Origin of the sequence: Actinocatenispora comari, assembly GCF_017312725.1 — a bacterium.
Lineage (GTDB): Bacteria > Actinomycetota > Actinomycetes > Mycobacteriales > Micromonosporaceae > Actinocatenispora > Actinocatenispora comari.
Genome location: NZ_BOPO01000143.1, coordinates 1 through 55,478, shown reverse-complemented (window position 1 = coordinate 55,478; position 55,478 = coordinate 1). Strand labels below are relative to the sequence as shown.

General features: G+C 72.9%; 49 protein-coding genes. 27 read left to right on the top strand and 22 right to left on the bottom strand.

Annotated features, from left to right (window positions below; genetic code table 11):
- Positions 1–157: 157 nt before the first annotated feature.
- Entirely contained in the window at positions 158–652 is a 495-nt protein-coding gene (locus NUM_RS33775; RefSeq protein ID WP_207128995.1) for a methylated-DNA--[protein]-cysteine S-methyltransferase, read from the top strand.
- On the opposite strand, the gene NUM_RS33770 is transcribed toward NUM_RS33775, so the two are convergent.
- Positions 618–1,043 (bottom strand): hypothetical protein, encoded by a 426-nt coding sequence (locus tag NUM_RS33770; RefSeq protein WP_207128994.1) that lies wholly within the window; start codon positions 1,041–1,043, stop codon positions 618–620. The genes NUM_RS33775 and NUM_RS33770 overlap by 35 nt on opposite strands.
- A gap of 147 nt (positions 1,044–1,190) precedes the next feature.
- Here NUM_RS33770 and NUM_RS33765 point away from each other — a divergent pair, with 147 nt between their 5' ends.
- The 6 genes from NUM_RS33765 to NUM_RS33740 all read left to right on the top strand — a co-directional run bounded on the left by NUM_RS33765 (position 1,191) and on the right by NUM_RS33740 (position 11,801).
- The gene (locus NUM_RS33765) at positions 1,191–3,005 is read left to right on the top strand and encodes an ABC transporter ATP-binding protein (RefSeq protein WP_370467110.1); all 1,815 of its coding nucleotides are present in this window, start codon (positions 1,191–1,193) and stop codon (positions 3,003–3,005) included.
- 61 nt (positions 3,006–3,066) lie between these two features.
- Positions 3,067–4,929, top strand: coding sequence for an ABC transporter ATP-binding protein (locus tag NUM_RS33760; protein ID WP_207128992.1), 1,863 nt, complete (start codon positions 3,067–3,069; stop codon positions 4,927–4,929).
- Positions 4,930–5,036: 107 nt separating this feature from the next.
- Positions 5,037–6,896, top strand: coding sequence for a hypothetical protein (locus tag NUM_RS33755; RefSeq protein WP_207128991.1), 1,860 nt, complete (start codon positions 5,037–5,039; stop codon positions 6,894–6,896).
- 222 nt (positions 6,897–7,118) lie between these two features.
- A complete protein-coding gene (locus NUM_RS33750; RefSeq protein ID WP_207128990.1) occupies positions 7,119–8,435 on the top strand; it encodes an HNH endonuclease signature motif containing protein in 1,317 nt (438 codons plus the stop codon).
- A 48-nt stretch (positions 8,436–8,483) separates the two neighbouring features.
- A complete protein-coding gene (gene valS, locus NUM_RS33745; RefSeq protein ID WP_207128989.1) occupies positions 8,484–11,078 on the top strand; it encodes a valine--tRNA ligase in 2,595 nt (864 codons plus the stop codon).
- 90 nt (positions 11,079–11,168) lie between these two features.
- Positions 11,169–11,801: a DUF1707 SHOCT-like domain-containing protein gene (locus tag NUM_RS33740; RefSeq protein WP_207128988.1), complete on the top strand. Its 633-nt coding sequence runs from the start codon at positions 11,169–11,171 to the stop codon at positions 11,799–11,801.
- Between the two features lie 186 nt (positions 11,802–11,987).
- Here the strand turns inward: NUM_RS33740 and NUM_RS33735 are convergent, their stop codons facing one another.
- Positions 11,988–12,761: a hypothetical protein gene (locus tag NUM_RS33735; RefSeq protein ID WP_207128987.1), complete on the bottom strand. Its 774-nt coding sequence runs from the start codon at positions 12,759–12,761 to the stop codon at positions 11,988–11,990.
- 129 nt (positions 12,762–12,890) lie between these two features.
- Here NUM_RS33735 and NUM_RS33730 point away from each other — a divergent pair, with 129 nt between their 5' ends.
- The 3 genes from NUM_RS33730 to NUM_RS33720 all read left to right on the top strand — a co-directional run bounded on the left by NUM_RS33730 (position 12,891) and on the right by NUM_RS33720 (position 16,452).
- Entirely contained in the window at positions 12,891–14,144 is a 1,254-nt protein-coding gene (locus tag NUM_RS33730) for a DNA recombination protein RmuC (RefSeq protein ID WP_370467109.1), read from the top strand.
- 136 nt (positions 14,145–14,280) lie between these two features.
- Positions 14,281–15,732 (top strand): M6 family metallopeptidase, encoded by a 1,452-nt coding sequence (locus NUM_RS33725; RefSeq protein WP_207128985.1) that lies wholly within the window; start codon positions 14,281–14,283, stop codon positions 15,730–15,732.
- Positions 15,733–15,933: 201 nt separating this feature from the next.
- Positions 15,934–16,452 carry a hypothetical protein gene (locus tag NUM_RS33720; RefSeq protein WP_207128984.1) on the top strand — a complete coding sequence of 173 codons (519 nt, stop codon included), beginning with the start codon at positions 15,934–15,936 and terminating at the stop codon, positions 16,450–16,452.
- Between the two features lie 52 nt (positions 16,453–16,504).
- On the opposite strand, the gene NUM_RS33715 is transcribed toward NUM_RS33720, so the two are convergent.
- Entirely contained in the window at positions 16,505–17,458 is a 954-nt protein-coding gene (locus NUM_RS33715; protein ID WP_370467108.1) for a 4-hydroxy-3-methylbut-2-enyl diphosphate reductase, read from the bottom strand.
- A 110-nt stretch (positions 17,459–17,568) separates the two neighbouring features.
- Here NUM_RS33715 and xseA point away from each other — a divergent pair, with 110 nt between their 5' ends.
- On the top strand, positions 17,569–18,819 hold the full coding sequence (xseA, locus tag NUM_RS33710) for an exodeoxyribonuclease VII large subunit (protein ID WP_207128982.1): 1,251 nt from the start codon (positions 17,569–17,571) through the stop codon (positions 18,817–18,819).
- 35 nt (positions 18,820–18,854) lie between these two features.
- Positions 18,855–19,070, top strand: coding sequence for an exodeoxyribonuclease VII small subunit (locus tag NUM_RS33705; RefSeq protein WP_207128981.1), 216 nt, complete (start codon positions 18,855–18,857; stop codon positions 19,068–19,070).
- Between the two features lie 226 nt (positions 19,071–19,296).
- Here the strand turns inward: NUM_RS33705 and NUM_RS33700 are convergent, their stop codons facing one another.
- Positions 19,297–19,881, bottom strand: a complete 585-nt coding sequence (locus NUM_RS33700; protein ID WP_263975160.1) for a DUF4245 domain-containing protein — start codon at positions 19,879–19,881, stop codon at positions 19,297–19,299.
- 182 nt (positions 19,882–20,063) lie between these two features.
- On the opposite strand from NUM_RS33700, the gene glpX reads away from it, so the two are divergent.
- Positions 20,064–21,089 carry a class II fructose-bisphosphatase gene (glpX, locus tag NUM_RS33695; protein ID WP_207128979.1) on the top strand — a complete coding sequence of 342 codons (1,026 nt, stop codon included), beginning with the start codon at positions 20,064–20,066 and terminating at the stop codon, positions 21,087–21,089.
- 230 nt (positions 21,090–21,319) lie between these two features.
- Here glpX and NUM_RS33690 read toward each other — a convergent pair whose 3' ends face one another.
- The 3 genes from NUM_RS33690 to NUM_RS33680 all read right to left on the bottom strand — a co-directional run bounded on the left by NUM_RS33690 (position 21,320) and on the right by NUM_RS33680 (position 24,542).
- Complete coding sequence (locus NUM_RS33690; RefSeq protein WP_207128978.1) at positions 21,320–22,090, bottom strand: rhomboid family intramembrane serine protease; 771 nt, start codon at positions 22,088–22,090, stop codon at positions 21,320–21,322.
- 154 nt (positions 22,091–22,244) lie between these two features.
- Positions 22,245–22,907 carry an aggregation-promoting factor C-terminal-like domain-containing protein gene (locus NUM_RS33685; protein ID WP_207128977.1) on the bottom strand — a complete coding sequence of 221 codons (663 nt, stop codon included), beginning with the start codon at positions 22,905–22,907 and terminating at the stop codon, positions 22,245–22,247.
- A 309-nt stretch (positions 22,908–23,216) separates the two neighbouring features.
- Positions 23,217–24,542, bottom strand: coding sequence for a PhoH family protein (locus NUM_RS33680; protein ID WP_225919028.1), 1,326 nt, complete (start codon positions 24,540–24,542; stop codon positions 23,217–23,219).
- 593 nt (positions 24,543–25,135) lie between these two features.
- Between NUM_RS33680 and NUM_RS33675 the strand changes: the two genes are divergently transcribed.
- Positions 25,136–25,762: a LysE family transporter gene (locus NUM_RS33675; RefSeq protein WP_207128975.1), complete on the top strand. Its 627-nt coding sequence runs from the start codon at positions 25,136–25,138 to the stop codon at positions 25,760–25,762.
- Between the two features lie 133 nt (positions 25,763–25,895).
- On the opposite strand, the gene NUM_RS33670 is transcribed toward NUM_RS33675, so the two are convergent.
- The 3 genes from NUM_RS33670 to NUM_RS33660 form a co-directional block, all read right to left on the bottom strand.
- Positions 25,896–26,666 (bottom strand): isoprenyl transferase, encoded by a 771-nt coding sequence (locus tag NUM_RS33670; protein ID WP_207128974.1) that lies wholly within the window; start codon positions 26,664–26,666, stop codon positions 25,896–25,898.
- 261 nt (positions 26,667–26,927) lie between these two features.
- Positions 26,928–27,518, bottom strand: a complete 591-nt coding sequence (locus NUM_RS33665; RefSeq protein WP_207128973.1) for a hypothetical protein — start codon at positions 27,516–27,518, stop codon at positions 26,928–26,930.
- A gap of 78 nt (positions 27,519–27,596) precedes the next feature.
- Positions 27,597–29,756: a class II glutamine amidotransferase domain-containing protein gene (locus NUM_RS33660; RefSeq protein ID WP_207128972.1), complete on the bottom strand. Its 2,160-nt coding sequence runs from the start codon at positions 29,754–29,756 to the stop codon at positions 27,597–27,599.
- 296 nt (positions 29,757–30,052) lie between these two features.
- Between NUM_RS33660 and NUM_RS33655 the strand changes: the two genes are divergently transcribed.
- Positions 30,053–30,364, top strand: a complete 312-nt coding sequence (locus tag NUM_RS33655) for a nuclear transport factor 2 family protein (protein ID WP_207128971.1) — start codon at positions 30,053–30,055, stop codon at positions 30,362–30,364.
- 265 nt (positions 30,365–30,629) lie between these two features.
- On the opposite strand, the gene NUM_RS33650 is transcribed toward NUM_RS33655, so the two are convergent.
- The 5 genes from NUM_RS33650 to mca all read right to left on the bottom strand — a co-directional run bounded on the left by NUM_RS33650 (position 30,630) and on the right by mca (position 38,736).
- Positions 30,630–32,696 (bottom strand): thioredoxin domain-containing protein, encoded by a 2,067-nt coding sequence (locus tag NUM_RS33650; protein ID WP_207128970.1) that lies wholly within the window; start codon positions 32,694–32,696, stop codon positions 30,630–30,632.
- Positions 32,697–32,780: 84 nt separating this feature from the next.
- The gene (locus NUM_RS33645) at positions 32,781–34,493 is read right to left on the bottom strand and encodes a glycoside hydrolase family 43 protein (RefSeq protein ID WP_207128969.1); all 1,713 of its coding nucleotides are present in this window, start codon (positions 34,491–34,493) and stop codon (positions 32,781–32,783) included.
- Positions 34,494–34,600: 107 nt separating this feature from the next.
- The gene (locus NUM_RS33640; RefSeq protein WP_207128968.1) at positions 34,601–37,090 is read right to left on the bottom strand and encodes a putative bifunctional diguanylate cyclase/phosphodiesterase; all 2,490 of its coding nucleotides are present in this window, start codon (positions 37,088–37,090) and stop codon (positions 34,601–34,603) included.
- Positions 37,091–37,378: 288 nt separating this feature from the next.
- A complete protein-coding gene (locus tag NUM_RS33635; RefSeq protein WP_207128998.1) occupies positions 37,379–37,642 on the bottom strand; it encodes a hypothetical protein in 264 nt (87 codons plus the stop codon).
- Positions 37,643–37,863: 221 nt separating this feature from the next.
- Positions 37,864–38,736, bottom strand: a complete 873-nt coding sequence (gene mca / locus NUM_RS33630; RefSeq protein ID WP_225919027.1) for a mycothiol conjugate amidase Mca — start codon at positions 38,734–38,736, stop codon at positions 37,864–37,866.
- Positions 38,737–38,822: 86 nt separating this feature from the next.
- Between mca and NUM_RS33625 the strand changes: the two genes are divergently transcribed.
- From NUM_RS33625 to NUM_RS33615, 3 genes are all read left to right on the top strand, one after another.
- A complete protein-coding gene (locus NUM_RS33625) occupies positions 38,823–39,323 on the top strand; it encodes a DUF4307 domain-containing protein (RefSeq protein ID WP_207128967.1) in 501 nt (166 codons plus the stop codon).
- A gap of 131 nt (positions 39,324–39,454) precedes the next feature.
- Positions 39,455–39,955: a transcription elongation factor GreA gene (gene greA, locus NUM_RS33620; protein WP_207128966.1), complete on the top strand. Its 501-nt coding sequence runs from the start codon at positions 39,455–39,457 to the stop codon at positions 39,953–39,955.
- Positions 39,956–40,187: 232 nt separating this feature from the next.
- Positions 40,188–40,388, top strand: coding sequence for a PspC domain-containing protein (locus tag NUM_RS33615; RefSeq protein ID WP_207128965.1), 201 nt, complete (start codon positions 40,188–40,190; stop codon positions 40,386–40,388).
- 48 nt (positions 40,389–40,436) lie between these two features.
- On the opposite strand, the gene NUM_RS33610 is transcribed toward NUM_RS33615, so the two are convergent.
- Positions 40,437–41,501 (bottom strand): DUF2332 domain-containing protein, encoded by a 1,065-nt coding sequence (locus NUM_RS33610; RefSeq protein ID WP_207128964.1) that lies wholly within the window; start codon positions 41,499–41,501, stop codon positions 40,437–40,439.
- A gap of 66 nt (positions 41,502–41,567) precedes the next feature.
- Here NUM_RS33610 and NUM_RS33605 point away from each other — a divergent pair, with 66 nt between their 5' ends.
- A complete protein-coding gene (locus tag NUM_RS33605; protein ID WP_207128963.1) occupies positions 41,568–42,830 on the top strand; it encodes a citrate synthase in 1,263 nt (420 codons plus the stop codon).
- Positions 42,831–42,879: 49 nt separating this feature from the next.
- Here NUM_RS33605 and NUM_RS33600 read toward each other — a convergent pair whose 3' ends face one another.
- Positions 42,880–43,596 (bottom strand): VOC family protein, encoded by a 717-nt coding sequence (locus NUM_RS33600; RefSeq protein WP_207128962.1) that lies wholly within the window; start codon positions 43,594–43,596, stop codon positions 42,880–42,882.
- A gap of 87 nt (positions 43,597–43,683) precedes the next feature.
- Between NUM_RS33600 and NUM_RS33595 the strand changes: the two genes are divergently transcribed.
- The 3 genes from NUM_RS33595 (at position 43,684) to NUM_RS33585 (ending at position 45,409) form a co-directional block, all read left to right on the top strand.
- On the top strand, positions 43,684–44,163 hold the full coding sequence (locus tag NUM_RS33595) for a MarR family winged helix-turn-helix transcriptional regulator (protein WP_207128961.1): 480 nt from the start codon (positions 43,684–43,686) through the stop codon (positions 44,161–44,163).
- A gap of 23 nt (positions 44,164–44,186) precedes the next feature.
- On the top strand, positions 44,187–44,663 hold the full coding sequence (locus NUM_RS33590) for an NUDIX hydrolase (protein WP_207128960.1): 477 nt from the start codon (positions 44,187–44,189) through the stop codon (positions 44,661–44,663).
- Between the two features lie 302 nt (positions 44,664–44,965).
- Entirely contained in the window at positions 44,966–45,409 is a 444-nt protein-coding gene (locus NUM_RS33585) for a DUF2269 family protein (protein ID WP_207128959.1), read from the top strand.
- A gap of 34 nt (positions 45,410–45,443) precedes the next feature.
- Here NUM_RS33585 and NUM_RS33580 read toward each other — a convergent pair whose 3' ends face one another.
- The 3 genes from NUM_RS33580 to NUM_RS33570 all read right to left on the bottom strand — a co-directional run bounded on the left by NUM_RS33580 (position 45,444) and on the right by NUM_RS33570 (position 48,633).
- Positions 45,444–46,808 carry an amidase gene (locus tag NUM_RS33580; RefSeq protein WP_207128958.1) on the bottom strand — a complete coding sequence of 455 codons (1,365 nt, stop codon included), beginning with the start codon at positions 46,806–46,808 and terminating at the stop codon, positions 45,444–45,446.
- A 121-nt stretch (positions 46,809–46,929) separates the two neighbouring features.
- Complete coding sequence (locus tag NUM_RS33575; protein WP_207128957.1) at positions 46,930–47,286, bottom strand: nuclear transport factor 2 family protein; 357 nt, start codon at positions 47,284–47,286, stop codon at positions 46,930–46,932.
- Between the two features lie 207 nt (positions 47,287–47,493).
- Complete coding sequence (locus tag NUM_RS33570; RefSeq protein WP_207128956.1) at positions 47,494–48,633, bottom strand: cystathionine gamma-synthase; 1,140 nt, start codon at positions 48,631–48,633, stop codon at positions 47,494–47,496.
- 55 nt (positions 48,634–48,688) lie between these two features.
- Here NUM_RS33570 and NUM_RS33565 point away from each other — a divergent pair, with 55 nt between their 5' ends.
- The 4 genes from NUM_RS33565 to NUM_RS33550 all read left to right on the top strand — a co-directional run bounded on the left by NUM_RS33565 (position 48,689) and on the right by NUM_RS33550 (position 51,129).
- A complete protein-coding gene (locus tag NUM_RS33565; RefSeq protein WP_207128955.1) occupies positions 48,689–49,099 on the top strand; it encodes an HIT family protein in 411 nt (136 codons plus the stop codon).
- A gap of 123 nt (positions 49,100–49,222) precedes the next feature.
- Positions 49,223–49,858: a peptide-methionine (S)-S-oxide reductase MsrA gene (gene msrA / locus NUM_RS33560; protein WP_207128996.1), complete on the top strand. Its 636-nt coding sequence runs from the start codon at positions 49,223–49,225 to the stop codon at positions 49,856–49,858.
- Between the two features lie 236 nt (positions 49,859–50,094).
- A complete protein-coding gene (locus NUM_RS33555; protein WP_207128954.1) occupies positions 50,095–50,451 on the top strand; it encodes a hypothetical protein in 357 nt (118 codons plus the stop codon).
- Positions 50,452–50,559: 108 nt separating this feature from the next.
- Positions 50,560–51,129, top strand: coding sequence for a GNAT family N-acetyltransferase (locus NUM_RS33550; RefSeq protein WP_207128953.1), 570 nt, complete (start codon positions 50,560–50,562; stop codon positions 51,127–51,129).
- On the opposite strand, the gene NUM_RS33545 is transcribed toward NUM_RS33550, so the two are convergent.
- Together NUM_RS33545 and NUM_RS33540 are read right to left on the bottom strand one after the other, a co-directional pair.
- Positions 51,065–52,207: a phosphotransferase gene (locus NUM_RS33545; RefSeq protein WP_207128952.1), complete on the bottom strand. Its 1,143-nt coding sequence runs from the start codon at positions 52,205–52,207 to the stop codon at positions 51,065–51,067. The genes NUM_RS33550 and NUM_RS33545 overlap by 65 nt on opposite strands.
- On the bottom strand, positions 52,207–53,580 hold the full coding sequence (locus NUM_RS33540) for a cystathionine beta-synthase (RefSeq protein ID WP_207128951.1): 1,374 nt from the start codon (positions 53,578–53,580) through the stop codon (positions 52,207–52,209). The genes NUM_RS33545 and NUM_RS33540 overlap by 1 nt, the downstream gene beginning before the upstream one ends.
- 133 nt (positions 53,581–53,713) lie before the next feature.
- Between NUM_RS33540 and qcrB the strand changes: the two genes are divergently transcribed.
- The gene (gene qcrB / locus NUM_RS33535; RefSeq protein WP_207128950.1) at positions 53,714–55,282 is read left to right on the top strand and encodes a cytochrome bc1 complex cytochrome b subunit; all 1,569 of its coding nucleotides are present in this window, start codon (positions 53,714–53,716) and stop codon (positions 55,280–55,282) included.
- Positions 55,283–55,478 lie beyond the last annotated feature (196 nt).

The following is a 55,478-nucleotide window of genomic DNA, read 5'->3' as shown; positions in this document are numbered from 1 at the left end:
CCGGCGGCCGCACGGCACCACGCCGGCGCCGGGCATGCGCGCGGTGGCTGGTCGAACCGCGCTCGGCCGAGCCGCACCCGCTCGACCGGCCGGGTCGAGACCGCCGGCGCCGGCACGGGTCCGGTGCCGGCACGAAGACTGCACGATGGAGGAAGAGATGACTGCCTACACGTTCACGACGAGCACCCCGGTCGGGCCGTTCACGGTGCTGGCCGCGGCCGACCACGCCGTCCTGGCCAGCGGTTGGACCGACGACCCGGAGACGCTGCGGGTGCTGGTGCACCCGTCGCTGCGGCCGGAGCGGGTCACCGCCGGCGACGGGGGCGACATCGCCGCCGCGGTCGAGGCGTACCTGGCCGGCGACCTGACCGCGACCGACCGGGTCCAGGTCCGGCAGGCCAGCGGTCCGTTCCTGGCGCACTCCTGGGACGTGCTGCGCACGGTGCCGGCCGGCGACCCGGTGACCTACACCCGGTACGCGGAGCTGGCCGGTCGACCGGCCGCGGTCCGGGCCGCCGCCAACGCGTGCGCGCGCAACGCCGCGGCGCTGTTCGTACCGTGTCACCGGGTGCTGCGCACCGACGGTTCGCTGGGCGGGTTCCGGTGGGGGCTGCCGGTCAAGCGCTGGCTGCTCGATCACGAGGCGCACTGAGCGCGCGCCAGCCGCGCACGCACACGTACGCGGCGAGCAGCAGGACGAACAGGCCACCGTCCGCGGCGAGGATCGTCGCGGTGCCGGTGGCGCTGCCCGCGAGCTGGTAGCCGAGCGCGGCGAGGGTCAGCGCGAGCTTGCTCGCCAGCACCAGTTCCCAGAGGTACGGCAGGGCGTGCGGGCGCGCCGCGAGCAGGGCGAACAGGCCCGCGAAGACAGCGAGACCGACCATCCGCCAGGTTTCCACGATGCGGGTGTCGGCGCCGGCGCCGACCACGTCGGCGACCGCGGCCACGGCCGAGAGCAGGGCCGCGGCGGCGGCCACCGCGGTGAGCACCCGGCCGACGGTGAACGCCGGGCGCCGCCCGACCCGTACCTTGAGAACTGTCATAGCTAGAAAGCTAATACTAATAGCCATGGGAAGCAAGGATGTGCCGGTGAGGTCCGCCACACCGCCGCGGGCACCGGAGCCTGTATGTGCTGTCCAGCGGACGAAATTGACGCGAAGCCTGTCGGTCCTTACCGATAACGTCGGGGTGTGCCCAAGGAACCTCCCGAACCCAGCCGCAGTGCGCACAACCCTCTACACAATCTGTGGCGAATCCGGCACTATCTGCGTCCCTATCTGGGCCACATGATCGTCATGCTGGTGTCCGCCGGCCTCGCCGTCGGCGCCAGCATCGTCGTCCCGCTGGTGATGCAGCGCGTGGTCGACGGGCCGGTGCGGCACCACGACCAGAACGGACTGATCTGGTTCGGGCTGGCGGCGCTCGCTCTCGGCGCGCTGGAAGCGTTCATGGTCTTCCTCCGCCGCTGGACCCAGTCGTACGCGTCGCTGTCGATGGAGGCCGACGTCCGCGACGACCTGTACGCGCACATGCAGAAGCTGCCGCTGACCTTCCACGACCGGTGGCAGTCCGGGCAGCTGCTGTCGCGCGCGATCACCGACATCGGCTCGCTGCGCCGGTTCCTGTCCTTCGGCGTGATCTACCTGATCGTCAACATCTGCCAGTACGCCGTGGTCGTCGTGCTGCTGATCCGGCTGTACCCGCCGCTCGGCGCCCTGGTGGCGCTGTCCGCGGTGCCGCTGTTCCTGATCAGCCGGCAGTTCGCGAAGCGGTTCCTGCGGGTGTCCCGGCAGGTGCAGGACGCCCAGGGCGACCTCGCCACCTACGTCGAGGAGTCGGCGCACGGCATCCGGGTGGTCAAGGCGTTCGGCCGGCGGCACCACATGTTCACCCGGTTCACCGCGAACGCCGACAAGGTCTACCAGCTCGCGGTGCAGCGGGCCCGGCTCGACTCCCGGTTCGCCCCGCTGTACGAGCTGATCCCGAACCTGTCGCTCGCCGTCATCATCGTCGTCGGCGCCGTCGCGGTGGTCCAGGGCCACATGACGCTCGGCCAGCTCGTCGCGTTCGCCACCCTGCAGATGGGGCTGGTCTGGCCGGTCGAGTCGCTCGGCTGGATCCTCGCCAGCGGCCAGGAGGCGATGACCGCCGCCGACCGCATCTACGACGTGTTCGACACCGAGCCCACCGTCGTCGACCGGCCCGGCGCCGTCGACCTGCGGCGCGACGAGCTGCGCGGCGCGGTGCGGTTCTCCGACGTCCGGTTCAGCTATCCGGGCAGCGACACGCCCGTACTGGCCGGCATCGACCTCGACATCGCACCGGGCGAGACGATGGCGCTGGTCGGCGTCACCGGCTCCGGCAAGACCACCGCGGTCTCGCTCGTCCCCCGGCTGTACGACGTGACCGGCGGCCGGATCACCATCGACGGCCACGACGTGCGCGACTGCACCCTCGACTCGCTGCGCCGCAACGTCGCCACCGCGTTCGAGGAGCCGATCCTGTTCTCCATGAGCGTCCGGGAGAACCTGGCGCTCGGCCGCCCCGACGCCACCGACGACGACCTGGCCGAGGCGCTGCGCGTCGCCCAGGCCGACTTCGTGTACGAGCTGCCCTGGGGGCTGGACACCCGGGTCGGCGAGCAGGGGCTGTCGCTGTCCGGCGGGCAGCGACAGCGGCTCGCGCTGGCCCGCGCCGTCGTGTCCCGGCCCAAGGTGCTGGTGCTCGACGACCCGCTGTCCGCGCTCGACGTCAACACCGAGGCGCTGGTCGAGGAGGCGCTGGAACGGGTCCTCGCCGGTACCACCGCGCTGCTGGTCGTGCACCGGCCCAGCACCGTCGCGCTCGCCGACCGGGTCGCGCTGCTGGAGGACGGCCGGATCACCGCCGTCGGTACCCACTCCGAGCTGCTCGCCACGGTGCCGAGCTACCGCGCGGTGCTGTCCGCCGAGGCGGACGACCGGCCCGATCTGCTGCCCGAGGGAAAGGGGGTCGCGGCCCGATGAACCAGCGTGAGCGAGCGAACGCGTCGCGCCCCGGCGGCGTTCCGGCGAGGGAGGAACACCGATGAGCTCCCCCACTTCCGAACAGCCGCTGGACATCGAGGCGTGGCGCGGGATCGCCAGTGAGGAGAACTCCGAACGTACCGCCGCGGAGGCGACCGACAAGCGTTCGGTGGCCCGGCTGCGCTCCCGCAGCATGCAACTGCTCGGCTCGCTGGTCCGGCCGCACCGCCGCATCCTCGCGCTCGCCGTGGTGCTGCTGCTGGTGCAGGACGTGGCCGCGATGGCCGGGCCGTTCCTGGTCCAGGTCGGCATCGACCGGGGCATCCCGCCACTGCGCGACCACCACAGCTACGCGGTGCTGCTCTCCGTCGGCGTCGCGTTCCTGACCGCGTCCGGGCTCGGCTACCTGACCAAGCGCGCGTTCCTGATGCTGTCCGGCCGGATCGGCCAGGCGATCCTGTTCGACCTGCGCCGCCGGGTGTACAAGCACTTCCAGAAGCTGTCCCTGTCGTTCCACGAGCGGTACACCTCGGGCCGGATGATCGCCCGGCTGACCTCCGACATGGACTCCATCTCCGAGATGGTCGACAACGGCATCGACGACCTGGTGCTCGCCGGGCTCAACGTGATCAGCGTGGCGATCATCCTGCTGTTCCTGGACTGGCCGCTGGCACTGGCGACGCTGTGCTCGTTCCCGTTCCTGCTGTGGCTGTCGGCGTGGTTCCGCAGCCAGTCGGCCCGGGCGTACCGCCGGACGCGGGAGACGGTGTCGCTGGTCATCGTGCACTTCGTCGAGTCGCTCGGCGGCATCCGCGCGGTGCACGCGTACCGGCGCGAGCCGCGCAACCAGGAGATCTTCGAGGCCGTCAACCACGAGTACAAGCGGGCCAACCAGCGCGCGTTCCAGCTCATCGCGATCTTCTCCCCCGGGATCAAGCTGATCGGCAACGTCACGATCGCCGTCGTGCTCACCTACGGCGGCTACCGGGTGCTGCACGGCCAGGCCGAGATCGGCGTGTTCGCCGCGTTCGTGCTGTACCTGCGGAAGTTCTTCGAGCCGATGCAGGACCTGTCGATGTTCTACAACTCGCTGCAGTCGGCCACCGCCGCGCTGGAGAAGCTCGCCGGCGTGCTGGACGAGAAGCCCGACGTGGCCGAGCCGACCTCGCCGCACGAGCTGACCGCGTCGCGGGGCGAGCTGCGGTTCGAGTCGGTGCAGTTCGGTTACCGGGCCGACCGGCTCGTGCTGCCCGAGCTGAACCTGACGCTGCCGGCCGGCCAGACCGTCGCGGTCGTCGGCGCCACCGGCGCCGGCAAGACGACCATCGCCAAACTGGTGTCCCGGTTCTACGACCCGACCGCCGGCCGGGTCACCCTCGACGGCGTCGACCTGCGCGATCTCGCCGAGACCGACCTGCGCCGCGCGGTCGTCATGGTCACCCAGGAGAACTTCCTGTTCTCCGGCACGGTGCGGGAGAACATCGCGTTCGGCAAGCCGGACGCCACCGACGCCGAGATCGAACGCGCCGCGCGGGCCATCGGCGCGCACGACTTCATCGCCGCGCTGCCCGAGAGGTACGGCACCGACGTGGCGAAGGGTGGCGGCCGGCTGTCCGCCGGACAGCGCCAGCTCGTCGCGTTCGCCCGCGCGTTCCTCGCCGACCCGGCCGTGCTCATCCTCGACGAGGCGACCAGCTCGCTGGACATCCCGTCCGAACGGCTGGTGCAGCGTGCCCTGCGCACGATCCTCGCCGACCGTACCGCGATCGTGATCGCGCACCGACTGTCCACAGTGGAGATCGCGGACCGGGTACTGGTGCTCGACGCCGGCATCGTGGTCGAGGACGGCACCCCGGCGCAGCTCATCGATGGCGACGGCCGCTACGCCGACCTCCACCGCCAATGGGAAGACTCCCTGGTCTGACCACGCCTGCCAGGTGACCGGATTCCGGGCACCACCGAAGTGCGCCAAGCGCTACTGTGTTGCGGCCCCACCGGGCCGCACCTCCTTCCGCAGAGAGGAACACGGGAGTGCGCAGACCCCTCGTGCGCCGCGTCGTCGCCTGTCTGGGCGCCACCGCCGCGGCCGCCGCCACCGTCCTGGTGGCATCGCCGGCAACGGCCGGCACCCACTACCACGACCAGCCACGCGTTTCCTGGTCGTACACCGATTCCGCCGCACCCGACACGAACCACGTCGACCCGACCGACGACGTGCCGCTCGGTGCCTGGCAGGACGACGCCGGCACCATCCACCGGTCCCGCGTGTACGCGAGCTTCGACATCAGCGGGCTCGCCGGCCGCCACGTCATCGTCGCCCACCTGTACGCACGCGAGTCGGCGGCAACCGACTGCGCCGAACGCCAGATCGAGGTGTGGCGCACCGCCGACGGACCGCCCAGCCCGACCTGGAGCAAGGCACCACAGGCGATCGAACAGCTCGGTGTCATCGGCGCCACCCAGACCTGCCCGGCGGATCTGGGGCTCGACCTGACCGACGCGGTACGGGCAGCGCTCGCCGCAGGCCGCACCGAACTGTCGGTCGAACTGCGCGAACCGACCGCGGTCGAGGACCAGCCCGCGCACGGCCGGCGGCTGAACGCGCAGTACGGCATGGATCTGGACGTCGGGTCGAACGCGATCCCCAGCACTCCGACCACGCTGACCAACGACGAACAGCCGTGCACCACCAGCACCCCCTACGCCTACGTGGCCGTGCCACCGTCATCGGCGCCGCTGGGGTCCCAACCCACCCTGTCGGCCCTGTTCGGCGACCCCGACGGGCTGGAATCGTCGTTCTCGGCCGAGTTCGTGCTCTGGCCCGTGGCCCATCCGGACCAGACCACGACGCTGCCCGACGACTACGCCCAGCAGGGCACACCCACTGACGTCACCGTGCCCGCCGGTACCCTGGCCGACGGCGTGACGTATGCCTGGCACACCCGGGCCAGGGACGGTGTCGACACCTCAGACTGGTCGGCCACCTGCTACTTCGTGGCCGACACGCAGCGGCCCGACAAGCCGCCGGCGGTCACCTCCACGTACACCACCGACGGCTGGAACGCGGGCGGCACGCCGATGCAGGTCACCTTGAGCGCGAACGGCGTGAGTGACGTCGTCGCGTATCAGTACTCGTGGAAGTCGCCCCTGGGCACGATCGACGTCGGGAACGGAGATCCCTTCGACGGCAAGGGTTTCGTCCGCGCGGACACGCTCGGCGGCTCGGCGACGGTGAGCCTGGTACCGCCGAACTCCGGCCCGAACACGCTGACCGTCGCCAGCTACGACCGGGCGTACCAGCAGTCCGACTCGACGACCTACACCGTCGAGGTGCGCGACACGTCTCCCGTCGTCACCGTCGACGGGACACCGCAGTACGGCAGCCCGGTGACCGTGCATCTCGCGCCCGGGCCGAACGTCAGCGACGTCGACGACTACACCTACACGGTCAACGGCGGTGCGGAGCAGACCGTCGCGGCGGGCAGCGACGGGTCCGCGACGGTCACCGTCGAGTTCGACAGCCCGGGCCTGAACCAGCTGGACGTGCGCAGCCACAGCAGCAACGGTTGGGTCACCCCCGTCAAGTCCTGGAGCGTCACGTTCGACACCAGCCCGACGGTCACCTCCGACACCTGGCCGGAGTACGACACCGGCGGTGGGGTCGGTGTCGCCGGGACGTTCGCGGTGAGCTCGTCACTGCCCGGCGTCGTGTCGTTCGGGTACTCGTTCGACTGGGGTGACGAGAGCGTCGTCGCGGCCACCGACGGCGGCGCGACGATCCCGTACACGCCGGACTCCAGCGGCGGGCATGCGTTGGAGGTGTACCCGATCCTCGCGGACGGAACGCACCTGAGCTCGTACACGTACTACTTCACGGTCGCCGAGGAGTGACGCGCCGGCGGGCGTCCCGCGGCATCGTCCGCCACGGGACGCCCGCCGCACCGAGATGCAGGTCGTTCCGCTGCCTGCCGTCGAGCAGCGGCAACACCGCCGCGTGGCCGGACGACACGCCGTTACGCCGCCGAGGTCTTCGCTGGCGCGCCGACGACCGGAACATCACCCCGATACGGGCGCCGGTGGCCGTGACGGCACGGGCGTGCCTATCCTGGACACATGTTCGAAACGGGGGCAGAGTGCGTCGCCGACCCCGTCGTGCCCGGCATCGTCGACGGGCCCCTCGATGAATGCTCGTTCGATCCCGCCGACCTCGATCCGCCCGTCGACCCGTCCGCGTTCGAACTGCCGGTGTTGCCGGTGGAGTGGCTCGACGCGGACGACTGTCTCACCGCGCTCGCGGCGGCCGAGCAGCAGATCGCGATGCTGTACGCCCGACAAGCCCGACTCATCGCGCGCTTCGCCGCGCTGCGCCGCGATCACCCGCTGCGCCCGACCTCCGAGTTCACCGCAGACGAGCTCGCCGCTGCACTGAGCTGGCCGCGCTGGCGGGCTGCACAGCGACTCGCTCAGGCCGAAGCGCTGACCGCGCGACTACCGGCAACGATGGCCGCGCTCGACCACGGCTCCATCGATCCGCCAACCGCCGAGGGGCTGTGCCGGGTCACCGCGCAGGTGGCCGACTCCACCACCGTCGACGCCGTGGAGCGAAAGGCACTCGGACCGAACCCCGCCGGGCTGACCAGCGGCCAGATCAAGGCCCGGGCCCGGCGCGCGGTCGCCGAGCTCGACCCGCACCATGCCGACCGTCACCTGCGCGCCGCCCAGCAACGACGGGTCACGCTGGTCCCACAGGAAGACGGCATGGCCGGGCTGTGGGCGTTGCTGCCCGCCGAGGATGCTGTCGCGATCCGCGACCGGCTCACCGCGCTCGCGCGCGACACCCGCACCGACGACACCCGTACCGCGGACCAGCGCCGCGCCGACGTGTTCGTCGACCTGCTGCTCGGCGCGCCGGCGCAGCGTGAGGTTCGGGTGAACCTCACGCTGCCTCTCGACACGGCGCTCGGTGGAAACAGCCCCGCCGAGCTGGCCGGGTACGGGCCGATCGACGCCGACACCGCACGGCGACTCGCTGCGGACGCAACCTGGCGCCGAATCCTCACCGATGCCAAGACGGGCGCGGTCGTCGATGTCGGCCGCAGCACGTACCGGCCGCCGGCCGCCCTCGCCGATCTCGTGGTGGCACGCGACCGGTGCTGCGTCTTTCCTGGCTGCACGTACCCGGCCGACTCCTGCGATCTGGACCATACGATCTCGTGGCAAGACGGTGGAAGCACCAGCGCGGCCAACCTCGGCGCGCTCTGTCGGCATCACCACCGCCTGAAACACGAGACGGCGTGGCAACTGGAACAGCCTGCCCCTGGGCGCTTCCGATGGACGAGCCCCACCGGCCGGCGGTACACGACGGGTTCGGCGCTGTCACGGGGACAACCGACCAGCAGACAGCCAACCGGCCCCGAACGGGATAGCTAGCTCGGGAAACGCGTCGCCGGGACAGCCTGCACTCCGTAGCATCGGCACATGACCGCTACGGAGCGCGCCGCCGCGCGCGTCCCCGATCGACCGTCCCTCGACGGGCTGGCCGAGAAGTGGACGCGGCGTTGGGCTGAACTGGGGACCTACACCTTCGACCGGCGGAAGAACCGGTCCGAGGTATTCGCCATCGACACCCCTCCGCTCACCGTATCCGGGTCCGTCCACATTGGACATGCGTTCTCCTACACGCACACCGACATCGTCGCCCGGTTCCAGCGGATGCAGGGCAAGGAGGTCTTCTACCCGGTGGGCTGGGACGACAACGGTCTGCCCACCGAGCGCCGGGTGCAGAACTACTTCGGGGTGCGATGTGACCCGACGCTGCCCTACGTCGCTGGTTACCGCCCGCCGCAGCAGCCGGTGGAGGAGCAACAGGCCGTGTCCCGGCGCAACTTCATCGAACTCTGCGAGCGGCTCACCGCCGACGACGAGCTGGTGTACGAGGAGACCTGGCGACGCCTGGGGCTGTCGGTGGACTGGTCCGCGCGCTACACGACGGTCGGCACCTCGGCGCAGGTGGCGAGCCAGCGTGCCTTCCTGCGGAACCTCCGCAGAGGAGAGGCGTACCAGGCCGAGGCACCGTCGCTGTGGGACATCTCGTTCGGTACCGCGGTGGCGCAGGCAGAGCTGGAGGACCGGGAGCGCCCCGGCGCCTACCACCGGCTGCTGTTCCGGGCCGCGACCGCAACGGTGGACCCGGACGACGACGAGCCCACGGGCGAACCGTTGTACGTGGAGACGACGCGGCCGGAGCTGCTCCCGGCCTGCGTGGCGCTGGTGTTTCACCCGGACGACGATCGGTACCGGCACCTCGCCGGTACGACGGCGGTCACGCCGCTGTTCGGCGTCGAGGTGCCGATCCGCCCGCACCGGCTCGCCGACCCGGAGAAGGGCACCGGCCTCGCCATGATCTGCACGTTCGGCGACCTGACCGACGTGATCTGGTGGCGGGAGCTGGACCTGCCGATCCGCTCGGTGATCGGCCGCAACGGCCGGATCCGGCACGACGTACCGGCCGGGCTGGAGTCCGCCGAGGCAGGCTTCCGGTACGCGCAGCTCGCGGGGTTGACGGTGGCCGCGGCCCGTCGCCGGATCGTGAAGCTGCTGCGGGAGTCCGGTGAGCTGGTCGGTGAGCCGCGGGCCATCACGCATCCGGTCAAGTTCTACGAGTACGGCGAAGCGCCGCTGGAGATCGTCACCGCCCGCCAGTGGTACCTGCGCAACGGCGGCCGTGATCTGCCGCTGCGGGAGCGGCTGCTGGAGCGGGGACGCGAGCTGCGCTGGGTGCCGGAGTTCATGCGCCACCGGTACGAGCACTGGGTGAACGGGCTGACCGGCGACTGGCTGGTGAGCCGGCAACGGTTCTTCGGGGTGCCGATCCCCGTCTGGTACCAGGTGCGGGACGACGGCACTCTCGACCACGATGCGCTGATCCTGCCGTCGGAGGCCGAGCTGCCGGTGGATCCGCAGAGCCAGCCGCCGTCCGGCTACTCCGAACAGCAGCGGGGTCGGCCGGGCGGGTTCGCCGCCGACCCGGACGTGTTCGATACGTGGGCGACCAGTTCGTTGACGCCGCAGATCGCGGGTGGCTGGGAGCGCGACGACGACCTGTTCGACCGGGTGTTCCCGATGGACCTGCGGCCGCAGGCGCACGAGATCATCCGTACCTGGCTGTTCTCCACCACGGTGCGCAGCCAGCTGGAGCACGACACCCTGCCGTGGCGTACCGCGGTGATCTCCGGCTGGATCCTGGACCCGGACCGCAAGAAGATGTCCAAGTCGAAGGGCCGGGCGGTCGGGCCGGACGAGTTGCTCGACCGGTACGGGCCGGACGCGGTGCGGTACTGGGCGGCGTGCGGTCGCCCCGGAGCCGACTTCACCCTGGACGAGAACCTGATGCGGGTCGGCCGCCGGCTCGCCACGAAGGTGCTCAACGCCAGCCGGTTCGTGTTGGGCCTCGGCTCGGCCGACGCCTTGCACGCCCCGGTCACCGAACCGCTCGACCGGGCGATGCTGTCGGAGTTGCGCGGCGTGATCGCGGCGGCGACGGCGGCGTTCCAGGCGTTCGACCACACCGCCGCGTTGGAGGCCGCCGAGCGCTTCTTCTGGGCCTTCTGCGACGACTATCTCGAACTGGTCAAGTCCCGCGCGTACGGGGAGCGTGGCGACGCGGCGGCCGCCTCGGCCAGGTCGGCGCTGGGCTGGGCGTTGTCGGCGCAGCTGCGGTTGCTGGCGCCGGTGGTGCCGTTCGTGACCGACGAGGTCTGGTCGTGGTGGCGGTACGGGTCGATCCACCGCGCCACCTGGCCGACCGCGCACGAGCTGACCCCGCTGGTGGGCGACGAGCCGGGGCTGCGGTTGGCGACGGTCGGCGAGGCGCTGCGGCAGATCCGGAAGGCGAAGTCGCAACGGAAGGTCTCGATGCGTACCGACGTGTCGCTGGCGGAGGTGAGCGCGCCAGCGGCGTTGGTGGAGGAGATCCGGCTCGCGAGCGACGATCTGCGCGCCGCCGGCCACCTCGACAAGCTCGAGTTCCATCCGGAGGCCGCGACCGAGCTCGTCGTGGCCTGCACGTTCTGATTCGTCCCGGCGGGGGCGCGCTCCCCCGCCGGGCGATCGGACCGTGCCATGCGGCTGCCCCGGCGCAGGGGCCCGGCTAGGCTTTCGGCTGTGGCGGACGAACCGGAGCGCAGGCCGGCGGTACGACCCGAGGCGGCGGTCGAGCGGACCGCCATGCGCGCATCCGACGACGACCGGGAGCGCGTCGCGCAGGTGCTGCACCAGGCGGCGAGCGAGGGCCGGCTGACCCTCGACGAGCTGCAGGAACGGCTCGACACGGTGTACGCCGCGCGCACCTACGGGCAGCTCGAGCCGGTGCTCGCCGACCTGCCCGACACCGGTACCCCGCTGGTCTCCTCGCCGCGCCGGGTCGCCGAGGAGCCGGAGGACACCCGCGTCGTCGTCGGCTTCCTGTCCGGCCCGTCCCGGCGGGGCAGTTGGCTGGTGCCGCGGACGCAGATCGCGGTGGCGGTGATGGGCGGCGTGACGCTCGACCTGCGGGAGGCCCGGTTCGGCACCGACGAGGTGACGATCCAGGCGTACGCGATGATGGGCGGCGTCGAGATCATCGTGCCGGACGATCTCGACGTCCGGGTCGACGGTTTCGGGCTGATGGGCGGGTTCGACGACACCGCCGCCGGTGCCGGCGACGGCACCGGCCCGCGGGTGCGGGTGACCGGCTTCGCGTTCTGGGGCGGCGTCGACGTCAAGCGCAAGCGTCGCCGCCGACCCGCCGACGACTGACCCCGGCACCGGCCGCCGACGACCGACCCGGCGCAGGGCGGTGCGGGACAGCCACCCGGCGCGGCCGCGCCTCAGCCGCGGCCCGGCGCGCCCGCGGAATCGCCGCTGCGGCGGATGCCGGAGGTCGCGCACCACCCCGGACGTCGGGCGCCGCGCGGCGCCCGGAACCGTCGCCGCCGGTGGATGTCAGTCGCTGCCGCCGAAGTCCCCGAAGTCACCGAAATCGAAGCCACCGTCGAACATGCCGCCACCGTCGCCACCGCCGTCGCCGCCACCACCGTCCCCGCCGTCCTGGCCCTGGGCGAAGCCGTCGGCGAAGCCGTTGTCGTACCCGCCGTCGAAGCCGCCCATGCCCATCCCGGGTGAGAAGAACGCGTCGAACAGCAGCATCGTGCCGACCCCGGCGGCGCCGGCGACCAGCGCGGTCTTCCACCACGGCTCCGAGTACCACCCGGCCGGGACGGGCCGGCCGCGCACCATGCCGCCGGGGTAGTAGTACGGCGTGTCCGAGCTGGCCTGCGGGCCGGCCCGGTATTCCTTGCCCTCCAGGGTGACCTCGCGCTCGGCGGTGAGGGCGCCGGCGGTGCGCTGGCCGGGCATCGGCGGCAGTTCGGGGCCCGGGTCGAGGTCCATCGCGGTCCGGGCGGCGCGCACGTAGTAGAGCCCCTCCAGCGCGGTGTGCCCGGCGAGCTCGAACTGCTTGGTGCTGGTGGCCTGGTCGAGCTGGCTGCCGGCCGCGTTGTACCGCTCGCCGGCGTCGACCAGCGCCTGCTTGACCGCGGCGTCGTCGTTCGCCACCAGGTTCATCACCTGGCCGCCGAGCCGTTCGTACCACCGCTGGGCGTCGGCGCGGGCGTCGGCCAGCGCGCGCTGCTTGCGCTGCTTGCTGGCCCGGGACCACCACACGGCGCCGGCAACCACGAGCACCACGAGAACGATGATCAGCACGAGCGTCTTCATGAATCGACGGTACCCGCATTTGCCCAGCGCTTACCTGAGAGCCGGGCCCTGGCGTCCGGTAAGTCCGCATCGATCTTTGCCGGGTGGCGGTGCGTGAAATCGTCGTACCCGCGAGGCATGCTGGCGGCCATGGACGTCGCTGTCGTACTCGTCGTCGCCGTGCTCTGCCTCGCCGCCGGCGTCGCGATCGGGGTGCTGTTCGCGCGCTCCCGGGCCGCCGCCGACACCGCCCGGTTGGAGGAGCGGCTGGCCGCGGCGCGCGACGGCGAGCAGCGGCTGGAGCAGTCACTGCGGGCGCTCACCCACGACGCGGCCCGGGAGCAGTCGGCGAGCCTGGGCACCCTGGTCGCCCCGCTGCGCGACAGCCTCTCCCGGTACGAGCAGCAGCTGGCCGAGCTGGAGCGGTCCCGGGTCGGCGCCTACGCCGAGCTGCGCGAGCAGCTGCGGGAGGTCGCCGGTACCTCCGAGCAGCTGCGCACCCAGACCGGCCAGCTGGTGTCGGCGCTGCGGGCGCCGCAGGTGCGCGGTCGGTGGGGCGAGCACCAGCTGCGGCGCATCGTCGAGGCGGCCGGGCTGGTGTCGCACTGCGACTTCGACGAGCAGGTGACGGTGACCACCGACGACGCGGTGGTCCGGCCCGACCTGGTGGTGCACCTGTCCGGCGGCAAGCAGGTGGTGGTCGACGCGAAGGCCCCGTTCAGCGGCTACCTGGACGCGATGGAGGCGCGGGACGAGCCGACCCGCAACGCCCGGCTCGACGCGCACGCCCGGCACCTGCGGGCTCACGTCGACCAGCTCGCCGCCAAGGCGTACTGGTCGGCGTTCGAGACGGCGCCGGAGTTCGTGGTGCTGTTCGTGCCGGCGGACACGTTCCTCGACGCGGCGCTGCAGCGCGACCCGACGCTGCTGGAGCACGGGTTCGAGCGCAACGTCGTGATCGCCACCCCGGCGACGCTGATCGCCCTGCTGCGCACGGTGGCGTACGCGTGGCGGCAGGACGCGCTGGCCGCCAACGCCGCCGACGTGCACCGGCTCGGCAAAGAGCTGTACGGGCGGCTGGCGACCATGGGCGGGCACGTGGCGAAGCTCGGCGGCGCACTGTCCGGCGCGGTCACCGCGTACAACAAGACGGTCGGGTCGCTGGAGAGCCGGGTGCTGGTGACCGCGCGCAAGTTCGCCGATCTCGGGGTCGCCGGCGAGGCCGAGGCGGCCGAGCTGCTCGGCGCGCCGCCGCAGGTCGAGTCGGCGGCCCGGCAGCTGCAGGCGCCGGAGCTGGTGGCGAGCGAGCAGTCCGCGCTGGTGGCGTTCGACGACCTGCCCCGGCAGCCGCGCGACCCGGCTCCCGCGGCGGCCGAGCCGGGTCGGCGCAGCGGCGAGGCCTGACCGGCGGAGAGGCCACCCGTTCCGCCACGGTGCGTAGGCAGATGCCAGCCGTGTGATGAATAGGTGTTTTTGCCACTGTTGCCGGTGTCTGAGGTCACCTATCCTGGCCTGTTCTGCTCACGGCCAGGGAGGTCCCATGCGCCTGACGACACGACCGCGCACCATCGCACTGCTTGGTGGGGCTGCCCTTGTCGGCGCCCTGCTCGCCGGCGCCACCGGCGCCTCCGGCACGCCGGTGCACCACTCCGTCACCCCGAACGCGGACGCCCCGATCCGGGTGCTGTTCGACAACACCAAGGCGGAGACCGCCGGCAACGCCGACTGGATCATCAGTACCTCGCAGCCGGATCCGTTGGGGCAGAACCCGAACCCGCAGTCCGAGACCGACTGGACCGGCGCGCTGTCGTCCTGGGGCGTGGCGCTGCAGAAGACCGGCGGGTACAGCCTCGACACGCTGTCGACGGGCACCATCACCTACGGCGGGGGCGGCGCGCTCGACCTGTCGAACTTCGACGTGTTCGTGCTGCCCGAGCCGAACGTGGCGCTCAGCGCGGCGGAGAAGACCGCGGTGATGAAGTTCGTGCAGGCCGGCGGCGGGTTGTTCATGATCAGCGATCACAACAACAGCGACCGGAACAACGACGGCATCGACTCGGTCGGCGTGCTCAACGACCTGATGACCAACAACAGCGTCGACTCGTCCGACCCGTTCGGCTTCTCGATCGACGTCAAGGACATCAACGCCGACACCCCGAAGGCGATCTCGGACAGCAGCAACCCGGTGCTGCACGGCAGCTTCGGCGACGTGACCTCGTCCAGCATCAACGACGGCACCACTCAGACGCTCAAGCCGTCGGACAACGCCGACGTCAAGGGCCTCGTCTACCAGTCGTCGGCGACCGCCGGCGGCACCACCGGGTCGTTCTTCGCCACCAGCAGCTTCGGCAGCGGGCGGGTCGCGGTCTGGGGTGACAGCTCCACCATCGACGACGGCACCGGCCAGTCCGGCAACACCCTGTACGACGGGTGGAACACCAACAGCAACGCGGCGCTGGCACTGAACGCGACCGCCTGGCTCGGCGGCGGCTCGACCACCGGTGGCGGCGGCACCGGCGGCGGTACCTGCACCGCCGGCCAGTTGATCAGCAACGCCGGCTTCGAGAGCGGCGGCACCGGCTGGTCCGCCAGCTCCGGCGTGATCACCAGCAGCTCGCAGGAGCCGGCGCACACCGGCTCGTACAAGGCGTGGCTGGACGGGTACGGCACCACGCACACCGACACGCTGTCCAGGTCGGTCGCCGTCCCCGCCGACTGCGGCACCGCGACCTTCTCGTACTGGCTGCACATCGACACCGCCGAGACGAGCAGCACCGCGTACGACAAGCTGAAGCTCGACGCGGTCACCCCGGCCGGGACGACCACGCTGGCCAGTTACTCCAACACCAACGCGACCTCCGGCTACGTGCAGAAGTCCGTCGACCTCTCCGGGTACGCGGGGCAGACCGTCACCCTCCGCTTCACCGGCACCGAGGGCTCCAAGCTGCAGACGTCGTTCGTCATCGACGACACCGCCCTCGACGTCTCCTGAACTCGTCGTGCCGCCGGGTCCTCGCCCCCCGGCGGCACGCCCGGACCGCACTGTCGGGCGGGATTTCCCGCCCGCGGATCGCCCGCGCCGGGCCGACAACCGACGACGGACTCCCCTCACCGTCACCGGCCCGGCCAGGTGCGGGCGATCCGCACCGTACGGCCGATGGCCGCCGCACCGGCGCGTTGCCACCATCGTCCCGTGCTGATCTTGATCCGCGTCGCCACCGTCGCGACGGCATACTGCGTGGCTCTGGTCGGGGCCACGATGCTGCCCGGGCCGTGGGCCCCGCCGTGGTGGTTGTCGTTGCCGGCGGTACCGGTCGCGGTGGCCGGTGTCGTGCTGGCGCAGTGGAGCATCCACCGCCAGCGTCGCAGCTGGAACAGGTCGTGGCTGGCCATGGCGGACAACTTCCGGGCGGCGGCCGCTTTACCTCGACGGCTCCGCGTGCTGGCCGGTGTCGCGGGTGTGGTGTTGCTGTCGTCCATCCTGGTGAGCATGCCGATGATCAGCCAGTTCGGGTTGTCACACCAGGGCGGCCGCTACTGGCGCGACGAGCGTTCCGGCCAGGTCGTCGAGATCTCCGAAACCGAGTACTGGCGTGCCCGGGCCGCCACTGACCGGGCCTTCGCCGGCATCGTGGGCTGGTTCTGCCTGGCAACCGCCGCGGTGCAGGAGGGCCGGCGGCGACGCGACGAGGGGCGGCCCGGCGCTCGATGACACCGACGCCGGCGGCGACCCCAGCTCCCGCTCCGGCCAGGCCGTACGGGGGTCAGGTGTTGCGGGCGGCGAGGTCGCGTTTGATCTCGCGGGGCAGGGCGAACGTCTGCCGCTCCTGCACGGTGGTGATCTCCTCGACGTCGGCGTACCCGCGGGCGGCGAGGTGGCCGAGAACCTGCTCGATCAGGTCCTCCGGTACGGAGGCGCCGGAGGTGAGGCCGACCGTCGAGGCGCCGGCGAGCCAGCCGTCGTCGATCTCCGACGCGAAGTCGATCAGGTAGGAAGCGCGGGCGCCGGCCTCCAGCGCGACCTCGCGCAGCCGCACCGAGTTGGACGAGTTGCGGGACCCGATCACCAGCAGCACGTCGCAGTCGGGTGCGATCTGCTTGACGACCTGCTGCCGGTTCTGCGTCGCGTAGCAGATGTCGTCGGACGGCGGCGACTGCAGCCCCGGGAACTTCGCCTTCAGGCGGTCGACGGTCTCCAGCGTCTCGTCGACCGACAGCGTGGTCTGGGACAGCCACACCACCTTGCTCGGGTCCCGGACCTCGACCTGGTCGACCGCGTCGGGGCCGTCGACCAGGGTGACGTGCTCGGGCGCCTCGCCGCTGGTGCCGACGACCTCCTCGTGCCCCTCGTGCCCGATGAGCAGGATGTCGTACTCGTCCCGCGCGTACCGCCGGGCCTCCTGGTGCACCTTGGTGACCAGCGGGCAGGTCGCGTCGATGGCGTGCAGGTTGCGCTGCCGGGCCTGCTCGTGCACCTCCGGGGCGACCCCGTGCGCCGAGAAGATCACCGTGGCGCCCTCGGGCACCTCGTCGTTCTCCTCGACGAAGATCGCGCCCTTGCGCTCCAGCGTCTGCACCACGTGCTTGTTGTGCACGATCTGTTTCCGCACGTAGATGGGTGCACCGTAGAGTTCGAGCGCGCGCTCGACGGTCTCCACGGCTCGGTCGACGCCGGCGCAGTATCCGCGCGGCCTGGCCAGCAGCACCCGCTTCGTCATGATCCCCATGGTAGGCCGCCGTACCGGTACCGCAGGCCGAGGTGAGGTCCTCCACAAACCGCGCGGGCGCGCCCGGCATGCGCACCCGGTACAGGACCTAAGCTCGTCGGATGGCCGAATCCGCCGCCGAGGCACCCCGTACCAGCCCGGACGAGCCGTGGCCGGTGCGGGTGGTGAGCCAGAAGATCTCCGCCTGGATCGCCCGGCTCGGCTGGGTCTGGGTGGACGGGCAGGTCGCCCAGGTCTCCCGGCGTCCCGGCGCGGGGCTGGTGTTCCTGACGCTGCGCGACCCGTCGGCCGAGATGAGCCTGTCGGTGACCTGCTACCGGGACACGTTCGAGTCCTGCGACCCGCCGCTGCGGGAGGGTTCCCGGGTGGTGGTGCACGCGAAGCCGGAGTTCTACGCCGGCCGCGGCAGCCTGTCGCTGCGCGCCGACGAGCTGCGGCACGTGGGGCTCGGCGAGCTGCTGGCCCGGCTGGAACGGCTGAAGAAGGTCCTCGCCGCGGAGGGGCTGTTCGCGCCGGAGCGGAAGCGGCGGCCACCGTTCCTGCCCCGTACCGTCGGGCTCGTCACCGGCCGGGCCAGCGCGGCGGAGCGGGACGTGCAGGAGAACGCGGCGGCCCGCTGGCCGGCGGTGCGTTTCGCGGTCCGCAACGTGCCGGTGCAGGGCCCGACCGCGGTGCCGCAGATCCTCGACGCGCTGGCCGAGCTGGACGCCGATCCCGAGGTGGACGTGATCGTGCTGGCCCGCGGCGGCGGCAGCGTCGAGGACCTGCTGCCGTTCTCCGACGAGGCGCTGTGCCGTGCGGTGTTCGGCTGCCGCACCCCGGTGCTGTCCGCGATCGGGCACGAGACCGACACCCCGCTGGTCGACTTCGTCGCCGACGTGCGCTGCTCGACGCCGACCGACGCCGGCAAGCGGGTGGTACCGGACCTGGCCGAGGAGCGGCGGGTGATCGAGCAGCACCGGTACCGGCTGGACCGGGCGGTGACGCACCTGCTCGACGGCGAGCGCCGGTGGCTGTCCGCGGTCCGGTCCCGACCGGTACTGGCGCGCCCCGAGCTGTTGCTGTCCGGCCGGCGCGACGAGGTCGACGGGCTGCGCGACCGGGCCCGACGGGTCCTGGCGCACCGCGTCGACGCGGCCGGCAGCGACCTGCACCACACGGTGGCCCGGCTGCGCTCGCTGTCGCCGCTGACCACGATGCAGCGCGGGTACGCGGTGGTGCAGCGCGCCGCCGACGACGCGGTACTGCGCGACCCCGCCGACGCGGCACCCGGTGCGGCGCTGCGGGTACGGCTGGCCGGCGGCGAACTGGCCGCCACCGTCACCGACTCCCCCGAGCCGTCGCCACGCTGACCGACGGGACCGGTCCGAGCCGTAAGGTGGCTGCTGTGACGGACGAGGACACGACGGTCAGCTACGAGAAGGCGCGGGCGGAGCTCGCCGCGGTGGTGGAGAAGCTGGAGGCGGGCGGCACCTCGCTGGAGGAGTCGCTGGCGCTGTGGGAACGCGGCGAGCGCCTCGCGGACGTCTGTCAGCGCTGGTTGGACGGTGCGAAGGAGCGGCTGGACGCGGCCCGCGCCGCCCGGGACGAGACGGCCGGCTGACCGTCGCTGGCGGGTCGCCCCACCGTTCGGACGGCACGAGCTGTCCCAACGTCGGGTTAAATTGCCGGCCGGGCTCTGTCGCAACCCGCCCGCGAGGGCCGACCCTGGAATGAGCGATCGGCCGAGGTGTATTTCCGGGGGGTATACGCATCGTCGGACCGCAGCCCTCCGCCCACCGGCACCGCCGGTGGGCGGTGTGCTGTCGGTGACGGTGCCGCCCGGCGGCTCAGTGCAGCGAACCGGCCAGGGTGCGCATCTCGTCGTCGTTGGTCTGGCCGACGACCAGGATCGTACGGTCGGGCTGCAGCAGCGCGAGCACCTGGTTGTTCTTGTCGCCGGTGTAGCGGGCCCAGTCGGCGCCGCCGATGTGCTGGCTGCCGGCCGGCCGGGCGTGCTTCGGCACCGCGTCGGACAGCAGCTTCGCGGCGTCGCCGTTGCTCTCCACGATCTGCGCGAACCCGCCGGACGGCGTCACGTACCCGAGCCGCAGCGTCACCGTGCCGCGCTGGTCGGTGGTCTCGGCGCTGGTGACCTTCCAGTCGGGGCCGAGCCGTCGCGGCGCCGCGACCGGGAACCGGTCGGCCTGCCGGGCCTGGGTGATGGCCGGCTTCGCGTCGACCACGGTGACCTGCCGGTCGGAGGAGAGGTACTGCCACACGCCGACCGCGATCAGGATCGGCACCAGCAGCACCGCCATCGAGATGATCATGTCCCGGCCGGTACCGCCCCGGCGACGTCGAGGCGCCGCCTCGCCCTCGGTCGGAGCCGGGGGCGTGCCCTCGTCTGTGTACAGCGGTACTCGGCGCGCCACGTACCCATCGTCGCCGATCCTCGCCGCCGCGACCACGCCGGGGTGGCCAGGGCAGGACGGCCACGCCGAGGAGGCCACGGTAGGACAGCCACGCCGGGCCACAGCGGCACGTGGCGCGCCCGCGCGCCGGGTACCGATCTGCCAGGATTCGAGGGAGTGCTCAGCTGGCGGAGGGGAAGACCATGGCAGACACTTCGCGACACACCGAGGTGCTGGACCGAAACCTGGCGTTGGAGCTGGTACGGGTCACCGAGGCGGCGGCGATGGCCGCGGGCCGGTGGGTCGGCCGGGGCGACAAGGAGGGCGGCGACGGCGCCGCGGTCGACGCCATGCGCCAGTTGATCAACTCGATCCAGATGCGCGGGGTGGTGATCATCGGCGAGGGCGAGAAGGACAACGCGCCGATGCTCTACAACGGCGAGCGGGTCGGCGACGGTACCGGGCCGGAGGTCGACGTGGCGGTCGACCCGGTCGACGGCACCACGCTGATGGCCGCCGGGATGCCGAACGCGCTGGCGGTGCTCGCGGTGGCCGAGCGTGGCGCGATGTTCGACCCGTCCGCGGTCTTCTACATGGACAAGCTCGCCGTCGGACCGGACTGCGCCGACGTCGTCGACATCGAGGCGCCGGTACGGGAGAACCTGCGCCGGGTCGCGAAGGCGAAGCGCACCAGCATCTCCGACGTCACCGTGTGCGTCCTGGACCGGCCCCGGCACGACCAGCTGGTGGCGGAGATCCGGGAGACCGGGGCGCGCATCCACTTCATCCGGGACGGCGACGTGGCCGGCGCGATCAGCGCCGCGCGCGAGCAGTCCGGGGTGGACGTGCTGATGGGCATCGGCGGTACCCCGGAGGGCATCATCGCCGCCTGCGCGATGAAGTGCCTCGGCGGCGCGCTGCAGGCGAAGCTGTGGCCGAAGGACGACGCGGAGCGGCAGAAGGCGATCGACGCCGGCCACGACCTGTCCCGGGTACTGCGCACCGACGACCTGGTCGCCGGCGACAACGCGTTCTTCGCCGCCACCGGCGTCACCGACGGCAGCCTGCTGCGCGGCGTCCGGTACCGGTCCGGCGGGGTGACCACGCAGTCGATCGTGATGCGTTCCAAGAGCGGCACGATCCGCATGATCGACGGGGTGCACCGGTTGGAGAAGCTCCGCCAGTACTCGATGGTCGACTTCGGCGGCGACCCGGTCGAGGCCGACTGACCGGGACCGCTCGGCGCCCCGGTCGAACCGCCGGGGCGTCAGCCGGGCCCGCCGAGCAGCCCGATCGAGCCGGTCGGGGGTCGGCGAACGAGCCGGTCGGGGGTCGGCGAACGAGCCGGTCGGGGGTCGGCCCGAACGAGCCGGTCGGGGGTCGGCCCGAACTGTCCGAGGGCTCGGTCGCGGCGGTCGAACCGCCGGCGGCAGCTGTCGCCGGGCAGCCTGGCCGGGTGTCAGGTGGAGCTGCCGCCGGGCATCTCGACGGTGCGGTCGGAGCCGGTCTTGCCGAGGCCGAGACCGTCGACCCCGGGCAGCGTCAGCGTCGGCGACGAGCCGCCGAGACTGGCCGGCGAGCCGGAGTCGGTCGGCTTGGGCCGGCGCACCCGCGGCTGCCGGAACAGGATCGCCGCCACCAGGCCGGCGATGAAGCCGCCCAAGTGGCCCTGCCAGGAGACCTGCTCCTCGCCGGGCAGGATGCCGCTCAGCTGCCAGCCGAACAGCAGCCCCATCAGCAGGCTGATGCCGAGACTCCACCAGCGCCGCTCCACCAGGCCGCGCAGCAGCAGGTAGCCGAGGTAGCCGAAGATGACGCCGCTGGCCCCGACGGTGATCGAGTGGCTCGGGCCGAACACCCACACGGTCAGCCCGGACACCACCGCGATGAACGCGGTGATCAGGAAGAACCGTTTGGTCTGCCCGGCCAGCACGAACGTGCCGAGCAGCAGCAGCGGCACGCTGTTGGCCAGCACGTGCGTGAAGCTCGCGTGCAGGAACGGCGCGAACACGATGCCGTCGAGGCCGGTCAGGCTGCGTGGCGCGATGCCGCCGGCGCGGTCGAGCGCGCCGCCGAACAGCGTGTCCAGCCCCTCGATGCCCCACAGCACCGGAATGAACGCGCACATCGCGAGGAACGCGCGCCCGATCGAGGCATAGAACGGCTCGGTGCCGAACCGCAGCCGTTCGTCGCCTGTCGCCGTGTCGGTGCGCAGCCCGCCGGTAGCCATTCTTCCTTGGTACCAGCGTCACGCCAGCTCGCCCATCGGGGTTTTCCCCGGTTCGCGGCGCGGGCCGACACAAATGCGGCGACACCCGGTCGTACGGCCGGGTGTCGCCGCGGTTCGCGCTCGGGTCGCGCCGACGATCGGCGCGGCGGGATGGTCAGTACCAGCCGGTGGACTCGGAGTGGTTCCAGGCACCACACGGCGTGGAGTAGCGGTTCTTGATGTAGTTGAGGCCCCACTTGATCTGGGTGACCGGGTTGTCCTGCCAGTCGTCGCCGTACGACGCCATCGAGTCGCCGGGCAGCGCCTGCGGGATGCCGTACGCACCGGACGGGTTCGCGGCGTGCACGTTCCAGCCGCTCTCCCTGGTCCACAGCTTGTCCAGGCAGGCCATCTGGTCCAGGCCGAACCCGGCCTGCAGCAACAGGGTGCACCCGGTGGCGCGGTTCCCGCTGTACTCCTTGCAGGAGCTGGGGACCGGGCCGGCCGAACCACCGCTGGTGCCGGACGAGCTGGCCTTCTTCTGCTCGGCGGCCTTCTTGGCGGCGTCCGCGTCGCCGGCGACCGCCGCGGCGTGCTCGCCACCGGCCGCCGCGTGCTGCTTGGCGTCCCGGGCCGCACTGCGACTCGCCTCGTCGCGCATCTTCTGCTGCCGGTACCCGTCGGTCGCCTGGCGTTGCGCCTGCTGCTCCTCGATCGGGTCGATCGGCTGTCCGACGACCTGCTGCTGCGCCACCTCGGTCGGTTGCTGACCGGGGCGGTGCACCGTCAGGTACGCGCCGCCGGCGAGACCGCCGACGAGGACGAAGACTGCGAACATCCGAACTGACAACTTCGTGCCGATCCGGCTCACGCGTCGTTCCCTTCGACGGGGACAGGGGGTGGAACGGCTACCGCGCGTGCCGGCGACCGTTCGGCGTACCACCCTGACGCACCCGAAGGCGACACGCCAGGCCGGATCCCGCGGATAGTGGCATCCGTCACCGTCAGTCGCAAACACCGTGAGCCGTACGGACTCGCCGCATCACGCTGAGTCAGCTCAGCGCAGACGATCGCCCGTTGATCCATGCCAGGGCCAACGGGCGATCGAGGCTTCAGGTGACTCGTCGGGTCACCCGGAGGTGGGGAGCTATGGGGTCAAATCCTCCAGCAGATCCGTGACCACTTCGGCGATCCGGGATCGTTCCGACCTGGTGAGTGTGACGTGCGCGAACAGCGGATGGCCCTTCAACGTCTCGATCACCGCCGTCACCCCGTCGAACCGGCCGACCCGCAGGTTGTCGCGCTGCGCCACGTCGTGCGTGAGCACTACGCGTGACCCCGTACCGATCCGGGACAGCACGGTGAGCAGCACGCCGCGTTCCAGCGACTGCGCCTCGTCGACGATCACGAACGCGTCGTGCAACGACCGGCCCCGGATGTGGGTCAGCGGCAGCACCTCCAGCAGCCCTCGGGACACGACCTCCTCGACGACGTGTTCGGAGGCGAGCGCGCCGAGCGTGTCGAACACCGCCTGACCCCACGGCGACATCTTCTCGGCCTCGCTGCCGGGCAGGTAGCCGAGCTCCTGACCACCCACCGGGTACACCGGGCGGAACACCACGACCTTCTTGTGCGCGCGGCGTTCCATCACCAGTTCCAGGCCGGCGCAGATCGCCAGCGCGGACTTGCCGGTACCGGCCCGGCCACCGAGCGAGACGATGCCGATCTCGTTGTCCAGCAACAGATCCAGCGCGACCCGCTGCTCGGCGGACCGGCCGTGCAGGCCGAACGCCTCGCGATCGCCGCGGACCAGCTGGACGTGCTTGTCCGGCCGGACCCGGCCGAGCGCCGAGCCGCGCGGCGAGGACAGCACGAGGCCGGTGTGGCAGGGCAGGTCGCGCGCCTCGGGCAGGTCGAGCGGATCGCCGCCGTACAGCGTCGCCATCTCGTCGGCGGTCAGCTCCGCCTCGGCCATCCCGGACCAGCTGGGATCGGAGGCCTGGCCGTGCCGGTACTCGTCCGCGGGCAGGCCGACCGACGCGGCCTTGACCCGCAGCGGCATGTCCTTGGTGACCAGCGTGACGTCCTGGCCCTCGGCGGCCAGGGCCAGCGCGACGGCGAGGATCCGGGCGTCGTTGCTGCCGTTGCGGAACCCGTCCGGCAACACCGCCGGATCGGAGTGGTTCAGCTCGACCTGCACGGTGCCGCCGTCGTCGTTGACCGGCAGCGGCTCGTCCAGCCGCCCGTGCTGGTACCGCAGGTCGTCGAGCAGCCGGAGCGCCTCGCGGGCGAACCAGCCGAGCTCGGGGTGGTGCCGCTTGCCTTCCAGCTCGCCGATGACGACGAGCGGCAGGACGACCGCGTGCTCGGCGAAACGCCGGAACGCGGACGGATCGGACAGCAGCACCGAGGTGTCCAGCACGTAGGTGCGGCGGGGTGAGTCAGGGGCCTTGGTGCTACGACGTGTGCTCACAGGGCCACTCCGCGAGGCGCGCACCTCCACGCCGGGTCGGTGAGAGGTCCCGCCGGTGCGGCGTGCCGGGACGCGTGCCGGGCGGCCGGCCGAGCCGGCGCGCGACGTCGACGAAACGCGACCTGGCGACGGCCGCGGCCGTCGGGCCCTCTCCGGCCGGCGCGGTGATCCCCACGCCGGTGACTGCTCGGCCGGACTCGCCCGCACGCGGGCCGGGTGCCGGCCCACCGTGACGACGTACGCCGCATCCGGGCCTCCCGGGTGGCCCGGGACGTCCCCGTACCACGATCCAGACGTTAGCCAGCAAATCCGGATACGGCCAGTAGCCCGCCCTTACTCACTGCGCGTGTCATCCGGTCGCCACCCGTCCGTCATCGGTCGTCCGCCCGGCTCCCGACCGCGCCGGCGGCGTCGTCGGGCCGCGCGGGCGACGGTATCGGCGGCGAAATGGCGTTGCCGGGCGCACCGGTCTCCTGTCACCGTCTGGGCATGCGTACGACTCTCACCCACCTGCTGCCCGCCCGCGCTCCGCGTTCCACCGCGACGCGCCAGCAGCAGCACGTCCGGGTCGGGAGGCGTACCGGCGTCCGACCGTGACCGGGGCGCTCGTCGCGGGGCTGCTCGCCGGGTACGGCATCGCGATACCGATCGGCGCCGTCGGCGCCTACCTGGTCACCCTGTCCGCCACGGCCGGCCCGCGGGTCGGTGCCGCGGCCGCGCTCGGCGTCGCCACCGTCGACGGCCTGTACGCGGCGGTCGCGGTGCTCGGCGGCACCGCGCTGTCCGGCCGGATCGCCCCGTACGCCGGGGTCGCCCACCGGCTCGCCGCGCTCGTCGTGCTGGTCGTGGCCGGGTGGCTGGTCGTCGGCGCGATCCGCCGGTACCGCCGGCACGCCACCGCGACCGCGGGCCGCGACACCGCACTGACCCCGGTACGGGCGTACGCGGTGTTGCTCGGCATGACGCTGCTGAACCCGACGACGCTGGTGTACTTCGGCGCGGTCGTGGTCGGTGGGCAGGCCGGCGCCCTGGGCGGGCCGGCCACCGGCGTCGTCTTCGTCGTCGCCGCGTTCCTCGCCTCGGCCAGCTGGCAACTGCTGCTCGCCGCCGGCGGCCTGCTGCTCGGCCGGCTGCTCACCGGGCCGCGCGGGCGGCTGGTGACCACGCTCGCCGCTGCCGGCGTGGTCGTCGCCCTCGCGATCCGGCTCGCCCTCGGCTGACCACCGAACCTGCCCGCCGCGCCGGTCGTGAACCCGTGCCGGCGGGCAGGCCGGTCCTGGACCCGTGCGGCCCGGCACAGCGATCGCGGCCCATCGCCGGGATCGTGTCCTGGATCGGCGCAGTGCGGCCGGGTCAGTGGCCGTAGCGGCGCTGGCGGTTCCCGTACGAGCGGAGCGCGCGCAGGAAGTCGGTACGCCGGAAGTCCGGCCAGTGCGCCTCGCAGAAGTAGAACTCGCTGTGCGCCGACTGCCAGGTCAGGAAGCCGGACAGCCGCTGCTCGCCGCTGGTCCGGATGATCAGGTCCGGGTCGGGCTGGCCGCGGGTGTAGAGGTGCTCGGCGATGTGGTCGACGTCGAGCACCTCGGCGAGTTCCTCGATGGTGGTACCGGCGGCGGCGTGCTGCTGCAGCAGCGAGCGCACCGCGTCGGCGATCTCCCGCCGCCCGCCGTACCCGACGGCCACGTTGACGCGGGCCCCGCCGGTACGGTCGGCGGTGCGTTCCTCGGCGGCCTTGAGCACCTCGGCGGTACGGGCCGGCAGGATGTCCAGCGCGCCCGCCACGTGCACCCGCCACGGCCGCTCGTCGGCGGACAGCCCGGTCACCACGTCCTCGATGACCCGCAGCAGCGGCTCCAACTGCTCCACCGGGCGGTTCAGGTTGTCGGTGGACAGCATGTAGATCGTGACGTGCCCGATGCCGAGGTCGTCGCACCACTGCAACAGTTCCTCGATCTTGCGGCCGCCGGCCTGGTGCCCGAGGGCCGGGTCGTCGAAGCCGTTCTCCTTGGCCCAGCGGCGGTTGCCGTCGATGATGACCGCGACGTGGTGCGGCAGCGGCTTGCCGGACAGTCCCGCGCGAAGCCGTCGCTCGTACAGGCCGTAGACGAGGGTGCGCAGGCTCACGGCTAGGCAGCGTACGCCGACCGGCACCGACCGCAAGCGGCCACGGGCCCGGATCGGTGGCGACGAACACGCCCGACCGTGCCGGGTGCGCCTCGCGGTGACGTCCGGGCCGGCGCCGCCGAGACCCGGACGAACCCCCGAAGCACCGAGCGGGCGGCCGCCACCTCGGTACGACCCGGGCGGGGCCCGCCGCCCAGGCACCGCGCCGGCGGCGACGTCCGTGCGCCACCGCCGGCGCTTGGTGCGTGACCCGCACCGGGGTCAGCCGAGGTCCGGGCCCTTGCGGCGGAGGTCCTCGACGGTGGACATGGCGCCGCGCAGCTCACCGAGCCACGCGTCGGCGTGCTCGCCGACCAGCCGGACGCACCAGGCCAGCGCCTCCGACCGGGACCTGGCGACGCCGGCGTCGACCAGCGTGTCCAGCACGACGCGCTGCGGCTGCCGCAACCGGGTCATCACCGGTACCGACTGGGTGGTGAACAGTTCGCGGGTCTCGCCGCAGGTGACACCCCAGCTGGCGTGGCGCCGGTAGCGGTGCTCGACCTGCTGGGCGATGCCGATCCGCTCGTCCCGGGTCTGCTCCCGGAACCGGGCGATCCGGCCCTGCTCGGCGCCGGCGCGCTCCGCCTCGGTCCCCGGCTCGTCGCCGGTCGCCTCGGGCGGCGGGATGGCGCCGACGATCAGGATCTCCTCCCGGTCGACGGTGATGGTGGGCGGCTCGACGAACCACTCGTCGGGCAGCCGGCCGCGGATCCAGCCCGCCGCGTCGGCGGCGGACGGCGGCTCGGGCTGTGCCCCGCCGCGACCCCTTCCCCAGCCCCGGTGCGGCGGCCAGGCTCCCTCTCCTCGCATCGTTCCTCCCCATTGAACGAAATGATGATTACAGCATTACACGTGCAATCAGCATTGCCAACGGGAAGAGGTCGGGCGTCAGCGGGCAGCGGCCCGGCGCGCACCACGCGACCCGGTACGGCGGGGCCGCGGCGTGCCGGTCCCGGTGTCCGGCGGCGCGAGCAGCAGCACCGCGGCCGGCGTACCGGCGAGGCGGCCCAGCGGGTCGTCCGCGCAGGCGGCGGCGTAGAAGTCGGCCGGCCGGTCACCGACGCACGCGAGCACCTGGCAGCCGCCGCCGACCCGGTCGGTACCGACCACGGCGCAGCCGGCGATGCCGGTGGCCACGTCGTCCCGCAGCCCCGCCCGTACCGCGGCGAGCAGGTCGGCGGCGGCCGCCGCGGGGTCGGTCGGCGCGGCGGCGACGGCGACGTTCGCCGGGAAGGTGGCGCGCTCCACCGGGCCGCGCACCTGCCGCACCGGCTCGCCGGCGACCCGGTCGAACAGGCCCTGCCGGTGCAGCAGCCGCCCACCGGCGCCGGCCGCGGCGGCGAACAGCATCCGGCGCAGCCCCGCCTCGTCGATCGCGGTCTGCATCGTCCACGGGTTGCCGAGGCCCTGCCAGGACCGGTCCCGCACGAACCCGGACATCCGCCGCGCCCACCAACCCGGCCGCAGCTCCCACAGCGGCCGTACCCGGCCCTGCGCCACCGCCAGCGGCCGGGCCGCGACCACCAGGTACCAGCAGCGACCGAACCGGCGCCGGTACCGGTCGTCGGCGCAGGCCGCGCGCACCCGTTCGGTGACGTACCAGGCGACCGAGTCGGCGTACGCGTCGCCCGCGCGCAGCGTCCGGGTCGCCACCGGCAGCCGCAGCCAGCGCGCGCCGTCCACGGTGGTGCTGGACGGCCGCTCCGGCGGCGCCTCGGCCGGCCGTCCGGCCGCGCCGGACTCGATCAGCCGCAGCCACCGTTCCAGCAGGAAGGCCCGCCAGAACCGGCCGGCGTCGGTCCGCCGGCCGGCGAGCAGGTCGCCGAAGCCGGCGACGACCTCCCGCGGGTCGGGCCCCGGCCGGCGGGCGAACGACGCGGACAGGAACGTGGCGTACACGTCGGCCCGCAGCGCCCGCAGCACCGCCAGCGTCGGATCGGCCGGCGCCGGGTCCGCGGCCGGCACCGCCTCGGCGGGCAACCCGCGCCGGCACCGGGCGAGCAGCTCGCGGGCCGCACCGGTACCGGCGACGTGCCGGTACGGCATCTGCAGCGCCACGCCGAACCGGGTGGCGACCCGGTCCGCCACCCGGGTCAGGTAGCCGGGCGCCGCGGTGTCGGCGAGCAGCGCGGTACCGCCGAGCGGGTCCAGGATCGCGTCCACCTCACCGGCGGCCCGCCGCGCGACCACCCAGGCGGCCAGCACGTCCGGATCCGGTACCGGCTCGCCCAGCCCGGCGAGCAGGTCGTCCACGTCGGCGATGCGTACCGGTACCGGGGCGTCCCGCAGGCCGGCGGCGGTCACCGCGGCCGGCGTGGCCGCTCCGGGCAGCAGCGCCCGGTAGACCGGCAGCGGCTCCGGGTCGTCGCCGGACGTCGGGCCGGCGGACGGGCCCGCGTCGGCGGGTGGCGTCGGGTCGGCGTGCGCCAGGCCGAGCAGGGCGACGCCGGTCATCGCGCCGTCCAGACGTACGCCCAGCCGCAGTCCGGCACTGGCTGGCGGCGGCGTGGCCGGCGCGCCGGCGGCGTGCGTGACCGGGCGGACGCCGTGCGCGCCGACCTCCAGCACCTGCCCGGGCAGCAGCCGGCGCACCCCGGCGAGGAAGGTACGGGTGTCGACGTCGCACTCGCCGTCGACGCGGAACCGCGCGGTGGTGTCCGGGTCCGGCCGCGCCGGTACGCCGGCGGCGAGCAGTGCGGCCGGTTCCGACGCGACGAGGACCGCCCCGTCGTGCCGGGCATAGTAGAGCGGTGGGCCGTCGCCGTGCCGGCACAGCACCAGCACCCCGCGGGCCGGGTCGGCGAGCACCGCGGCGTACGGATCGGTGCCCGCCCGGCCGAGGACCGCGCCGGCGCCGCCCTCGGCGTACCGGGCGAGCAGGGTGGAGGGCTCCGCGACCCCGTCCACCACGACGGCCGCGCCGCGGTGATCGTGGTGCACCTGCGGGATCCCCGCCCGTACCGCCATGGCCAGCTGGCCGCCGTCGTCGTGCCAGCCGGCGACCTCGTCACCGCGCGGTGCGAGCCCGCGGACGAGCTCGTCGAGCACCCGGCCGCCCGCGGCGCGACCGTCCGCTGCCGCGCCGCGCGATGCGCCGTCGCCCGCCGCCGGGCCTGCTGCTGTCGACCCGGCGGGTGTCCGGTCCCCGGGCGCCCTTATGCCGAAATACGCGGCGAGTCCTGCCATCTGGCGTCATCTCCATCGATCGGGCGATGACTGATCGTACATATGCGATCACGGACGGACTTCTCCGGCGTCACCGACGGACGATGCGCCGAATCCGGGCGGTGAGCCGCGCCGTCCGTCTACCGTCGGAACCCGGTACTTCGTGCGAGGAGGGACCCATGATCGAGCCATCGCGGCCGGAGGTGCGGCGGTTCGTCGCGGCGGTCAACGCCGGCGACCGGGCGGCGCTGACCGCGGCCCTCACTCCCGACGCGACGATGTCCGACGACGGCACCGACCGGGATCTGCGCGACTGGACCGAGCGGGAGATCTTCACCAGTGACGGGAAAATGTCCGTCGAGTCGGAGTCCGACGACGGCCTCGACCTGCTCGTCCGTTACACCAACTCCACCTGGGGCGCGATGGACACCCGGTGGCACTTCGTCGTCGCGGACGGCCGGATCAGCCGCTTCGAGACCGGCCAGGCCTGACCGTTCCCGGCCCCGGCCGTTCCAGGCCCCGGCCGTTCCCAGTCCCGGCCGTTCCCAGTCCCGGCCGTTCCCAGTCCCGGCCGTTCCCAGTCCCGGCCGTTCCCGGCCCCGGCCGTTCCCAGTCCCGGCCGTTCCCGGCCCGAACGTTGCAGGCCCGAACGTTCCGGGTCCGAGGGTTTCGCGGCCGGGCCGTTCGGGCCCAGCCGCCGGGGCCGGTCGCGGCCGCTCGGTCCACCCCCTGCCGCACGCCCGGCGCGCGGTGCCGTCAGCGGGACAGCTCGTCGCGCAGTTCCTCGGCGCTCCGGGCCGGGCGGTCACAGACGAACCCCCGGCACACGTACGCGGCCGGGCCGCCCTCGACGAGCCCGCGATCGGCGAGCAGCGGCACCCCCGGCGCGTCCGGTTCCCCGGCGACCAGCACCGAACCGGCCGGCGCGGCCCGCCACGCCGCCGGGCGCAGCGCATCGCCACCCACCACCGCGATCTGGTACGGCCCGGTCAGCGCCGCCGCCGCGACCGTCAGCGCGTGCCCGGCGAACCGCGGGTGCTCGGCGACGATCGGCGCCAGTACCGACAGGGCGCCCTCGGCGTCGTCCCGGTGCTCGGTGGAGCCGGTCAGCGCCGCGTAGGTCAGCAGCGCCTCGGCGATCGCGGACAGCCCGCTCGGGGTCGCGTTGTCGGTCGGGTCGGCCGGCCGGCTCACCAACCGCTCCGCGTCGTCGGCGGTGTCGTACCACCCATCGTCGGTACGGAAGTGTTGCCGCGCAACGGAAAGCAGCGCCTCGGCGCGGGTGAGCCAGACCGGGTCGGCGGTGTGCTGGTGCAGCGCGCAGAACGCCTGCGCCACCGCACCGTGGTCGTCGAGTACGCCGGCGGGGGTGCCGACCCGGCCGTCGCGGGAGACGCGCCGCAACCGGCCGTCGACGACGTGCACGCCGGCCAGGAACTCCCCCGCCTCGACGGCGGCGTCGCCCGCGGCCACGTCACCGGTGAGGTTCGCGTACTCGACCAGGGCGGTGATCGCGAGGCCGTTCCAGGCGGCGACCACCTTGTCGTCCCGGGCCGGCTGCGGCCGCTCGGCGCGCGCCGCGAGCAACCGCTCCCGTACCGAGGCAAGCCGCGGCGCGTCGTCGGATCCGGGCATGCCCTCACCACCGGCGCCTGCACCCGGCACCGGTTCGGCGGAGTGGGAATCGCCGACAGCGTCGGCGGCGAGGGTGTCACCGGCGGCGTGGGTGTCGTCGGCGGCGGGCAGCTGCAGCACGCTGGTGCCGGCCTCGAAGGTGCCGGCGTCGGTCACCGCGAACGCCTGCGCCGCAAACGATCCGTCCGCATCGCCGAGCACGGCGCGCAGCTGCGCCGGCGTCCACACGTACGTGCTGCCTTCCGTGCCGGCCGCGTCGGCGTCCAGCGACGCCGCGAACGCCGGGCCGACCCGCAGGTCGCGCAGCAGGAACTCGACGGTCTGCGCGGCCACCCGGCGGGCCGTCTCGTCGCCGGTCGCCCGCCACAGGTGGGTGTAGGCGCGAAGCAGCAGGGCGTTGTCGTACAGCATCTTCTCGAAGTGCGGCACCGTCCAGGTGGCGTCCACGGCGTAGCGGGCGAACCCGCCGGCGAGCTGGTCGTACATGCCGCCGCGGGCCATCGCCGCGCAGGTGTGCCGCACCAGCGCCAGCGCCTCCGTGTCGCCGGTCCGCTCGTACTGCCGGATCAGGAACTCCAGCACCATCGACGGCGGGAACTTCGGCGCCGTGCCGAACCCGCCGTTCACCCGGTCGTACTGCCCGGCCAGCGTGCGGGTCGCCGCGGCGAGGTGCTCGGCGGTCAGCGGCGCCCCGGGGCGTACCGGTGCGGCGGCGCGACGCAGCGCCGCGGTCACCGCCGCGCCCTGCCCCACCGCCTCGTCCCGCTGGTCCCGCCAGACCCCGGCGACCGCCTGGACCAACCCGACGAACTGCGCCTTCGGCAGGTACGTGCCGCACCAGAACGGCGCGCCGTCCGGGGTGGCGAACACCGTCATCGGCCAGCCGCCCTGCCCGGTCATCGCCTGGGTGGCGGTCATGTACACCGCGTCGACGTCCGGCCGCTCCTCCCGGTCGACCTTGACCGGCACGGTGTGCTCGTTGACCACCGCCGCCACCGCCGGGTCCTCGAACGACTCGTGCGCCATCACGTGGCACCAGTGGCAGGCCGCGTACCCGACGGAGATCAGCAGCGGCACGTCCCGCCGGCGCGCCTCGGCGAACGCCGCCTCCCCCCACTCCCACCAGTCCACCGGGTTGTCCGCGTGTTGCAGGAGGTAGGGCGAGGTCGCCTCGGCAAGGTGGTTCACCACCCCATCGTCACACGCCACCCGCGGCGCCGCCGGCGGGCCGGCCCGACCGCCTCCGCCGGCCCCGGCTGCCCGGCGCTGCCGTCAGGGTGTCGCGGTGACCGTGACGCGGACGGTGACGGTGACCGGGCCCGGGTTGCCGGGGCCGCGGTCGAGCACGGTGGCGTAGCTGCCGTCGGCGCGTTGCCGCTGGTACGTCAGGCGCAGCCAGGTGTGGCCGGCACGCAGCGCCCGTACCTGCACGCCGGCTCCGGTCGCGTCGGACAGCGTCGCCACGGACGGGTCGCCGATGGTGGCGGTGACCCGGTTCAGCGGGTTGGTCAGTGCCAGCGCACCACCGTCGGCGTTCCGGACGTCGGCGGTGACCTGCTGCGTACCGCCCGCAGCCAGCGTCAGCGCCGACACCGAGGCGTCGATGGCGTACGGTGCGACGCCGGACGGGATCGGCTCGTCGCCGGTGGACTGCTCGATCCGCAGCGTCGGGTTGCCGTCCGCGTCCGGGTGCCTCGGGTCGAACGCGAGCCGCTCGGTGTAGAGCCGGCGGTCCGGCGTCGTCGCGGTCGGCCGGCCGTGGTGCACGTAGTACAGCTGGCTCCCGTCCGGCGAGGCGACGATGCTGCCGTGCCCGGTCGAGTACATGCCGAGCGTCGCGTTCTGGCTCAGCACCGGGTTGCCGGGGTGCTTGTGCCACGGGCCGAGCGGGCTGTCGGCGGTCGCGTAGCCCACCCCGTACTCGGGGGTCTGCCAGTTGTTCGCCGAGTAGGTGAGGTAGTAGACCGTCCGGCCGTGCACGGTGCGGGCCCAGGTCGTCGAGCCCTCCTCCCAGCGGCGGTCCTTGTTCTGGCCGTTGGTCTTCGCGTAGTCGTTCACGTCGGCGTTCTCCCACGACTGCTTGTCGTGGTCGTAGTCGAGGACGCGCACGTACCCGTCCTTGCGCGCACCGGTGTCTCCGGCCGGCCGGTTCGCGTCGCGGTAGTTCGGCGCGATCGTCGGCATGGTCTGCCCGCTCGGATCCCGCCACCAGTCGCCGGTCAGCTCGACCGCGTAGATGTTCGACTCCTCGACGTACTTGCCGAGGTCGTCGTCCCACACCCAGTTCCGGTACGCGTTGCGGGAGAAGTACAGGTAGATCCGGCCGTCCCGGTCGAAGAACACGTTCGGATCGATGAACGGCAGGTACGTGCCGAGCGGCGCGGTCTGCCCCTCGGCCTCGGTGGCCGGCGGCTTCTTCTGGTCCGGCCCCATGATCAGGTTGACGTCGTGGTAGTTCGGGTCGTACGGCCAGTAGTCGATCGGCTGGTTCGCGATGTCGTGGAACGGGCCGGCCGGGGAGCGCGACACCGCCACACCGACCTTGCACGGCTCCTCGAAGTCGGCGTAGCCGAACCACTTCGCGGCGTTCGCATCCGACCGCGCCGCGTAGAACAGGAAGTACAGGCCGGTCTTCGGGTTGTGGTAGACCTCCGGCGCCCAGAACCAGGTGTTGCCCCACTGGTTCGCGTCGTTCGCCGGCAGCGCACCACCCGGCACCTTCTGCCACGTGGCGAGGTCCGCGGACCGGTAGATCGCGAAGTGCCAGCCGCGGTCCGCACCGTCGGTGGAGTAGGCGTAGTAGCTGCCGCTCGCCTTGTCGTACAGCACGAACGGGTCCGCGGCGTCGACGCTCGCCGAGTTGAAGTAGGTGGCGTTGGTGCGGTGCGGCGGTGCGGGCCGGCCGTGCGCCGCCGCCGTCATCGGCGTCCCGGCGAGCAACGCCAACAGCAACACCGCGATGCCAGCGATCCGCGTCCTGCGCATGTCCGCCTCCACCTGTGGCGTCCGCGGGGCGCGCCCGACCACAGGTGGCTCAACCTAGCCAGGCCGTACCGGGCAGTCAATCGCCGGACCGGACGCACGCCACCGGGCTACTCCTGGCCGGGCTGGGCGGTCCGGCCGGACAGCGGGATCACCTGCGCGCCGCGCGAGGTGGCCGCCTGGCGCAGCGTCCAGAGCACCTTCGCGGTCTTGTCCGCCGGCATCGGCGGGAAGAAGTGGTAGCCCTGGCCGGCCTCGCAGCCCATCGCGGACAGCGCCGCCTTCTGCTCCGCGGTCTCGACGCCCTCGGCGACCACCCGCAGCCCCAGCGCGCGCCCGAGCTCCACGGTGGACCGGACGATCGCCTCGGCCTCCGGCGCCTCGCCCATCCGGGCCACGAACTCCTGGTCGACCTTGACCTCGTCGACCTCGAACCGGGCCAGGAACGTCAGCGACGAGTACCCGGTGCCGAAGTCGTCCACCGACAGCCGCACGCCGAGCGCCCGCAGCCCGGCCAGCACGTCGTCGATGATGTCCAGCTCGGTCATCATCACCGTCTCGGTGATCTCCAGGACCAGCCGCTCCGGCGGCACGTGGTGCCGGCCGAGCAGCTCGGCCACGTCGGCCGGCAGGTTGCGGTCCAGCAGGCTGCGCGCCGACATGTTCACCGCGACCGGGATGTCGAGCCCCTCCGCGCCCCAGCGGGACATCACGCCGAGCGCGACGTCCAGCACGTACCGGGTGAACGGGCCGACCAGCTCGCTCTGCTCGACCACCCCGACGAACTCGCCCGGGCCGATCAGCCCGCGCCGCGGGTGCTGCCACCGGATCAGCGCCTCGGCCCCGGTCGGCTCCCCCGACGCGAGGTCGATCGCCGGCTGGACGTGCAGGATCAGCTGGTCGTCGACCGCCAGCGCGGCGCGCAGCTCGGCCAGCAGCGCCAGCCGGTCGGTGCTCGCCGCATCCCGCGCCGGGTCGTACCGGCAGATCGCCCGGCCGGTGCGTTTCGCCTGGTACATGGCCACGTCGGCGCGGCGGAGCAGCTCGGCCATGACGCAGCCGCCGGCCGGCACCGCGGCCACCCCGATCGCCGCCTCCACCGACAGCGCTACCCCGGCGATCTCCACCGGCGCGGCCAGCGCGGCGGCGAGCTGCCGGGCCCGTTCTGCGGCGTACTCGGAGCCCTGCCGCCACACCGGCGGGGACGGGATGAGCAGCGCGAACTCGTCCCCGCCGAGCCGGGCCAGCATCTCGTCCGACTCGACCCGGGCGGACAGCGTGGTGGCGATCGCCCGCAGCAGCTGGTCGCCGGCGGCGTGCCCGAGGGTGTCGTTGACGTCCTTGAAGTGGTCCAGGTCGAGCAGCAGCAGCGCCACCTCGCGCGGGTCCTCGTCCGGCTCCACCCGCAGCTGCTCGTCGCCGTACTCCAGCAGCTTGATCCGGTTCACCAGGCCGGTGAGCAGGTCGTGCTCCGCCTCGTACGCCTTGCGGTCGGCCATCTCCTGCAGCCGGGCGTGCGAGGACGCGTTGTGCAGCGCGGCGCCGAGCGCGTCGGCGAACGCGGACAGCGCCAGCCGTTCCCGGGCGCCGACCGTGCTCGGATCGTGGAACCGGACCCGCAGCTCACCGACCGTCTCCGCACCGACGGACAGCTCGTGCACGAGCACCCCGGTGCCGTCCAGCGGCGATTCGGTGACCTGGTGGACCTCGCCGGCGGTGTCGCTGCGGTACCGCTGGGTCGGTGCGCCGGAGCGGCACACCGCGACCTCGACCGACTCCGGCGAGAACAGCCGGTGCGCGCCGGCCGCGGCCGCGGACACCACCCCGGACACGTCCAGCCGGCTCATCGCGTGCACCGCGCCGGCCAGTTCCTGCCAGGCCCGGCGCTCGTCGCCGGCCCGCATCCGCGCCGTGTACACCTCGTGCAGCAGCCAGATCAGCGGCGGCCCGGCGGCGAGGTAGCGGAAGTCGGCGAGGCCGAGCCCGACCGCGACCAGCCCGAGCGTGATGTTGCCGGCGAGCATGACGAGCTTCGCGCTCAGGTTGCTGAACACCGCGTCGCGGGCCCGGGTGCGACCGGCCGTCAGCCAGATCGCCGCCGCCGCGAACGGGAAGCTGACCAGCCAGTATGTCACGCCGCCGGCGGCCAGCGCCAGCCCGGTGCGCGCGGTGAGCGGCGGCACGTCGCCGACCCCACCGAGTGCGGCGGCGACGGAGCAGGCCGCGGCCACCCCGATGGTGGCCGCGGCCGTGTTGTACAGCGCCTTGATCGGCGCCGCACCGCTGATCAGGCCGCCGGCCAGGACTCCGACCGGGACGACCGCGACCAGCCAGTGCGGCGGCAGCAGACACATGCCGACGAGCAGCGCCGCCTCGCCCCAGTGCACGCCGAGCCGCTGACTACCTGCGCGGATCCAGAGCGCGACACTGCGGGCGAGAGCGAACAGACCGATCGTGGCAAGGAAACGGTAGGGCCCGGGTGGGTGCTCGGCCCCGGCGATCGCACCACCGGCGATCGCCAGCGCCACCAGGCAGGACACGGCCACCAGGACGCGCAACCCGCCCGGCACCGAGCCGGAGAAGGGCCGGACGGACTTCATCCGCCTGCCTCCTCCCACACCCGCGCCGCGTCGGCAGCGCCGTCATCCCCAGCTGACCTCACGCATGAGCGGTGCACCCCCCTTCTCGGTACGGCAGAAAGGGTCCGGCACCTCCCCGCCATGAGAGTAGGGATGTCCGGTATCAATCGGAATTGGAAAACCGGCCGATGTGACCCGATCGATGGTACCGAAGCGGCCGAAGGGGCGCAGTCCGACAAAACGGTCGGAGTAAATCTACTCAGAGAGTGAAACAGGGGCGACTTCGCGTGGCGTACCGACGGCACACGGTCAGCGCTGGTCGGTCGAACCCGACTGGCTGCTCGCCTCCGCATCACCGGCCGCCTCGCTCTGCTCGGGATGGTCGCCACCGGAATGGTCCTCGCCCGTGTGATCCTGCCCCGAAACCTCGTCGAGCGGGAGGGGCTGCTCGGATGTCGAACCATCGTCGAACCGAGCGGGCAGGCGACGCAACCGTCGGTTCATGTTGCGGATCAGCAGCACGGTGGCGATCGCCAGCAGGATGATCACGACCAGGCCCAGCGGCCCGGCCATGCCGCCGGCCTCGGTGTCGCCGAAGTTGTTCTTCGCCAGCGGCAGCGCCCGCACCGGCGACACCGCCTGCACCGACGACACTGCGCCGACCACGGCCGACCCGGCAGCGAGCACGGACATCGTCGGCACCTCCACACCCTCGGCGCATTCCACGCATCGGCCGGCGCCGTCGCTGCTGCGCCGGCCGGTGCGTCAACGGTACGCCTGGGACAGGTGCCGGATCAGCGCAGCCCGGCGAACAGGTCGTCCTCCGGCAGGGACGTCTCGACCAGCGATTTCGCCAGCTCGAAGTCCTCGGTCGGCCACACCTTCTGCTGGATGTCGAGCGGCACCCGGAACCACTGCCCGTCCGGGTCGACCTGGGTGGCGTGCGCCCGCAGCGCGTCGTCCCGGATCGAGAAGTACTCCCCGCACGGCACCCGGGTGGTCACCCGGCCGCCCTTGTCCCGGCTCCAGTCCCACTTCTCGATCGCCTCGGCCCACGGCGACTCCAGCCCGGCGGCGAGCATCGCCTCGTGCTGGGCCAGGATGCGGTCCTTGCTGAACCCCATGTCGTAGTAGAGCTTGCTCGGCTGCCACGGCTCGCCGAACTCCTGGTACCGCTCCGGGTCGCCGGCGGCCTCGAACGCCTCCATCGTCACCGTGTGGCACATGATGTGGTCGGCGTGCGGGTAGCCGCCCTGCTCGTCGTAGGTGGTGACGACCTGCGGCCGGAACTCGCGGATCAGCCGCACCAGCGGCGCCGCGGCGACCTCCACCGGCACCCGGGCGAACGAGTCCTCGGGCAGCTCGTCGACCCGGGCGGGGGTGTAGCCCTCCAGGTAGCCGGAGTCGACGAAGCCGAGCCAGGCCTGCTGCACGCCGAGGATCTCGCGCGCCGCCGCCATCTCCTTCGACCGGATCTCGGCCAGGTCGCGCCACACCTCGGGGCGGTCCATCTTCGGGTTGAGCACGTCGCCGCGCTCGCCGCCGGTGCAGGTGGCGACCATGACCTCGACGCCCTCCCGCGCGTACCGCGCCATCATGGCGGCGCCCTTGCTGGACTCGTCGTCGGGGTGTGCGTGCACCGCCATCAGGCGGAGATCACCGGACACGTATGCTCCTCGAAACTCATCGTGTGACTTAGCCCATATCCAGCCGGCCGGCGCACGGCCGGCTGGCTTTACCAGGTCTCGCTGGCATGATGGAACCGCTGTCCCTGGGGCGTCGGTACAGCATTCTTGCCGACGCATCTGACAACACTGCGAGGACATCGATCGTGACCAGCATCCGGAGCGGCGTGACGACGCCGACATTCCCGCCGGGCCGTTACGGCCACCGGCGGGAGCGTCGCGCGACGCCGCGATGGGTGCTTCCGGTGCTGATTGCCGGGGTTCTCGTGGCGGGCCTGGTCGTCTCCGTCGGCTACTACCAGCAGTACGGAGAGTCGGAATACCAGGCCCAGGTGGTGCGTTCGGCGGTGGTGAGTTCGTCCACGGTGACGATGACCCTGCGGATCACGCGCCCCGACGACAAGGCGACCAGCTGTACGGTCCGGTCCCGCGCCTACGACGGCGCCGAGGTGGGCAGGGCCGACGTGGCGGTTCCGGCGGGTGCGGGCCACGACACCGTGGCCTATTCGCTGCACACGTCCCGCCAGGCGTACACAGCCGAAGTCGTGGGCTGCGGCCCGGCGCACTAGCCGACACACCGCAGCCGTCCGACAGCATTCCGTGAGTCGGGGTACACCCATTGGTGTGCTCCGCTGCTAGCTTTGGAAATTCGCAGTCAGCGCCGGCGCGCCGGCGAGGATCGCACGTGAAGGAGTACCAAGTGTCGACGACCGACCGCGAGGCACCTGTGACCTGGCTGTCCCAGGACGCCCATGACCGGCTCAAGAGCGAGCTTGACGAGCTCATCGCCAAGCGGCCGGAGATCGCCGCGGAGATCAACGAGCGGCGTGAAGAGGGCGACCTGCGCGAGAACGGCGGATACCACGCCGCTCGCGAGGAACAGAGCAAGATGGAGGGCCGGATCCGCTACCTGCAGGAGCTGCTGCGCGGCGCGCGGGTCGGTGAGGCGCCGAAGAGCGACTCGATCGCGCCCGGCACGGTGGTGACGATCCAGTTCGACGGCGACCCGAACGACACCGAGAAGTTCCTGCTCGGTTCGCGCGAGATCGCGGCGACCACCGACCTGACCGTGTACAGCCCGGAGTCCGCGCTGGGGCAGGCGATCCTCGGCCACAACGCGGGCGACACGGTGAGCTACACCGCGCCGAGTGGCGCCGACATCTCGGTCACGATCGTCGATTTCGAGCCCTACCAGGGCTGACGCGCGACCTCGCCGGAGGCGCCCGCCCGCGGTTCGCGGCGGGCGCCTTCGCCGTGTCGGCACCCGGTCACGCGGATCGGGCGTCGGGGTGTGCCCCGGCGGCCCGCCCGGTACCGCCCGTAGGGGCCGGGGCCGCACAGATCCGTCCCGGAGCCGATGTCCCGGGCCGGCGCCGCGCCTACCGTTGATCTTGTCCGGACGAGGTCCGGAACGACGAAGGGGTGAGGGTGCCATGGCGTTGTATCGACCGCGCGAGGGCCGCATGATCGCCGGGGTGTGCGCGGGGCTGGCGCACCGGTTCGGGCTGTCGGTGGGCCTGGTCCGGCTGTTGTTCGTGCTCTCCGTGATCCTGCCCGGCAGCCAGGTGCTGGTGTACGCGATCCTCTGGCTGCTGATGCCGAACGAGGACCGGGTCAGCTACCACGTGGCCTGACCGCTCGGGCCGGGTGGCCTGACCGCTCGGGCCGGGTGGCCCGACCGCTCAGGCGGGGAGCGGCTCGATCCAGGTGAGGTGGCCGTCGGCGGCGGCGAGCCGGCGAGCCGGCCCCGCCCCGGCCCGCACCTGCAAGGCATAGCTGATCCCGTACCGCTCGTACCACTCGGTGGTGTCGTCCGGGGTCTCCAACGACACGGTGTACAGCCGCCGGCGCCGACCGAGCGCGCCGATCGCGGCGTCGAACGCGGCGCGGCGCTCCTCCGGTACGTGCACCCGGGTGGCGGCGTGCCAGACCACGAGCGGGCGGTCGGTCGGCAGGTCCGCGTCCAGCCGCGGCAGCGCGGTGACGGCGTCGCCGGCGAGGATCCGCGGACGGCGGGCGGCGACCAGCTCGGTCGCGGCCCGCAGCAGCTCGTACTGCGGGAGGTTCTCCGGCCAGACCAGGGCGCGCAGCCAGCGGCGTTCGGTCGGATCGGTCAGGTCGATCGGGTGGAGATCGACACCGAGCCGGTCGCCGATCTCGGGGATGCGGGTCGGCACCGGCCGCGACGAGCGCCAGCGGGTCTCGATGCGTACCGGGGAGCCGGCCGGGCCGACCTCGGTGTCGCCGATGCGGCAGCGGTACGCGTCGAAGGCGAGGTGGATGCCGCCGCTGGCGCCGACCTCCAGCAGCGTGACCGGGCCGGGCTCGTCGATCGCGGCCAACCCGATCCGCAGCGCGGCGGAGCGCTTGACCACGTTCGTCTGCACCAACCGCGTCGTGACGAGCGCGATCAGTTCGGCCTCGGTGGCCCGGCAGAAATCGGTGAACTCCCTGGTCAGCGCCGGATCGCCGGGATCACGGGTGCCGCCGAGCGACCGGTACCAGCCGGCGAGCGGCGCCGGTGTGCCGGTTTCGGACAGCAGCAGGAAGTGCACCGCGGCGAACAGCAGGTTGGTGGGCTGCTGGCCGGCGCGGCAGTGCTCGGCGACGGCGAGCAGCCGGTCGTCGGCGGCGACGATGCCGGCCAGCCGCTGGTAGAGCGGCGAGGTGGGGAACTCCCGCTCGCCGTGCGAGAAGCGGCGGGCGAGGTCGCGGCGGGTGGGGCGGCGCACGTCGTCGACGGTCATGGCTGCCAGGCTCTGCCTCGCGGCGACATGTTGTCAATATTGATTGCATCAACATATCGTGGGCGGATGTCCGATCCCCGATGGTTGACCACCGAGCAGGCCGCGCAGCTACTCGGCGTCAAGGCCGCCACCGTGTACGCGTACGTCAGCCGCGGCCAGCTCACCCGGCACCGCGGCGGCGACCGGCGCAGCTCCCGGTTCGAGCGGGCCGAGGTGGAACGGCTCGCCGCGCGGGCCCGCCGGGGCGGTCGCGCCGGCGCGCTCGACGTGGTGCTGGACACCGAGCTGACGCTGCTCGACCCGGCCGGCCGGCTCTACTTCCGGGGCCGCGACGCCACCACGCTCGCCGCACGGCCGTTCGAGCAGGTCGCCGAGCTGCTCTGGACCGACGCGGGCACGCACTCCAGCGGCCCGACCGACGAGCCGGGTGCGGGCGAGCGCGGCGAAGCGGTGGCGCACGAGGCCGCGTGGGTCGCGGACGAGGCGATGCTCGCGGTGGCGCACCGGGTGCAGGCCGCGCTGCCGGCGGGCACCCCGCCGGCCGACCGGTTCCGGGTCACCGTGGCCGCGCTGCCGACGAGCGACCCGTTCCGGTACGACCAGCGGCCGGCGGCGGTGGCCGCGACCGGCCGGGGCCTGATCGCCGCCGCCGTCGACGGGCTGCCGCGCCGCAGCACGCCGGTGGACGACGGGATCGCCGCCCGGCTGTGGGCCGGCTGCGCCGACCGGCCACCGACACCGACCCAGCTCCGCGCGTTCGACGCCGCGCTGGTGCTCAGCGCCGACCACGAACTCGCGGTGAGCGCGCTCGCGGCGCGGGTGGCCGCCTCGGCCCGGGCCGATCCGTACCTGGCGGTGCTGGCGGGGCTGGCGGCGCTCGGCGGTGGGCTGCACGGCGGTTCGGTCGGTGCCGCCGAGGGGATGCTCGCCGAGCTGGCGGCCGGCCGTACCGTGGCCGACCTGGTGGCCGACCGGCTCGCGGCGGGTGCGCCGGTGCCGGGCTTCGGGCATGCCGTCTACACCGGTACCGATCCGCGCGCCGAGGCGGTCCTGCGGTTGCTCGGGCCGGACCCGGGTGGCCCGCTGGCCGGCCGGCTCGACGAGCTGGTCGCGGCGGTCGGCCGGCACGGCGGCCCCCGCCCCAACTTCGATCTGGCGCTCGGCGCGCTCGCCGTGACGTACGGTCTCGCGCCGGGCAGCGCCGAAGCGGTGTTCGTGCTCGGCCGGTGCGCGGGGCTGCTCGGCCACACGATCGAGGAGTACCGCCACCGGTTCCGGTTCCGCCCGCGCGCCGTCTACGTCGGCGCCGCACCGTGCCCGGAGCAGTGACCCCGAGCCTCCACAGTGGACTGGGCGGGATCCGTGGTGGCCCAGCGGATCAGGCAACCGGCTGGAACGCGGCGACGGTGGCCCCCTCGGGGTCGGTGACGATCGCGTACGACCCGACGCCGGCGATGTCCGCCGCCTCCCCCGCGGTACCGCCGAGCCGGGTCGCGGTGGCGCGCGCCGCGTCGAGGTCGGCGACCCCGACGAACGGCAGCCAGCCGGTCGGCGCGCCGGCGTCGACGGCGATCGCCTCGGCGACCCGGGTGCCGTCCGGCGCGTCGAACACCGCGGCGTCGCGGCCGGGTGCCACCGTGGCGTGCCAGCCGACGGTCGCCGCGTAGAACCCGGCCGCCGCGGCGACGTCCGGGGTGCGCAGCCGGTCCCAGACGAACCCGGTCGGCGCGGTGCCGGCGGGGCGCTCCGGTGCGAACGAGCAGAAGATCGACCTGTCCGGGTCGAGGATCGGCGCGATCCGCCCGGCGCCGGGCACGTCGGCGGGGCGGCCGGTGGTGACGATGCCGCCGGCGGCCGCGGCCGCGGTGGCGACGGCGTCCACGTCGTCGGCGCCCACGTACGGAGTCCAGTGGCCGCCGAGTCCGAGCTTGACCTCGCTGATGCCGCCGATCACGGTGTCGCCGGCGCGGATCAGCCGGCCCATCGGGTACTCCTCGGTGGTCCAGCCGAAGAGCTGCTGGTAGAAGCCGGGGGCGGCGGCGATGTCGACGGTGCGCAGCTCGTGCCAGACGAAGCGGCCTGCGGTGGCGGTCATGATGCTCCTTCGAGTGTTAGCGTGTTGTCTGCCCCGATGCGACATCTGCATCAGTGCAGTTATTAGATTAGGGAAGGTAATTCAGGGATGTCAAGCGGGATGCCGGCGAACGCGCACGAGGTCTACCGGCGCTATCTGAGCGCCGTGGTACTGCACGGCCAGGCCAGCGCGAGCGCGATCGGCCTCGGCGCCTCCGACCTGTACGCGATGAACCTGCTCGCGCTCGGCGGCGCCATGACCTCCGGCGAGCTGGCCCGCCGTACCGGGCTGACCACCGGAGCCACCACCCGGCTGATCGACCGGCTGGAGCGGGCCGGCCACCTGCGCCGGGTGCCCGACCCCACGGACCGTCGCAGGATCATGCTCGAACCGGCCGCGCCGGCGACGAACCTCGACGGCGTGCACGACCCGGCGCGCCGGGAGATCGGTGAGCTGCTCGCGTCGTACTCGCCGGAGCAGCTCACCACGCTGTTCGACTACTTCACCCGGGCCACCGACGCGTACCACCGGGCCACCACCGAACTGCGCGACCACGGTACGGCCGGACAGTCCACTGTGGACAGCTGACGGCGGCGTGGCAGAATCGGCCCGTGCTGACCCCGATCCTCGCCACCCTCGGCTACGTCACCGACGGCCACGACGTCCTGCTGATCCACCGCAACAAGCGGCCCGACGACCTGCACTACGGGCACTACAACGGGCTCGGCGGCAAGCTGGAACCGGACGAGGACGTCGCCGCCGGGATGCGCCGCGAGATCGCCGAGGAGTCCGGCCTGGCGGTCGAGGCGATGACGCTGCGCGGCACCATCTCCTGGCCCGGCTTCGGCCACCACGGCGCGGACTGGTTCGGTTTCCTGTTCCGGATCACGGCCTGGCAGGGCACCGCGCACGCCGGCAACCACGAGGGCACCCTGGAGTGGGTGCCGCTCGAGCGGCTGCCCGAGCTGCCGATGTGGCCGAGCGACCGGCTGTTCCTGCCGATGGTGTTCGACGACGACCCCACGCCGTTCCACGGCTGCATGCCGTTCGAGCACGGCGAGATGACCTCCTGGTCGTACTCCCGCTGAACGGCCGTCCACACCGGACGGTCTACTGTGGATGACCGGGTGCCGCGCGCCGGCCGGCGGGCGGAACGGGGTGCCGCGCACGGAGCTGGCCGTCCGATGGGCCGAACCGCGCCACCCGCAGCGCCGACCTGACAGCGGTGCCGACCCGACAGCGGTGCCGCCTGAACCGGTGCCGACCCGACAGCGGTGCCGACCTGACGGCAATGCCGACCTGACGGCAGTGCCGACCTGACGACGGTGCCGACCCGGCCGCGGCGGCACGCCGGGCACCGGGCCGGGGTCCGGCGTCGTAGGCTCAGGTCATGTTCACGGTGTTGTTGACGATCCACGTGGTGCTGGCCGTCTTCCTGATCGGCCCGGTGGCGGTGATTCCGATGACCGCGCTGCGGGCGATCCGGCAGCGTGACGCCGCCGCGGTCCGCAGCGGCGCGCGGCAGACCGCGGTGTTCGGGTTCGGCTCGATCCTGGTCTTCCTGTTCGGCTTCGGCGTGATGGGCAGCAAGCCGGACTGGTTCAGCTTCTCCGACCTGTGGCTGCTGCTCTCGGTCATCGCGTACATCGTGGCGATCGTGCTGGTGCTCGCCCTGGTGGTGCCCGACCTGGGGCGGGCCGCCCGGGCGATCGAGGCCGACCCGGTGGACGATGCCCGGGTCGGCGCGTTGCGCGGCCGGATCAGCGCGCTCGCCGGGGTGGCCAGCCTGCTGTTCGTGTTCATCGTCGTGATGATGGTCGCCCGCCCCTTCTGAGCACGCCGCCCGTGGTCGTCGATCGGCGGCGCGGTCAGCGCTGCGGGTACCCCGGGGCGTGCCGGGGCCAGGGGGCGGCCTCCTCCAGCTGGGCGGCCACCCCGAGCAGCAGCCACTCGCTGCCCGGCGGGCCGACCAGCTGCACGCCGACCGGCAGCCCGTCCGGCCGGGTCCCCGCCGGTACGGTCAGCGCCGGCAGCGCCGCGACGTTCCACGGCGCCGCGTACGGGGCGTAGCGCACCGCGGTCAGCACGTTCGGCAGCCAGCCGCGGGCCGACCAGCGGCGGGCGGCCGGTGGCGGGCCGGCCAGTACCGGGGTGAGCAGCAGGTCGTGCCGCTCGAAGAAGGCCAGGCTGTCGTCCCGCCAGCGCTCCGCGTCCGCCTCGCGGACCAAGCCGTGACCGAAGGCGAACGCGCCGATCCGGGCGTGCCGCCGGGTACGCGGCTGCAGCGTCTCCGGCCCGAACCGCTCGGCGTCGGCGTACGCGGACGCGAACCAGCGGGCCATGGTCGCCTTGACCAGCCGGGGCGGGTAGCGCGGGTCGGCCCGCCGGGCGCTGTGCCCGAGCCCCACCAGGACCCGGGCGATCCGGCCGACGGCGTCGCGTACCGGGGTGTCGGGCAGCACGCCGACCACCGGACTGCGCAGCGACACGGCCACGTTGAGCCGGGGTGGTTCCGCGGGCCGGCGGCCGACCAGCCGGCCACCGTCGTCGGCCAGCACCGCGTGGCCGAGCGCGGCGTCCGCGACGGTGGTGGCGAGCACGCCGTTCTCCGCCATGCCGAACCAGTCGGTCTCGCCGATGTCCGCCGGCACCACGCCGCGGCCCGGCTTGAGGGCCACCAGGCCGCAGCAGGCGGCTGGGATGCGCAGCGAACCGAGCCCGTCGTTGCCGTGCGCGATCGGCACCATGCCCGCGGCGACGGCGGCGGCCGACCCGCCGGACGAACCGCCCGGGGTGTGGTCGAGCTGCCACGGGTTGCGGGTGATCGCGGTCTCGTCGTCGGTGACCGGGAACAGCGCCAGCTCCGGCATCCGGGTGGTACCGACGACGACGGCACCGGCACCGCGCAGCCGGTGGACCACCTCGTGGTCGGCCTCGGCCGGCGGCAGGCTCGCGGCGGTCGACCCGTACCAGAGGGTCTCGCCGGCGATCGGCACGTTCTCCTTGACCGCGACCGGCACGCCGGCGAGCGCGAGCCCGCCGAGGTCGGGCAGGTCGTCGATGACGTTCGCCTCGCCGAGCGCGGGCACCGTGCGTACCTCGCGGAACGCGTGCAGCTGCTCGTCCGCGGCGGGCAGCGCGCGCAGGTGCTCGTCGACCACCTCGCCCGCGGTGGCGTCGCCGCGTCGCACCGCCCGCGCGATCTCGCTCGCCGTGGCACCGACCCAAGCCATGGACCCCGCCCCCTTTTCGGCAGCAGCGCGTCCATGGTGCCAGTTCCGGCCCCGATGCAGACATCCAGGTACAGCATGTGACACAAGATCACGCACGGTCACACCGCGGCCGATCGGGCGGTCAGTGCGGGGCGGGGCCGTAGGCGCCGAAGCCGTCGACGACCAGGTCGTCGCGCAGGCGGAGCACCTCGCTGACCGCGCGACCCGCCTCGTTGCGGTAGTTGATCACCACGGTGTCCAGGCAGAGCTGGACACCGGTGACGGTGAAGTGCAGGTCGGGCAGCCGCGCGAGCCCGGCGGTCCAGTACGCGCGAAGGGCCGGCTTGCCGACGATGGTGTCGGTGCCGACGACGGTCGCCGCGAACGGGGACCGGAACACCACGTCCTCCGCGTAGTCGGCGAGGACCCGGTCCAGGTCGTGCGAGTTCCAGTTGGCTTCCCAGCGGGCGGCGAACCGCTGCGCGTCGTCGATGTCCACAGTGGAACCCTACCGGCGCCGGCGGCGCGGCCCCGACCCCGATTCCAGATCGTGGTCGGCACCGCGGGTTCGCTTGGCGCACAAGCGAACCCGGACGGGTCGGCGGGCGCGCGGGCCGAACCGGCGCGGCGCGGACGGTCCCGCGGGCCGAACCGGTGCAGTGCGGACGGTCCGGTGGGCCGGACCGTCCGCACCGCGACGGGAGCCTCAGGCGAGCGCCTGGCTCAGGTCGGCGAGCAGGTCGTCGACGTTCTCGATCCCGACGGACAGCCGGACCAGGTCGTTCGGCACCTCCAGCGGCGAGCCGGCGGCGCTGGCGTGCGTCATCCGGCCGGGGTGCTCGATCAGCGACTCGACCCCGCCGAGCGACTCGGCCAGGGTGAACAGCCTCGCCCGGTCGCACACCCGGACCGCCGCGTCGGCGCCGGCGGCGAGCCGGAAGCTGACCATCCCGCCGTACCGGCGCATCTGCTTCGCCGCGGTCTCGTGCCCGGGGTGCGTCTCCAGCCCCGGGTACAGCACCGAGGCGACGGCGTCGTGGTTGGCCAGGAACGCGGCGATGCGCTCGGCGTTGTCGCAGTGCCGGTCCATCCGTACCGCGAGGGTCTTGGCACCGCGCAGGGTCAGCCAGGCGTCGAACGGGCCGGCGACCGCGCCCATCGAGTTGGAGTGGAACGCGATCTGCTCGGCGGTCTCGTCGTCGTCGACGACCAGCGCGCCGCCGACCACGTCGGAGTGCCCGCCGAGGTACTTGGTGGTGGAGTGCACCACCACGTCGGCACCGAGCAGCAGCGGCCGCTGCAGGTACGGCGAGGCGAACGTGTTGTCCACCACCAGCTTGGCGCCGTGCTCGTGGGTCAGCCCGGCGAGCGCGGTGATGTCGGCGATCGACAGCAGCGGGTTGGTCGGCGTCTCGCACCAGACCAGCTTGGTTGCGTCGGTCATCGCCGCCCGCACGCTGTCCACATCGGACAGTCTGGCCGCGGTCCAGGACAGGCCCCAGCGCGCGGCGACCTTGCTGAACAGCCGGAACGTCCCGCCGTACGCGTCGTCCGGGATCACCACGTGATCGCCCGGTTGGCACAGGGTGCGCAGCAGGGTGTCCTCGGCGGCCATCCCGGAGGCGAACGCGAAGCCGCGCCGGCCGCCCTCCAGCGCGGCGAGGCACTCCTCCAGCGCGGCCCGGGTCGGGTTCTTCGTCCGGGAGTACTCGTAGCCTTCCCGGGTGCCGCCGACCCCGTCCTGCGCGTAGGTGGACGTGGCGTAGATGGGTGGGATCACCGCGCCGGTGCGGGGATCCGGCTCCTGCCCGGCATGGATGGCAAGAGTCTCGAAGCTCTGGTTCATTGGCCGAGCCTAACGGTTGGCGTGGCGTTCACGGGCCGACCCGTACGCTGTGGCCGTGGCGGACTGTCTGTTCTGTGCGATCGTGGCCGGCGAGGTGCCGGCTCAGGTGGTGCTCGACGAGCCGACCGCGGTGGCGTTCCTGGACGCGCGGCCGGTGTTCAAGGGCCACACCCTGGTCGTACCGCGGGTGCACCGGGCGACGTTGACCGATATGCCGGCCGACGACCTCGGTGCCTTCTTCGGCGTGGTACAGCGGATCGCCGGCGCGGTGCAGACCGGGCTGGCGGCGGCCGGCAGCTTCGTCGCGCTCAACAACACGGTCAGCCAGAGCGTGCCGCACCTGCACGTGCACGTGGTGCCGCGCAACCGCAAGGACGGGCTGCGCGGGTTCTTCTGGCCGCGGACGAAGTACGCGGACGAGGCCGAAGCGGCCGACTTCGCCGCCCGGATCCGGGCCGCGCTGTAGCGCCCGTCCCCGCGGGAACAGCGGGCCCGCCGATGCCGTTTCCCCTGATGAATCACCAGCACGTTGGCTGGTGAGTCACCAGCGAGGAGGGACGACGTGAACCTGTTCGGCCACTCGACCAGGATGCCGACCGCCGACCAGTTGCTGCCGGGCCGACCGGAGGCGATGCCGGTCGCCGACCGGCACACCGTGCTGGACGCCCCGCTGCGCGGCCCCTGGCCCGAGGGCTACCGGGTCGCCGTGTTCGGGATGGGTTGCTTCTGGGGCGCCGAGCGGATCTTCTGGCAGCTGCCCGGCGTGTACTCGACCGCGGCCGGCTACGCCGGCGGCAGCACCCCGAACCCGACGTACGAGGAGGTCTGCTCGGGCGGCACCGGACACGCCGAGGTGGTCCAGGTGGTGTACGACCCGGCGAAGGTCTCGTACGAGCAGCTGCTGAAGACGTTCTGGGAGAACCACGACCCGACGCAGGGCATGCGGCAGGGCAACGACCGCGGCACCCAGTACCGGTCGATCGTGCTGACCACCGACGCCGAGCAGGCGGCCGCGGCGGAGCGCACCAAGCAGGCGTTCCAGCCCGCGGTGACCGGGGCCGGGCTGGGCGCGATCACCACCGAGATCGCGCCGCTGACCGACTTCTACTACGCCGAGGACTACCACCAGCAGTACCTGTCCGACGCGAAGAACCCGTACGGCTACTGCAATCACGGCCCGAACGGGCTGAGCTGCCCGATCGGGGTGGCCCGTACCGGTTCCTGACCCACCGTGGCCGCCCCGGGTGAGCCGGGCCAGCGGTCGAGTACGACGGGAGTCGCCTGCCGGCGGCTCCCGTCGGTGCGTGCAGGGGCAACGGTTCGTGGTCGCCGGTGGCCGATGCCGGCGTGGCACGAAGACGGGATGAGCCGGTTCGCGAGCCACCTGTACCTTCGTGTTCGACGCACCGGAGAGCGGGCAACGCGCCGGACACGCAGGTAGATACACGAGGGAGCAGCGCGATGAGCGACGAGACCTACGAGGCCGACGTCAACGGCGACGGCGTCGACGACACGATCGACGTGCAGCACGACGGCAGCGACACCGAGTACCTGATCGACACCAACGGTGACGGCACCGCCGACTACCAGGGCGTCGACGAGGGCAGCGACGGCAGCATCGACGCCGTCGAGGCGGACACCAACGGTGACGGCACCGCCGACGTGACCGGCACGTACGACAGCAGCGGCAACCTGACCTACGCCGCCGAGGACACCAACGGCGACGGCAGCTACGACCAGGCGGTCGCGCTGGGCTCGGACGGGCAGTACCACGAGGCCGACTACTCGGACCCGAACAACCCGTACATGAACACCTGAGCACCGCTCGACGACGGCGGGTCGACCCGGATTCGGGGTCGGCCCGCCGTCGTCTGTCCGCGCGGTCCACCCGGCGGCCGGGCCGGGCCCGGGCAGTACGCTCGCGGCATGTGGTTGCGCGCGGGAGTACCGGAGGACACTCAGCGGCTGCTGGCGATCCAGCGGGCGGCCTCGCTCGCCGCCTATGGCCACATCTTCCCGGCCGAGCAGTACCCGTTCCCCGACCAGCAGGTGCTGGCCGAGTCGTGGGCGATGCTGACCGACCCGGCCTGCCAGGTGCTCGTCGGTGTCGGGGACGGCTCGACCGCGGTCGGCTTCGTCACCCGGCAGGCCGACCTGATCTCCCGGCTCTACGTCGATCCCGCGTACTGGCGCCGCGGGTACGGCGCGCGCCTGCTCGCCGCCGCGGTGGACGGCGCCCGCGCGGACGGGCACCGGACCGCCCGGCTGTGGGTGCTGGCGGACAACCGGAACGCGCGCTCGCTGTACGAGCGGCACGGGTGGCGGATCGACGGCCGCACCGGCACCGCGGGCTTCCCGCCGTACCCGACCGAGATCGGCTACCAGCTGGAGCTGGCGGAAGACACGGTCGCCGCCGGCAACGAGGACCCGGTCACAACCGTCGACGCAGCAACGCCACCGACTTCGCGAAGTAGCGATGATCGGTCGGCCGGCTGAGGAACTGCACCAGCGCGAACAGGTCGACCGCTTCGGCCACCGCCCGCCAGTCGGCCGGCAGCAGCCCGCCGGCGTCCCGGAACGCCGCGACGAACCGGTCGGCGTAGCCGGCGGGCCGGTCGGCGGCGAACCGCAGCGCGTTGCCGAGGTCGAACATCGGCGAACCGGACAGCGCGAACTCCCAGTCCAGTACCGCGCCGATCCGCCAGCCGCCGCCGTCGCGCACGGCCAGGACGTTCTTCGGGTTGTAGTCGCAGTGCACCAGCCGCGCCTCGGCGCGGACCGTCTCGACCAGCGGCGCGGACCGTTCGGCCAGCGCCCGCAGCGCGTCGAGTTCGGCCGGGGTGAACGCGGCCGCGGCGTTGCTGTCCGGCAGCTGGCCGGCGACGAACTCGGCCAGGCCGGTCGCCACCGGCCCACCGGTGACGGTCAGGTCCGGGCCGAGGAAGCCGGGTGCGGTGAACCGTACCGACCCGATCGCGGCGAGCGTCTCGCCCATCGCCGCGCCGATGCCGGCCGCGTCCTGCGCCGTGCCGTACCCGATGACGCGGTCGCCGGGGGTGCCGGCGGCGAACGCGGAGACCAGCAGCGGGTCGCCGAGCAGCGCGCCGGCCGGGTCGGCGAACACCGGCCGGGGCACCGGTACCGCGCTGTCGGCGAGCCGCACGGCGAGCGCCGACTCGACCGCGCAGGCGGCCGGATCGAGGTACCGGCGCAGCACGTACCGGTGGCCGGATGCGGTGCGCGCCGCCACGTTGCGGTTGCGGTACCCGCCGGTCAGCGGGCGCACCGCGACGATCGGCGCACCGAGCCGGTCGCCCACGGCGGCCAGCTCGGCAGCGCCGAAGCCGACCCGGTCCACGAAGGGTTCGGCGACGGTGCGGCCGGACCGGCCGCCGAGCGGCCCGGCCGCGGTGGACCCGCCCTCCCCGCCGAACGGCTCGGCCGCGGTGGACCCGCCCTGGCCGCCGAGCGACTCGGCCGCGGTGGATTCACCTTGGCCGGCAAGCGGCGCGGCGGCTCCGGCGGTACCGGCAGCCGCGGTGGCGTCGGCCTCGCCGGAGGCGCCGGCCGGCATCAGGCGGTGGACAGGTAGGCGAGCAGGTCCTGCCGGGTGAGCACGCCCTTGGGCTTGCCGTCGACGAGCACCAGCGCGGCGTCCTCGTGCTCCAGCAGCGCGATCGCCTCGCCGACCGGCTGGCCGGCACCGATCATCGGCAGCGCCGCGGACATGTGCCCCTCGATCGGGTCGTGCAGGTGTGCCTTGCCGGTGAAGACCGCGTCGAGCAGGTCGCGTTCCTTGACCGAGCCGACGACCTCGGCGGTGACGACCGGCGGTTCCGCCTTGACCACCGGCATCTGGCTCACCCCGTACTCGCGGAGGATGTCGATGGCGTCGCGCAGCGTCTCGGTGGGGTGCACGTGCACCAGCTCGGGCAGGGAGCCGCGCTTGCCGGCGAGCGCGTCGCCGACGGTGGCGGTCTCACCGCCGGTGGCGAGGAAGCCGTAGCGGGCCATCCAGCCGTCGTTGAAGATCTTCGACAGGTAGCCGCGGCCGCCGTCGGGCAGCAGCACCACCACGATGTCGTCCGGCCCGGCCGTCTCGGCCACCCGGACCGCCGCGGCGGCGGCCATGCCGCAGGAGCCGCCGACGAGCAACCCCTCCTCGCGGGCCAGCCGGCGGGTCATCTCGAACGAGTCGGAGTCGGAGACCGGCACGATCTCGTCGCACACGCTCCGGTCGTACGCGTCCGGCCAGAAGTCCTCGCCGACCCCCTCGACCAGGTACGGCCGGCCGGTGCCGCCGGAGTAGACGGAGCCCTCCGGGTCGGCGCCAACGATGCGCACCGCGCCGTTCGAGATCTCCTTGAGGTACCGGCCGGTACCGGAGATGGTGCCGCCGGTGCCGATGCCGGCGACGAAGTGGGTGATCCGGCCCTCGGTCTGGTCCCACAGCTCCGGCCCGGTGGTCTCGTAGTGCGACCGCGGGTTGTTCGGGTTGGAGTACTGGTCGGGCTTCCAGGCGTTGGGGATCTCGCGCACCAGCCGGTCGGAGACGTTGTAGTAGGACCGCGGGTCCTCCGGCGCCACCGCGGTCGGGCAGACCTCGACCCGCGCCCCGTACGCCCGGAGGACGTTGATCTTGTCCTCGCTGACCTTGTCGGGGCAGACGAACACGCAGTCGTACCCGCGCTGCTGCGCGACGATGGCCAGCCCCACCCCGGTGTTTCCGCTGGTCGGCTCGACGATGGTACCGCCGGGCTTGAGCTCGCCGGACGCCTCCGCGGCGTCGATCATGCGGACCGCGATGCGGTCCTTGACGCTGCCGCCGGGGTTGAAGTACTCGACCTTGGCGAGCACGGTGGCCCGGGTGCGCTCGCCGATCACGTTGCGCAGCCGGACCAGCGGAGTGTCGCCGATCAGGTCGACGACAGAGTCGTGGTAACGCACGCCGTTGTGCTCCTTCGTTCGCGCCGGGAGACCCGGCCACCGCCGGTGATGTCTGTCGAGCTTAACGATGGCTCGATTCCGGCGGCTGCCGGCGGGTGTTCCCATCTTCTACATTTCGTAGTAACTTCTACCCATGGTAGAAGATCGGCACCGTCCGGCGATCCCCACCGTCGCCGACTGGGCGGACCGGCGGCTGGCCGGCGCCGGTCCGCTGCGCACGCTGTTCAACAAGGTCTTCCCGGACCACTGGTCGTTCATGCTGGGCGAGATCGCGCTCTACTCGTTCGTCGTCCTGCTGCTGTCCGGCACCTTCCTCGCGTTCTTCTTCACCCCGTCGTCCGCGGAGGTCGTCTACCACGGCTCGTACCTGCCGTTGCGCGGCGTGCGGATGTCCGCCGCGTACGCGTCGTCGCTCGACCTGTCGTTCGACGTGCGTGGCGGGCTGATCCTGCGGCAGATCCACCACTGGTCCGCGTTGCTGTTCATGGCCGCGATCGTCGTGCACCTGCTGCGCACGTTCTTCACCGGCGCGTTCCGGCGCCCGCGTGAGCTGAACTGGATGGTCGGGTTCCTGCTGTTCTGGCTCGGCTTCACCGAGGGGCTGCTCGGCTACTCGCTGCCCGACGACGCGCTGTCCGGCACCGGCCTGCGCATCGTGGACGCGATCATCATGTCGATCCCGGTCGTCGGCAGCTGGATCTCGTTCTCGCTGTTCGGCGGCGAGTTCCCGGGCACGGTGATCCTGGAACGGTTCTACATCCTGCACGTCTTCGTCGTACCCGGCATCATTCTCGGGCTGATCGCGCTGCACCTGGCGCTCCTGGTCAAGCAGAAGCACACCCAGTGGCCCGGCCCGGGGCGCACCGAGCACAACGTGGTCGGGCACCGCATGTTCCCGGGCTTCGCGGCCAAGGGCGGCGGCTTCTTCATGATCGTGTTCGGCGTGCTGGCGCTGTTCGGCGGGCTGATCCAGATCAACCCGATCTGGCTGTTCGGGCCGTACCAGGCGGCCGTGGTGTCGTCCGCCTCGCAGCCCGACTGGTACGTGATGTTCCTGGACGGGTCGGTGCGCCTGTTCCCCGCCTGGGAGCTGCGGTTCTCCCTGCTCGGCCACGGGTACACGGTGCCCGCGGTGTTCTTCGCCGGGGTTCCACCGCTGGTCGGGATGCTGCTCGGCGGGCTGCTCTACCCGTTCCTGGAGCAACGGTTCACCCGCGACCGGGCCCACCACAACCTGCTGCAGCGGCCCCGCGACGTACCGGCGCGCACCGGCCTGGGCGCGATGGCGGTGACGTTCTGGCTGGTCCTGACGCTGTCCGCGGGCAACGACGTGATCGCCGACAAGTTCCACGTCAGCCTGAACGCGATGACCTGGGCCGGCCGGATCGCGCTGCTGATCCTGCCGCCGCTGGCCTACCTGCTCGCGCACCGGATCTGCCTCGGACTGCAACAACACGACCGGGAGGTTCTTGCGCACGGCGTCGAGACCGGCATCGTCAAGCGGCTGTCCAACGGAGCGTTCGTCGAGGTGCACCAGCCGCTGGCGGACGGCGACGAGCCCGTGCCGTACCGGGGGTGGGCGGTGCCGAAGAAGCCGAACCGGCTCGGCGTGCTCGACCCGCCGGTGAAGGGGTTCTTCGTCCCCGTGCAGTCGACGCCGGACGAACCGGCGCCCGCCGAACTCACCGGCTCCCGGCACTGACCCGGGCGCCGCGATCCTGGGCGAGCCGCCGGCCCCGGTCCGTGACCGTGCCTGGGTCCGGGGTGTGGCGGCGGCGCCTAGCGGGACGTGTCGCCCACCGGGCCGAACCGGGCCTCCGCGGGGCGCCGACCGCCGGTCGGGGTGTCCTCCGGCTGGTGCCGGTCGCCCGCCGGGGGCTGCTGCGCCCCGGCGCCGG

Coding starts and splice junctions, on each gene's coding strand:
- NUM_RS33775 (WP_207128995.1), top strand. CDS start 158: ATGACTGCCTACACGTTCACGACGAGCACCCCGGTCGGGCCGTTCACG.
- NUM_RS33770 (WP_207128994.1), bottom strand. CDS start 1,043: ATGACAGTTCTCAAGGTACGGGTCGGGCGGCGCCCGGCGTTCACCGTC.
- NUM_RS33760 (WP_207128992.1), top strand. CDS start 3,067: ATGAGCTCCCCCACTTCCGAACAGCCGCTGGACATCGAGGCGTGGCGC.
- NUM_RS33750 (WP_207128990.1), top strand. CDS start 7,119: ATGTTCGAAACGGGGGCAGAGTGCGTCGCCGACCCCGTCGTGCCCGGC.
- valS (WP_207128989.1), top strand. CDS start 8,484: ATGACCGCTACGGAGCGCGCCGCCGCGCGCGTCCCCGATCGACCGTCC.
- NUM_RS33735 (WP_207128987.1), bottom strand. CDS start 12,761: ATGAAGACGCTCGTGCTGATCATCGTTCTCGTGGTGCTCGTGGTTGCC.
- NUM_RS33730 (WP_370467109.1), top strand. CDS start 12,891: ATGGACGTCGCTGTCGTACTCGTCGTCGCCGTGCTCTGCCTCGCCGCC.
- NUM_RS33725 (WP_207128985.1), top strand. CDS start 14,281: ATGCGCCTGACGACACGACCGCGCACCATCGCACTGCTTGGTGGGGCT.
- NUM_RS33715 (WP_370467108.1), bottom strand. CDS start 17,458: ATGACGAAGCGGGTGCTGCTGGCCAGGCCGCGCGGATACTGCGCCGGC.
- xseA (WP_207128982.1), top strand. CDS start 17,569: ATGGCCGAATCCGCCGCCGAGGCACCCCGTACCAGCCCGGACGAGCCG.
- glpX (WP_207128979.1), top strand. CDS start 20,064: ATGGCAGACACTTCGCGACACACCGAGGTGCTGGACCGAAACCTGGCG.
- NUM_RS33690 (WP_207128978.1), bottom strand. CDS start 22,090: ATGGCTACCGGCGGGCTGCGCACCGACACGGCGACAGGCGACGAACGG.
- NUM_RS33685 (WP_207128977.1), bottom strand. CDS start 22,907: ATGTTCGCAGTCTTCGTCCTCGTCGGCGGTCTCGCCGGCGGCGCGTAC.
- NUM_RS33665 (WP_207128973.1), bottom strand. CDS start 27,518: ATGCGAGGAGAGGGAGCCTGGCCGCCGCACCGGGGCTGGGGAAGGGGT.
- NUM_RS33655 (WP_207128971.1), top strand. CDS start 30,053: ATGATCGAGCCATCGCGGCCGGAGGTGCGGCGGTTCGTCGCGGCGGTC.
- NUM_RS33645 (WP_207128969.1), bottom strand. CDS start 34,493: ATGCGCAGGACGCGGATCGCTGGCATCGCGGTGTTGCTGTTGGCGTTG.
- NUM_RS33640 (WP_207128968.1), bottom strand. CDS start 37,090: ATGAAGTCCGTCCGGCCCTTCTCCGGCTCGGTGCCGGGCGGGTTGCGC.
- NUM_RS33635 (WP_207128998.1), bottom strand. CDS start 37,642: ATGGCCGGGCCGCTGGGCCTGGTCGTGATCATCCTGCTGGCGATCGCC.
- NUM_RS33625 (WP_207128967.1), top strand. CDS start 38,823: ATGATGGAACCGCTGTCCCTGGGGCGTCGGTACAGCATTCTTGCCGAC.
- NUM_RS33615 (WP_207128965.1), top strand. CDS start 40,188: ATGGCGTTGTATCGACCGCGCGAGGGCCGCATGATCGCCGGGGTGTGC.
- NUM_RS33610 (WP_207128964.1), bottom strand. CDS start 41,501: ATGACCGTCGACGACGTGCGCCGCCCCACCCGCCGCGACCTCGCCCGC.
- NUM_RS33605 (WP_207128963.1), top strand. CDS start 41,568: ATGTCCGATCCCCGATGGTTGACCACCGAGCAGGCCGCGCAGCTACTC.
- NUM_RS33600 (WP_207128962.1), bottom strand. CDS start 43,596: ATGACCGCCACCGCAGGCCGCTTCGTCTGGCACGAGCTGCGCACCGTC.
- NUM_RS33595 (WP_207128961.1), top strand. CDS start 43,684: ATGTCAAGCGGGATGCCGGCGAACGCGCACGAGGTCTACCGGCGCTAT.
- NUM_RS33585 (WP_207128959.1), top strand. CDS start 44,966: ATGTTCACGGTGTTGTTGACGATCCACGTGGTGCTGGCCGTCTTCCTG.
- NUM_RS33580 (WP_207128958.1), bottom strand. CDS start 46,808: ATGGCTTGGGTCGGTGCCACGGCGAGCGAGATCGCGCGGGCGGTGCGA.
- NUM_RS33570 (WP_207128956.1), bottom strand. CDS start 48,633: ATGAACCAGAGCTTCGAGACTCTTGCCATCCATGCCGGGCAGGAGCCG.
- msrA (WP_207128996.1), top strand. CDS start 49,223: ATGCCGACCGCCGACCAGTTGCTGCCGGGCCGACCGGAGGCGATGCCG.
- NUM_RS33555 (WP_207128954.1), top strand. CDS start 50,095: ATGAGCGACGAGACCTACGAGGCCGACGTCAACGGCGACGGCGTCGAC.
- NUM_RS33550 (WP_207128953.1), top strand. CDS start 50,560: ATGTGGTTGCGCGCGGGAGTACCGGAGGACACTCAGCGGCTGCTGGCG.
- NUM_RS33545 (WP_207128952.1), bottom strand. CDS start 52,207: ATGCCGGCCGGCGCCTCCGGCGAGGCCGACGCCACCGCGGCTGCCGGT.
- qcrB (WP_207128950.1), top strand. CDS start 53,714: ATGGTAGAAGATCGGCACCGTCCGGCGATCCCCACCGTCGCCGACTGG.